46 protein-coding genes and 4 pseudogenes (2 of these 50 running past the window's edge) are annotated in these 57,671 nt (G+C 60.7%); 26 read left to right on the forward strand and 24 right to left on the reverse strand.

The window, feature by feature from the left end; all coding sequences use genetic code 11:
- The 3 genes in view from ACD578_RS15205 to ACD578_RS15215 are tightly spaced (at most 12 nt apart) and all read left to right on the forward strand, a layout consistent with a single transcriptional unit that may run on beyond the window.
- Positions 1–410, forward strand: partial view of a DUF58 domain-containing protein gene (locus ACD578_RS15205; protein ID WP_152710292.1) — the final stretch only. Its footprint begins 517 nt before the window's first position; the window shows 410 of its 927 coding nt (coding positions 518–927); its start codon lies beyond the left edge, outside the window; its stop codon occupies positions 408–410.
- A gap of 3 nt (positions 411–413) precedes the next feature.
- Positions 414–3,218 carry a DUF4159 domain-containing protein gene (locus ACD578_RS15210; RefSeq protein ID WP_404286246.1) on the forward strand — a complete coding sequence of 935 codons (2,805 nt, stop codon included), beginning with the start codon at positions 414–416 and terminating at the stop codon, positions 3,216–3,218.
- Positions 3,219–3,230: 12 nt separating this feature from the next.
- Positions 3,231–5,303 carry a hypothetical protein gene (locus ACD578_RS15215; RefSeq protein ID WP_404286248.1) on the forward strand — a complete coding sequence of 691 codons (2,073 nt, stop codon included), beginning with the start codon at positions 3,231–3,233 and terminating at the stop codon, positions 5,301–5,303.
- 177 nt (positions 5,304–5,480) lie between these two features.
- On the opposite strand, the gene ACD578_RS15220 is transcribed toward ACD578_RS15215, so the two are convergent.
- Together ACD578_RS15220 and ACD578_RS15225 are read right to left on the reverse strand one after the other, a co-directional pair.
- Entirely contained in the window at positions 5,481–5,993 is a 513-nt protein-coding gene (locus ACD578_RS15220; protein WP_404286250.1) for a GNAT family N-acetyltransferase, read from the reverse strand.
- A 158-nt stretch (positions 5,994–6,151) separates the two neighbouring features.
- Positions 6,152–6,634, reverse strand: coding sequence for an NUDIX domain-containing protein (locus ACD578_RS15225; protein ID WP_404286252.1), 483 nt, complete (start codon positions 6,632–6,634; stop codon positions 6,152–6,154).
- A 338-nt stretch (positions 6,635–6,972) separates the two neighbouring features.
- Between ACD578_RS15225 and mbfA the strand changes: the two are divergent.
- The 9 genes and pseudogenes from mbfA (at position 6,973) to ACD578_RS15270 (ending at position 15,323) form a co-directional block, all read left to right on the forward strand.
- A pseudogene (gene mbfA / locus ACD578_RS15230) lies at positions 6,973–7,945 on the forward strand (iron exporter MbfA).
- A 54-nt stretch (positions 7,946–7,999) separates the two neighbouring features.
- Positions 8,000–8,915, forward strand: a pseudogene (locus ACD578_RS15235) (metallophosphoesterase family protein).
- 282 nt (positions 8,916–9,197) lie between these two features.
- Positions 9,198–10,019 carry a DUF4142 domain-containing protein gene (locus tag ACD578_RS15240; protein ID WP_404286254.1) on the forward strand — a complete coding sequence of 274 codons (822 nt, stop codon included), beginning with the start codon at positions 9,198–9,200 and terminating at the stop codon, positions 10,017–10,019.
- Positions 10,020–10,203: 184 nt separating this feature from the next.
- Complete coding sequence (locus ACD578_RS15245) at positions 10,204–10,902, forward strand: fumarylacetoacetate hydrolase family protein (protein WP_404286256.1); 699 nt, start codon at positions 10,204–10,206, stop codon at positions 10,900–10,902.
- A 125-nt stretch (positions 10,903–11,027) separates the two neighbouring features.
- Positions 11,028–11,873 carry a lysine/arginine/ornithine ABC transporter substrate-binding protein gene (locus tag ACD578_RS15250; protein ID WP_404286258.1) on the forward strand — a complete coding sequence of 282 codons (846 nt, stop codon included), beginning with the start codon at positions 11,028–11,030 and terminating at the stop codon, positions 11,871–11,873.
- A 219-nt stretch (positions 11,874–12,092) separates the two neighbouring features.
- Positions 12,093–12,938 carry a lysine/arginine/ornithine ABC transporter substrate-binding protein gene (locus ACD578_RS15255; RefSeq protein ID WP_152710283.1) on the forward strand — a complete coding sequence of 282 codons (846 nt, stop codon included), beginning with the start codon at positions 12,093–12,095 and terminating at the stop codon, positions 12,936–12,938.
- Positions 12,939–13,073: 135 nt separating this feature from the next.
- Positions 13,074–13,796: an ABC transporter permease subunit gene (locus ACD578_RS15260; protein WP_162002866.1), complete on the forward strand. Its 723-nt coding sequence runs from the start codon at positions 13,074–13,076 to the stop codon at positions 13,794–13,796.
- Positions 13,796–14,521: an ABC transporter permease gene (locus ACD578_RS15265; protein ID WP_404286261.1), complete on the forward strand. Its 726-nt coding sequence runs from the start codon at positions 13,796–13,798 to the stop codon at positions 14,519–14,521. The genes ACD578_RS15260 and ACD578_RS15265 overlap by 1 nt, the downstream gene beginning before the upstream one ends.
- Positions 14,514–15,323: an ABC transporter ATP-binding protein gene (locus ACD578_RS15270; RefSeq protein ID WP_152710281.1), complete on the forward strand. Its 810-nt coding sequence runs from the start codon at positions 14,514–14,516 to the stop codon at positions 15,321–15,323. The genes ACD578_RS15265 and ACD578_RS15270 overlap by 8 nt, the downstream gene beginning before the upstream one ends.
- Positions 15,324–15,370: 47 nt before the next feature.
- Here ACD578_RS15270 and ACD578_RS15275 read toward each other — a convergent pair whose 3' ends face one another.
- Complete coding sequence (locus tag ACD578_RS15275) at positions 15,371–15,757, reverse strand: hypothetical protein (protein WP_404286263.1); 387 nt, start codon at positions 15,755–15,757, stop codon at positions 15,371–15,373.
- Positions 15,754–16,194 (reverse strand): DUF4112 domain-containing protein, encoded by a 441-nt coding sequence (locus ACD578_RS15280; RefSeq protein WP_404286265.1) that lies wholly within the window; start codon positions 16,192–16,194, stop codon positions 15,754–15,756. The genes ACD578_RS15275 and ACD578_RS15280 overlap by 4 nt, the downstream gene beginning before the upstream one ends.
- Positions 16,195–16,574: 380 nt before the next feature.
- On the opposite strand from ACD578_RS15280, the gene ACD578_RS15285 reads away from it, so the two are divergent.
- Positions 16,575–17,072: a YcbK family protein gene (locus tag ACD578_RS15285; RefSeq protein ID WP_404286267.1), complete on the forward strand. Its 498-nt coding sequence runs from the start codon at positions 16,575–16,577 to the stop codon at positions 17,070–17,072.
- A 107-nt stretch (positions 17,073–17,179) separates the two neighbouring features.
- Complete coding sequence (locus ACD578_RS15290; protein WP_404286269.1) at positions 17,180–18,052, forward strand: alpha/beta fold hydrolase; 873 nt, start codon at positions 17,180–17,182, stop codon at positions 18,050–18,052.
- Here the strand turns inward: ACD578_RS15290 and ACD578_RS15295 are convergent.
- From ACD578_RS15295 to ACD578_RS15315, 5 genes and pseudogenes are all read right to left on the reverse strand, one after another.
- Positions 18,053–18,822: pseudogene (locus ACD578_RS15295) on the reverse strand (LamB/YcsF family protein).
- Between the two features lie 5 nt (positions 18,823–18,827).
- Positions 18,828–20,120, reverse strand: a complete 1,293-nt coding sequence (pncB, locus tag ACD578_RS15300) for a nicotinate phosphoribosyltransferase (protein WP_152710275.1) — start codon at positions 20,118–20,120, stop codon at positions 18,828–18,830.
- 92 nt (positions 20,121–20,212) lie between these two features.
- Entirely contained in the window at positions 20,213–20,536 is a 324-nt protein-coding gene (locus ACD578_RS15305) for a cytochrome c (RefSeq protein ID WP_152710318.1), read from the reverse strand.
- A gap of 63 nt (positions 20,537–20,599) precedes the next feature.
- Entirely contained in the window at positions 20,600–21,865 is a 1,266-nt protein-coding gene (locus ACD578_RS15310) for a PQQ-dependent sugar dehydrogenase (protein WP_404286271.1), read from the reverse strand.
- Between the two features lie 175 nt (positions 21,866–22,040).
- Positions 22,041–22,544, reverse strand: coding sequence for a pyridoxamine 5'-phosphate oxidase family protein (locus ACD578_RS15315; protein ID WP_404286273.1), 504 nt, complete (start codon positions 22,542–22,544; stop codon positions 22,041–22,043).
- A 218-nt stretch (positions 22,545–22,762) separates the two neighbouring features.
- Here ACD578_RS15315 and ACD578_RS15320 point away from each other — a divergent pair.
- The 3 genes and pseudogenes from ACD578_RS15320 to ACD578_RS15330 all read left to right on the forward strand — a co-directional run bounded on the left by ACD578_RS15320 (position 22,763) and on the right by ACD578_RS15330 (position 24,756).
- Positions 22,763–23,891 (forward strand): annotated as a pseudogene (locus tag ACD578_RS15320) (P-loop NTPase).
- 14 nt (positions 23,892–23,905) lie between these two features.
- A complete protein-coding gene (mobA, locus tag ACD578_RS15325) occupies positions 23,906–24,529 on the forward strand; it encodes a molybdenum cofactor guanylyltransferase MobA (protein ID WP_404286275.1) in 624 nt (207 codons plus the stop codon).
- Entirely contained in the window at positions 24,526–24,756 is a 231-nt protein-coding gene (locus ACD578_RS15330) for a sulfurtransferase TusA family protein (RefSeq protein WP_404286277.1), read from the forward strand. Before mobA ends, ACD578_RS15330 begins: the two co-directional genes overlap by 4 nt.
- Before the next feature lie 52 nt (positions 24,757–24,808).
- Here ACD578_RS15330 and ACD578_RS15335 read toward each other — a convergent pair whose 3' ends face one another.
- On the reverse strand, positions 24,809–24,985 hold the full coding sequence (locus tag ACD578_RS15335) for a CsbD family protein (protein ID WP_404286279.1): 177 nt from the start codon (positions 24,983–24,985) through the stop codon (positions 24,809–24,811).
- Between the two features lie 458 nt (positions 24,986–25,443).
- Here ACD578_RS15335 and ACD578_RS15340 point away from each other — a divergent pair, with 458 nt between their 5' ends.
- A complete protein-coding gene (locus ACD578_RS15340; protein ID WP_404286281.1) occupies positions 25,444–26,133 on the forward strand; it encodes a sensor histidine kinase in 690 nt (229 codons plus the stop codon).
- An 18-nt stretch (positions 26,134–26,151) separates the two neighbouring features.
- On the opposite strand, the gene ACD578_RS15345 is transcribed toward ACD578_RS15340, so the two are convergent.
- Positions 26,152–27,408, reverse strand: a complete 1,257-nt coding sequence (locus ACD578_RS15345; RefSeq protein WP_404286283.1) for a glycerate kinase — start codon at positions 27,406–27,408, stop codon at positions 26,152–26,154.
- Between the two features lie 220 nt (positions 27,409–27,628).
- On the opposite strand from ACD578_RS15345, the gene ACD578_RS15350 reads away from it, so the two are divergent.
- A complete protein-coding gene (locus tag ACD578_RS15350; protein ID WP_404286285.1) occupies positions 27,629–28,429 on the forward strand; it encodes an HAD-IIB family hydrolase in 801 nt (266 codons plus the stop codon).
- 69 nt (positions 28,430–28,498) lie between these two features.
- Here ACD578_RS15350 and ACD578_RS15355 read toward each other — a convergent pair whose 3' ends face one another.
- Positions 28,499–29,986, reverse strand: coding sequence for an NAD-dependent succinate-semialdehyde dehydrogenase (locus ACD578_RS15355; RefSeq protein ID WP_404286286.1), 1,488 nt, complete (start codon positions 29,984–29,986; stop codon positions 28,499–28,501).
- 365 nt (positions 29,987–30,351) lie between these two features.
- On the opposite strand from ACD578_RS15355, the gene ACD578_RS15360 reads away from it, so the two are divergent.
- The 6 genes from ACD578_RS15360 to ACD578_RS15385 all read left to right on the forward strand — a co-directional run bounded on the left by ACD578_RS15360 (position 30,352) and on the right by ACD578_RS15385 (position 36,681).
- Entirely contained in the window at positions 30,352–31,515 is a 1,164-nt protein-coding gene (locus ACD578_RS15360; RefSeq protein WP_404293888.1) for an ABC transporter substrate-binding protein, read from the forward strand.
- Positions 31,516–31,639: 124 nt separating this feature from the next.
- A complete protein-coding gene (locus tag ACD578_RS15365; RefSeq protein ID WP_404286288.1) occupies positions 31,640–32,398 on the forward strand; it encodes an ABC transporter ATP-binding protein in 759 nt (252 codons plus the stop codon).
- Positions 32,391–33,098 (forward strand): ABC transporter ATP-binding protein, encoded by a 708-nt coding sequence (locus tag ACD578_RS15370; protein WP_404286290.1) that lies wholly within the window; start codon positions 32,391–32,393, stop codon positions 33,096–33,098. Before ACD578_RS15365 ends, ACD578_RS15370 begins: the two co-directional genes overlap by 8 nt.
- A 6-nt stretch (positions 33,099–33,104) precedes the next feature.
- A complete protein-coding gene (locus ACD578_RS15375) occupies positions 33,105–33,992 on the forward strand; it encodes a branched-chain amino acid ABC transporter permease (RefSeq protein ID WP_404286292.1) in 888 nt (295 codons plus the stop codon).
- Between the two features lie 4 nt (positions 33,993–33,996).
- Complete coding sequence (locus tag ACD578_RS15380) at positions 33,997–34,971, forward strand: branched-chain amino acid ABC transporter permease (protein WP_404286294.1); 975 nt, start codon at positions 33,997–33,999, stop codon at positions 34,969–34,971.
- Positions 34,972–35,040: 69 nt separating this feature from the next.
- The gene (locus ACD578_RS15385) at positions 35,041–36,681 is read left to right on the forward strand and encodes a GMC family oxidoreductase (RefSeq protein ID WP_404286296.1); all 1,641 of its coding nucleotides are present in this window, start codon (positions 35,041–35,043) and stop codon (positions 36,679–36,681) included.
- An 84-nt stretch (positions 36,682–36,765) separates the two neighbouring features.
- On the opposite strand, the gene ACD578_RS15390 is transcribed toward ACD578_RS15385, so the two are convergent.
- The 12 genes from ACD578_RS15390 to ACD578_RS15445 form a co-directional block, all read right to left on the reverse strand.
- A complete protein-coding gene (locus ACD578_RS15390; RefSeq protein ID WP_404286298.1) occupies positions 36,766–37,587 on the reverse strand; it encodes a LuxR C-terminal-related transcriptional regulator in 822 nt (273 codons plus the stop codon).
- A 573-nt stretch (positions 37,588–38,160) separates the two neighbouring features.
- Positions 38,161–38,931 carry a LuxR C-terminal-related transcriptional regulator gene (locus ACD578_RS15395; RefSeq protein WP_404286300.1) on the reverse strand — a complete coding sequence of 257 codons (771 nt, stop codon included), beginning with the start codon at positions 38,929–38,931 and terminating at the stop codon, positions 38,161–38,163.
- 516 nt (positions 38,932–39,447) lie between these two features.
- Positions 39,448–40,797, reverse strand: a complete 1,350-nt coding sequence (locus ACD578_RS15400) for a tetratricopeptide repeat protein (protein ID WP_404286302.1) — start codon at positions 40,795–40,797, stop codon at positions 39,448–39,450.
- A 70-nt stretch (positions 40,798–40,867) separates the two neighbouring features.
- Positions 40,868–43,717: a tetratricopeptide repeat protein gene (locus tag ACD578_RS15405; RefSeq protein WP_404286304.1), complete on the reverse strand. Its 2,850-nt coding sequence runs from the start codon at positions 43,715–43,717 to the stop codon at positions 40,868–40,870.
- Positions 43,718–43,785: 68 nt separating this feature from the next.
- Entirely contained in the window at positions 43,786–46,710 is a 2,925-nt protein-coding gene (locus ACD578_RS15410) for a hypothetical protein (RefSeq protein ID WP_404286306.1), read from the reverse strand.
- Positions 46,710–47,807, reverse strand: a complete 1,098-nt coding sequence (locus ACD578_RS15415) for an alginate lyase family protein (RefSeq protein ID WP_404286308.1) — start codon at positions 47,805–47,807, stop codon at positions 46,710–46,712. Before ACD578_RS15415 ends, ACD578_RS15410 begins: the two co-directional genes overlap by 1 nt.
- A 7-nt stretch (positions 47,808–47,814) precedes the next feature.
- A complete protein-coding gene (locus ACD578_RS15420) occupies positions 47,815–50,973 on the reverse strand; it encodes a right-handed parallel beta-helix repeat-containing protein (RefSeq protein ID WP_404286310.1) in 3,159 nt (1,052 codons plus the stop codon).
- Positions 50,951–52,369, reverse strand: a complete 1,419-nt coding sequence (locus tag ACD578_RS15425; RefSeq protein WP_404286312.1) for a mannose-1-phosphate guanylyltransferase/mannose-6-phosphate isomerase — start codon at positions 52,367–52,369, stop codon at positions 50,951–50,953. The genes ACD578_RS15420 and ACD578_RS15425 overlap by 23 nt, the downstream gene beginning before the upstream one ends.
- Positions 52,370–52,423: 54 nt before the next feature.
- Positions 52,424–53,632, reverse strand: coding sequence for a PilZ domain-containing protein (locus ACD578_RS15430; protein ID WP_404286314.1), 1,209 nt, complete (start codon positions 53,630–53,632; stop codon positions 52,424–52,426).
- A gap of 31 nt (positions 53,633–53,663) precedes the next feature.
- Positions 53,664–55,076 carry a glycosyltransferase gene (locus ACD578_RS15435; protein WP_404286316.1) on the reverse strand — a complete coding sequence of 471 codons (1,413 nt, stop codon included), beginning with the start codon at positions 55,074–55,076 and terminating at the stop codon, positions 53,664–53,666.
- Positions 55,077–55,179: 103 nt separating this feature from the next.
- Complete coding sequence (locus tag ACD578_RS15440) at positions 55,180–56,490, reverse strand: nucleotide sugar dehydrogenase (RefSeq protein ID WP_404286318.1); 1,311 nt, start codon at positions 56,488–56,490, stop codon at positions 55,180–55,182.
- A 348-nt stretch (positions 56,491–56,838) separates the two neighbouring features.
- Positions 56,839–57,201 (reverse strand): hypothetical protein, encoded by a 363-nt coding sequence (locus ACD578_RS15445; RefSeq protein WP_404286320.1) that lies wholly within the window; start codon positions 57,199–57,201, stop codon positions 56,839–56,841.
- Between ACD578_RS15445 and ACD578_RS15450 the strand changes: the two genes are divergently transcribed.
- Positions 57,200–57,671, forward strand: partial view of a transglycosylase SLT domain-containing protein gene (locus ACD578_RS15450; protein WP_404286322.1) — the 5' portion only. 11 nt of this gene lie beyond the right edge of the window; 472 of the gene's 483 nt are visible here — the first part of the coding sequence; its start codon is at positions 57,200–57,202; its stop codon lies off the right edge, out of view. The two genes, ACD578_RS15445 and ACD578_RS15450, sit on opposite strands and share 2 nt — an antisense overlap.

Below are 57,671 nucleotides of genomic sequence, written 5' to 3' on the forward strand. Positions count from 1 at the left end.
ACCTTCCGCCGCAGGCTCCCGTCGCGCCGCAGCATGAAGCCGTGCTGATCAGCGATTTCCTGTCGCCCGTGCGCGACATTACCGCCATGGTCGAAGGCATCTCGTCGCGTGGGGCGCGCGGGCATCTGGTGATGATCGTCGATCCCGTCGAGGAGACCTTCCCGTTCCAGGGGCAGGCCGTTCTGCACGATCTGGAAGATGGCCTCTCGCTGCGGATCGGAGATGCGATCTCCTGGGGCCGGGCCTATCGCCTGCGGATCGAGCAGCACCGGGAAGAGCTTCAGGAACTCGCCCGCCGCCGCGGCTGGACGCTGACCATTCATCGCACCGACCGTCCTGCCAGCGAAGCGGCTTTGCGCATCATGACGCTCGTGTCGACCTCTCGCGGCACCGGTTTGGGAGGGCGCTGAGCGATGCTGGGCCTTCCCCTCACCTTCGCCGTTCCGCTCGTCCTGACGGCGCTTGCCGCCCTGCCGGCGATCTGGTTGCTGCTGCGCATCACGCCGCCGCAGCCGAGGCGGGTCGACTTCCCGCCTCTGAAAATTCTCGCGGATCTGCGGCCCGAACAGGAAATGCCCGCACGCACGCCCTGGTGGCTTCTGCTGCTGCGGCTGTTGCTTGCCGCCTTCCTCATCCTCGCGGCCGCCGGTCCGATTTGGAATCCGCTGGCGGAAGACAACAACCGCTCGCCGATTCTGATCATGCTCGACAACGGCTTTGCCGCCGCTCACGACTGGCGGGATCGCATGAACCTCGCGGCCGAGCGCATCGAAGCGGCCGGACGCGACGGACGCACCGTCGCGCTGGTGGCCACGGCGGAAGCTCCGGCCGCCATCGAGCTCGCGAGCCCGGCCGCCGCACTGGAACGATTGCGGTCTCTGAAACCTCTTCCGCATCTGCAGGACCGTCAGGTCCATCTCGATTCCGTCAGGCGATTCATGGAATCCACGCCAGAGGCCAACATTGTCTGGATCAGCGATGGGGTTGCGGGCGTTGAGGGACAGGGCTTCATCGACGGTTTGGCGCAAATGGCAAACGGGCAGCGGATCACCGTCCTGAAAGCGGATCGCGCCCCGGTTCTGGCCATTGCCGGCGTCGAGAACGCCAGCGGCCAGCTCAATGTCAGGCTCGTGCGGCCCGAGCCGAACGGACGCGATGCCGGAACGGTGCGTGCACTCGATCTGAAGAGCCTGCCGCTCGCCGACATGCACTTCTCCTTCGATCAGAACGCCACCGAGACGAATGTCGCCTTCGACCTGCCGACCGAGATCCGCAACGCCATCGCACGCATCGAAATCCTCGGTGAAGGCTCTGCCGGGGCCGTGCATCTTCTCGACGAGCGCGGCAAGCGCCGCCGCGTCGGTCTCGTCTTTGGTGGCACCTCCGATCAGGCCCAGCCGCTTCTCTCGCCCCTCTACTATATCGAGCGAGCGCTCTCGCCCTATTCCGAGATCCGCAACGGCCGCGGCGCTGTCGCCGATGCGGTGAACCAGCTCATCGACGAACAGGTTTCCATTCTTGTGCTGGCGGATGTCGGCGGCCTCGATCGGGAAACACTCGGCAAGGTGACGGCCTTTGTCGAGAAGGGCGGCATGCTGCTGCGCTTCGCCGGCTCCAGGCTTGCCGCCGGCAATGACGAACTCGTGCCGGTGCGCCTGCGCCGCGGCGGACGCAGCCTTGGCGGCACATTGTCCTGGGACACGCCGAAGACCTTCGCACCGTTCACCCGTGAAAGCCCTTATTTCGGCCTTGCCGTGCCAGAGGAAATCGGCATCCGCCGTCAGATCCTCGCGGAGCCGGACGGCGATCTCCCGGAGAGAACCTGGGCCTCCCTGGCCGACGGCACGCCCATCGTTACGGCGGACAAGCGCGGCGACGGCATGATCGTGCTCTTCCACGTCACGGCCGACACCACCTGGTCGAACCTGCCTCTGTCGGGCCTCTTCGTCGACATGCTGCGCCGGACCACGGCTCTCGCCGGTGCGCCGAACGATGTGAATGCGGAAGCGCGCAATGCGGAGAACGAGACCGTGGCGCCACGATTGACCCTTGACGGCTATGGCATCTTCACCTCGCCCCCGGCGAATGCCCGTGCCGTAGCGCGCAACTATGCCGAGCGTGCGAATGACGAGCATCCGCCGGGTTTCTACGGTCCCGTGGATTCGAGCCTTGCGGTGAATGCGCTTCTATCGGGCGACCGGCTCGCCCTGCTCAATTACGCTCCTCTCAATGCGCGGATCGCGCCCCTTGCCGGTTCACAGACAATCGATCTGCGCATGCCGCTGTTCATGCTGGCCCTGTTGCTCCTGCTGGCCGATACCCTGGCCTCGCTCTGGCTCGGCGGCCACCTGTCGAACCTCACTGGCCGCTTGCGCCGGGCCGGCGCTGCGGCCGCCATTGTCTTGGGCGCGTCCCTCCTCCTCAATCCGTTCTCCGACGCGAGCGCGCAGGACCGCCGATCATCCATGACCATGGAGAGCTCCAATCCCGCTCTCGTGACGCGGCTCGCCTATGTCGTCACGGGAGACACGCAGGTCGACGAGACGAGCAAGGCGGGACTGACAGGGCTGACGCAGGTGCTGAGCCAGCGGACGGCCCTTTCGCCGGGCGAGCCCATCGGGATCGATCTCTCGCGGGACGAGGTCGCGTTCTATCCGCTGATCTATTGGCCTATCGTCGCAGCGCGACCCATGCCGTCCGAGGCTGCGATCCGGCGCCTCGATGCCTTCATGAAGGGCGGCGGAACGGTGATTTTCGACACGCGCGATGCCTTCGGCAATCGTCCGGACGGAGCGCCCACCGCCGAGGGGCAGTACCTGCGCCGGATGCTGGCGAGCCTCGACATTCCCGAACTCGAGCCCGTGCCGGCCGATCACGTGCTCACCAAAACCTTCTACATCCTCGACAGCTTCCCCGGCCGCTACGCCACGGGACAGACCTGGGTCGAGGCCCTGCCGCCGCAAGCCGAGGGCGAGGCAAGCCGTCCCGCTCGCTCGGGCGATGGAGTCTCGCCGATCATCATCACGTCCAACGATCTCGCCGCTGCCTGGGCCGTGGGAGCGCGCGGCGAGTCGCTTTACCCGGTCGTGGGCAGCGATCAGCGGCAGCGGGAATTCTCGTATCGCAGCGGCGTCAACATCGTCATGTATGCGCTGACCGGCAACTACAAGGCCGACCAGGTGCACGTACCGGCCCTGCTCGAACGCCTCGGGCAGTAGGGGGAGACTGTATTGCTTTCGATCAGCTTCTCACCCCTCATCCCGACTTACGCCCTCTGGGCCCTCGGCGCGGTCGTCACCCTGCTGGCGATCCTTGCGCTGGTCTCCCGCGGCCCCGTCGCAATCCTCAGGGCGATCGCCCTCGGGCTCGTTCTCCTTGCTCTCGCCAACCCGGCGCTGGTGCAGGAGGATCGGGAGAAGGTGAAGGATATCGTGGCGGTGGTCATCGACCGCTCGACCTCGCAGACGCTGGGCGACCGCTCTCCCATGACCGACCAAGTGAGAGCCGAACTGGAGCGCCGCTTCGGTTCGCTGGCCGACGTAGATCCCCGTTTCATCGAAGCGGATGACGGCAACGGCGATGACGGCACGCGTCTGTTCGCCGCCCTCTCCAACGGATTGGCCGACGTGCCGCCGGACCGCCTCGCCGGCGTCGTCTTCGTCACCGACGGCGTGGTGCACGATATTCCGCCTTCCGTGGAAGGACTCGGCTTCAGGGCGCCGCTTCACGCGCTCATCACCGGTCGTCCCGACGAGCGCGACCGGCAGATCAAGCTTTTGGAGGCTCCCCGCTTCGGCATCGTCGGCAAGGACCAGACCATCCGCGCGCAGATCATGGAGCGCGGCGGCACGGGTTCAGCCCTCGTGACCGTGCGCCGCGACGGGCAGGTCCTCACCCGTCAGCAGGTACGCGCCGATACGCCCTTCTCCCTCGACGTGCGCATCGAGCATGGCGGCACCAATGTCGTCGAGCTCGAAGTGGAAGGCTTAGCCAACGAGCTGACGCAAGCCAACAACCGCGCTGTCGTTCCCATCGAGGGCATCCGCGAGAAGCTGCGCGTGCTGCTCGTCTCCGGCGAGCCGCATGCGGGCGAACGCACCTGGCGCAATCTCCTGAAATCCGATGCCAATGTGGACCTCGTCCACTTCACCATCCTGCGCCCGCCGGAGAAGCAGGACGGCACGCCGATCAACGAACTCTCGCTGATCGCCTTCCCGACCCGCGAGCTGTTCCAGCAGAAGATCAAGGAATTCGATCTGATCATCTTCGACCGCTACGCGAACCAGAGCATCCTGCCCTCCAGCTATTTCGAGAACATCGTGCGCTATGTGCGCGAGGGCGGCGCAATCCTCGTGGCGGCCGGTCCCGAATTCGCGAGCTACGGCAGTCTCGCGCAAACGCGGCTCGCCCCGATCATTCCGGGTCAGCCCAACGGCAGCATCGTCGAGCAACCCTACAAGGCGCGGATCACCGATACCGGCGACCGGCATCCTGTCACCCGCGACCTGCCGGGCTCCGAGCAATCGCCGCCTGCCTGGGGCGAGTGGCTGCGCATCATCGGCTCGCAGGTGCAATCGGGCGATACTCTCATGTCGGGGGCGAACGACCTGCCGCTTCTCGTCCTGCGCCGGGAGGACAAGGGCCGGGTCGCGCTGCTGCTGTCCGATCATGCCTGGCTCTGGGCCCGCGGCTACCAGGACGGCGGGCCGCATCTCGATCTCCTGCGCCGCCTCGCCCATTGGCTCATGAAGGAGCCTGCCCTTGAGGAGGAAGCGCTACGTGCGAGCGCCCAAGGGCGTGACATTCGCATCGAGCGGCAGACCATGGCGGAAACGGCCGATCCCGCGACCCTCGTCGCGCCGAGTGGTGCGGAGAGCAGCGTCCCGCTGACCGAGACGCGCCCCGGCCTATTCACCGCGCAGGTCGCAAGCCGCGAACTCGGATTGCATACGGTCCGCTCGGGCGATCTCATCACCTTCGTCAGCATCGGCCCGGCCAATCCCCGCGAGCTGATGGACGTGTTCAGCAACACGGAAGCCTTGAGTTCGATTGCCGAAGCGACGGGCGGATCGGTGCGGCGGGTCGCCATGGCGGGCGATCAGAGCATTACGGTGCCCCGCGTTCTCGCGGTGCATTCCGGCACGCGCTTTTCCGGCGGCGACTGGATCGGGATTAAGCCCAGCGACAGCGCCATCGTCCGCGGCGTGTCCGTCTTCCCCATGGCGCTCGGCTTCGTCGGTCTGGTGCTCCTGATCGGCTCGACGCTCGCCGCCTGGCTGATCGAGGGACGACGGCAGGCTTGAGCGGGATCGAGGGTGCAAATTCGGAGCGTGGCGCTCGATGAGTATGGGCCACGCTTTCACCGCCACGTCATCACCGGCCTTGTGCCGGTGATCCCGATATGAAAGGCGCAGCGCTCCACATAATCGAGATAGCCGAGACAAGCCCGGCCACGACGTCGAGGGGACGGGAGGTTTCCGCTACCTGCCTGTGTCAGGAAGAGGGCTTACCAGCCCCTTCGCGCCGGCCAGTGCCCCCTCGACCAGCTCCAGCGCTAGGAATCGGATCGGATTGACCGGCCCGGGAAGCTGCAATTGCTGCGGCGGGATGCGCTTGAATCCGAAGCGGCTGTAATAGGGCTCGTCACCTACAAGCAAAACCAGGGTGTGGCTCTTCGCCTTGGCGGCATCGAGGGAGCGGCGCATCAGGGCCGCGCCGATGCCGCGGCTCTCGAAAGCGGGCTCGACGGTGAGTGGTCCCAGCATCAGGGCGGGCACGCCGCCGGCCATCACCGGCGTCATGCGCACCGAGCCGACCAGCAGCGTGCCGACCAAGGCGGTGAACGACAGATCGAGCAGGTGGGACGCCCCTTCCCTTAGGCGCGAGGCGGTGCGGGCGAAGCGGCCGGGGCCGAAGGCGCGCTCGTGCAGGCGTTCAATAGCCTCGGAATCGATGGGTTGTTCTGTGCGGATCAGGAGCGAGAGCTCGGTCATGAACGGACTCAGGGCGCGAAGGACGGGGAAACAGAAATGGCAGCTGGACTTGATGTCAGCCGTGTCGTCGTCGCAGAATCCGGGTGATGCTCATGGGCGCGGCGTTTCCTGAAGTTGCTAGGCCATAGCAGCGTCGGGAACGTGGCGCAAATGCTCTATCACCAGTTCGTGGAGGCAGGCTGCCCCTCGAGGATTTCAGCCAAACGGTTGCGGGTGGCAACGGTCGTTCCATCGGGCAACTGGTCGAGAGGGAAGAAGCCGGCCTCGGCGATCTCTCGGTCCGGCCGTTTGGCCTCCAGCACCGTAAAGCGCCGGATCACATAGACCAGCACGTGATCGCGCCGGGAGATCCTGTTGTTGAAGAAGACGCCGAAAAGGTGAGGCGTCTCGTCCACGGCGATGCAGGCCTCTTCCCGGAGCTCGCGACCGAGCGCATCGAGGGCCGTCTCACCGGTCTCGACGCCTCCTCCTGGTAGGTGCCAGCCGGGAACGTAGGTGTGCCTGATGAGAAAGATCTGGTTCCGGTCGTCGAGAACCACGCCGCGCACACCGAGCGTCATGCCGCGGGAGAAGCGCCAGTACGTATGAAGGCTCCAGGAAATGAGGCGCGACGCCCTGCGAGGCGGCTGAGAGTCAGACATCGGACCAAGCAATCATAACAAGCTTACCGGAGGATGAATGTAGTCATTCATCAAATGCATAGCTGTTCCCGCAATTTGGCGCGTGACCTGCATTATACGAAGGTCTAAGACAGCGCCAACCAAAGGTGTTCCAATGTTTCTCGCGCTGATCCTGTCCCGTCTCAACCGCTCCGCCCGCTTCTCCTGGTCCCCAGCTCTCAACCTCGAGGACCACTCGATCTACTCGACCCTGATCCCGGGCGCGCAGTACTAAGCTTCAATCCAGCCGTCCTGCCACCGTAGGGAGGCTTGGCGACAGCCCGATTTCTTGTTTAGAATACTTCTAAACAGGAGCAGGTATGAAGTCTCTGTCCGAACTTTCCGGGCGCGAGGTTATCGCGCTCGCCATTGCCAACGAAGAGGAAGATTCGCGGATCTACCAGCATTTCGCGGATCGCATTCGCCCCGATTTCCCCGCCTCGGCCGAGATCTTCGACGGCATGGCCGAGGAAGAGCGGGCCCATCGCAATTCCCTCTATGGCTTCTATCGCTCCCGGTTCGGCGAGCATCTCCCTCCCATCCGCCGGGAGGACGTGCGCGGCTTCCTGAAGCGCCGCGCCGTTTGGTGGAGCCCCCCACCTCGACCTCGACCGCATGCGTCGCGAGGCGGAGATCATGGAGCTGCAGGCGGCGAATTTCTATGAGAAGGCCGCGCAGCAAACCCTCGACGTGTCCCTGCGCGAATTGTTCACCAGGCTGGCGGAAGTCGAGCGCGGCCATGAACGCAAGGCCAACGAGTTGCACGCGGCCCATCTGACAGAGAACGCGGAAGCCGCCGAGGAACATGCCCGCCGCAGGCTCTTCGTGCTGCAATATGTGCAGCCGGGACTGGCCGGGCTCATCGACGGCTCGGTCTCGACCCTCGCGCCCCTCTTTGCCGCCGCCTTCGCTACCCAGAACAATTGGGAGACCTTCCTCGTCGGGCTTGCAGCCTCCGTCGGCGCCGGCATCAGCATGGGCCTGACCGAAGCCCTCTCCGATGATGGCGAGATCACGGGCCGCGGCTCGCCGTGGCTGCGCGGTCTGGTCTGCGGCCTCATGACGGCAGCTGGCGGCCTCGGCCATACCCTGCCCTACCTGCTGCCGGATTCCTGGCCCAACGCCTTCATCCTGGCCACCAGCGTCGCGGCGCTCGTGGTGGCGGTGGAACTGGTCGCGATTTCATGGATCCGAACGCGATACATGGAGACGCCGTTCTGGAGCGCGACCTATCAGGTCATCGTCGGGGGCGTTCTGGTGCTTCTCGCCGGTATCTTCATCGGCAGCGCTTGACGCAAGCGGTTGCGCGCGCGAACTCTCGCTTCCACTCGCATCAACCCGGCCGCTATGTTCCGCATCGCTCATCTGACCGACCCCCATGTGGGCCCACTTCCCCGGCCGCGCCTGAAGCAGCTCCTGAGCAAGCGCCTGACCGGCTGGTACAACTGGCACAGTAGCCGGCAGGATCTTCACGACATGGAGCTTCTGGCGGAGCTCGTCGCCGACATCCACGCGCAGAACCCGGACCACATCACCTGCACGGGCGACACCTGCAACATCGGCCTGCCCGATGAATGGAAGACATCCCGCGTCTTTCTCGAAGGCTTGGGCGATCCGTCACGCGTCACCTTCGTGCCGGGCAATCACGATGCTTATGTCCGCGGTTCGCTCGAAGGTTTGATGCGCGAGATCTCGCCCTGGACCCGGGGCGATGACGGCAGCGAAGGGGTTTTTCCCTATCTGCGCCACTACGGGCCGATTGCCATCATCGGCTTGTCCTCGGCCATCCCTACCCTGCCCTTCGTGGCGAGCGGCCGGGTCGGATCAAAACAGATGAAAGCCGTCGAACAGATTCTCGGTGAGCTGGGGCGCGATCCGGGCTGCTTCCGGATCGTGCTGATCCACCACCCGCCCCATATCGGCGGTGCCGAGGCAGGCCGCAACCTCACCGACGCCTCCCGTTTCGAGAAGATGCTGTGCCGGGTCGGCGCGGAGCTCGTGTTGCACGGGCACAACCATGTGGGCTCGCTCGCCCATCTCGACGGTCCACGCGGTCCCATTCCGGTCATCGGCGCCCCTTCTGCCTCGGCCCGAAGCGGAACGCTGACCCACAAGGCCGGCTATCATCTCTTCACGATCGGGCAGGATGAGACCGGCTTTCTCCTGGCGGCCGAGCTTCGGGGACTGAGGGCCTGACGGCACGGTTGGTGGGATGGGCATGCTCTCGCTCGCACGTATCCGCCAGCCAAAAGACAAGTCTTGATCCGGCATTCCTGCCAAGCTTCTCGATATGCAGAGAATATTGCAAGGCTTCGCTTGCGGTCCGAAGCATGCAATTTCCCTTGAACCCTTGTTTTTATTGGAATTGACGCTCCGCCTTTCTTCTGGTCGCCATCGGTCTCATCCTTACTGGCACTCTATCCTTACCTTTTCTGGAACCGCTCACATCGCACTCCGTTGAACGGATGCAGCAGCCACCTATGAGCTTTGCAGGCCTGATCGGCCTCGCGTGGTGTTCTGCGATCCCGTAAACAGGAGTCACCTCATGAAAAAATATCTTGCCCTTTCGGCATTACTTGCGTCCGTTTCGGCCATTCCAGCCTCTGCCCAGGTCATGGACAGCCAGACCTACCGCATGATGGCGGCTCAATCGGATGCTTTCGAGATTGCCTCGAGCCAGCTCGCCCTCGAGCGCTCGCGCAACCCCGCCGTGCGCCGCTACGCCGAGAACATGATCCGAGATCATGGCATGACGAGCCAAGCCCTCAACGGCGGTCGCCCGGTCTATACTGCATCCGGTGAGTTCATCGGCGGCTCGCTGGGCGGCACGCTCGCCGGCGCCGGCATCGGCGCCCTCGTCGGCGGCCCGGTCGGTGCGGCAGTGGGTGCTGGCGTCGGCGCGACGGCTGGTGCCACGGCCGGCGCTGCAGCCAGCGGCTCTCCGGGTACCGCTGGGGGTACGGCAACCGGTGCTCTGGCCGGCGCTGGCGTCGGCGCCCTGGTGGGCGGTCCTGTAGGCGCGGCTGTCGGCGCCGGTGTCGGCGCGACGACGGGTGCTGCGGCAGGCCGTACGGCCGATGTGCAGTCGACGGGCTCGGTGACCCCGATCCGCCTCGGCATGCCGCTCAGCCCTGAGAAGACCGCCATGCTGAACCAGCTCGCCTCGACCTCGGGCCCGCAGTTCGATCGCCTCTATGGTCAGGCCCAGCGCATGGCTCACCAGGAGGCCCTGGCTCTTCACTCGGGTTATGCTCAGGCCGGCAACGATCAGTCACTGCGCCAGTTCGCGGCCTCCGTGGTTCCGCACCTCGAGCACCACGCCGCAGACGCTCAGCGCCTTCCGGGCGGCACGGCCCGTCGTCGCTAAGCGGCTATCTGTTTGAATCCTCTTCGCGGCGGGTCCATCGGGCCCGCCGTCTTCATGTTCGCCCAAAGAGCTACCTGAATCCTGCTTGCGGTGGCTTGTGATGCACATTCCAAGGTGTAGGAAGGCATCAGCAGGTCCTGCCTTAGGGGCCCTGTCGATCACCCCCTACATTCCGCGAGCTTCCATGGCCTACGTCATTCCCGCGCCTTCGATCCCCGCCCTCCCCGTTGCCGGCAGCCCCGACGTGTTCCCGGTCCGCCGCGTCTATTGCGTCGGCAGGAACTATGCGGCCCACGCACGGGAGATGGGTGGCGATCCGACCCGCGAGCCGCCCTTCTTCTTCATGAAACCGGCGGACGCTCTCCAGCCCGTCATGGACGGTGAACTGGCAGATCATTCCTATCCACCGAAGACCGGGAACTACCATTTCGAGATCGAGATGGTCGTGGCGCTGGGCAAGGGCGGGCGCGACATCCCTGTCGAGCAGGCCCTCGACCACGTCTTCGGCTATGCGGTCGGGCTCGACATGACCCGCCGCGATCTCCAGGACGAAGCCAAGCAGCTTCGCCGCCCCTGGGAGCTCGGGAAGGCTGCCGATCATTCGGGCCCGGTCGGACCGATCCGTCCCGTCTCGCAGGTTGGACACCCTGCCGGCGGCGTCATTTCCCTGTCGGTGGACGGCACGACCAGGCAGAAGGCGGATCTGTCCGACATGATCTGGTCCGTCGCCGAGCAGATCGCCTATCTCTCCTCCTATTTCGAACTCGTCCCCGGCGACGTGATCTTCTCCGGCACCCCGGACGGAGTGGGCGCAGTGACGCAAGGTCAGACCATGGTGGGCGCCATCGAGGGGCTGGGTGAGATCAAGCTTCGGGTTGTGTGAAGCCTGATTTACCACCTCTTGCCTTTTTGCCAAGTTTGGCTGTTACTGCGTCACGGCGCGGCCTGAGAGGGCCGCGGGCAAGTCAGGCCCTGGCGAAGCCGGGGCCCACAAACAAGGGAACGACTATGAAATTCGTTAAGACCGTCGGCTTGGCTCTTCTCGGTTCTGCTCTTGCGATCGGCGGAGCAGCCGCACAGCAGAAGACGGTGAAAATCGCCACGGAAGGCGCCTACGCCCCGTGGAACTTTACGGGCGCAGGCGGCAAGCTCGAAGGCTTCGAGATCGACCTCGCCAACGACCTGTGCGGGCGCATGAAGGTGAAGTGCGAGATTGTGGCTCAGGATTGGGACGGCATCATTCCGGCGCTCACCGCCAAGAAGTACGACGCCATCATGGCCGGCATGAGCATCACCGACGAGCGCAAGAAGACCATCGACTTCGCGGGCCCCTACGTGAACGGCCCTAACGGCTACATGGTCGCCAAGTCGTCGCCCCTCGCCAAGATGGCAGGTACGGGCCAAGCCTATCACCTCGGCACCCAGCAGGCTGCCGCCGAGAAGGCCATCGACGCTTCGAAGGAGATCCTCAAGGGCAAGACCGTTGGCGTCCAGGGCTCGACGATCCACGCCAACTTCGCGGACAAGTACCTGAAGGGCACTGCGGAAATCCGCGAGTATAAGACCACCGAACAGCACGACCTCGACCTCGCGGCCGGCCGTATCGACGCCGTCCTGGCGGATTCCACGGCCATTATGGGCACGCTCGATAAGCCGGAATTCAAGGATTACGTCATGGTCGGTCCGTCCATCACCGGCGGCCTCCTGGGTGCCGGCGTTGGTGTCGGCCTGCGTAAGGGCGACGACGAGTTGAAGAAGAGCTTCAACGAGGCGATCAATGCGGCGGTCAAGGACGGAACGGTTAAGACCCTGTCCATGAAGTGGTTCAAGGTGGACATCTCCCCCAAGGGCTGATCTTCGCTTCGATCCATGAGAGGCGCGGCTTCGGCCGCGCCTTTTTTGTATCGATCAGGCCCGATTGCGACCGAAATCGCCAGCTTGGGCGCTTTATTCAGCATGTTTAGGACTTGCGCCGGCTTGGCTTTTGAATGTTAGTTTCTGAGTACGAGATGGAGGTCCTCGACGACCCTCATCCGACAATAGGATCAGTCGAAGCTGACCAGAGGGATGACGATGAAACTCTTTAAGACATTGGGTCTCGGCCTGTTGGCCTCCGCCCTCGCCGTCGGCGGAGCGACGGCACAGGATAAGACCGTCAAGATCGCCACGGAAGGCGCTTACGCTCCGTGGAACTTTACGGGCGCAGGCGGCAAGCTCGAAGGCTATGAGATCGATCTCGCCAACGAGCTCTGCGGGCGCATGAAGGTGAAGTGCGAGATCGTCGCCCAGGATTGGGACGGCATCATCCCGGCGCTTCAGGCGAAGAAGTACGACGCCATCATGGCCGGCATGAACATCACCGACAAGCGCCTGGAGACGATCAACTTCTCGCTTCCCTATGCCGCCACTCCCCACGGCTGGGGCGTGATGAAAGATTCTCCGCTCGCCAAGCTGGCGGGGACCGGCACGACGGTGAGCTTTGAAAAGGACCCTGAGGGTGCGAAGAAGGCAATCGAAGCCTGGAAGTCGCTTTTGAAGGGCAAAACGATAGGTGTGCAGGGTTCGACCGTGAACGCACAGTTCGTGGAGCAGTACTTCAAGGATACGGTCGAGATCCGCGAGTACAAGACGACAGAGCAGCACGACCTCGACCTGACCGCCGGCCGCGTCGACGCGATCTTCGCAGGCCACGGGGCCTTGAAAGCCACACAGGAGAAGCCGGAGTTCAAGGATATGGTCATTGCCGGCACGGGCATGCGCGGCGGCGTATTGGGCCGGGGTGTCGCCGTGGGCATGCGCAAGGAGGACACGGAGTTGAAAAAATCCTTCGACGAGGCGATCCAGGCTGCGATCAAGGACGGCACGATCAAGAAGCTGTCCGAGAAGTGGTTCAAGATCGACGCTACTCCGCAAGTCTGACGAGATCGTGCTGGAAACAAAGTCGCGGGTCCTGCTAAACGGACCCGCGACATGATCCGGTCAAAGGCCGGATTTGACAGATCCTGTCTTACCCTCTGCTTTCGTGAGGGGAGGCATTTTCAGGAAAGTTGAAGCGTGCAGCAGCTGAGCTATTTCGAGCTCGTCGGGTTCGGCCCCAACGGTTGGGGATGGGCTCTTCTCACCGCGGCGGGGATGACGATCGCCGTTGCCCTCTGCGGTTTCCTCGCCGGCTCCGTCGTCGGAACCCTGGTGGCCTGGGGGAAGATCGGGGGCAATCTCGTCACCCGAAGCCTGGCGGACGGCTACACCACCGTCCTGCGCGGCATTCCCGATCTGCTCGTGATCTACCTCTTCTATTTCGGCGGCAGCGCGGCGCTCGGCGCTATCGGCAGCCTGTTCGGAGCCGAAGGCTTCATCGGCGTGCCGGCCTTCGTCACCGGTGCCCTGGCCATCGGCATTGTGTCGGGCGCCTATCAGGCGGAGGTCTTCCGCGGGGCCTATCAGGTCGTGAACCGGGGCGAGATCGAGGCGGCGCGATCCGTCGGCATGCATCGCTGGCTCATGTTCCGCCGCATCATCGCGCCTCAGGTTCTGCGCTATGCCATCCCGGGTCTCGGCAACACATGGCAGCTGGTGCTGAAGGAATCGGCCCTGATCTCCGTGACGGGCCTCGTCGAGCTGCTGCGCCAGTCGCACATTGCGGCAGGCTCGACCCGCCGTCCGTTCGACTTCTACATCACGGCGGCGGTTCTCTACCTGCTTATCACCTGGGTTTCGACCTATCTGTTCCAGCGCGCGGAGTCCCACTCGATGCGTGGCATGCGGAGGGCTTCCTGATGGACTTCGCTTTCATGCGGGATACCTTCCTGACCCTGATGAGCGGCGTGCCGCTGACGCTGAACCTGGCCTTCACATCCGTCGCGTTCGGCGCCATTTTCGCGATGCTCCTGGCGCTGATGCGCATGTCGAGGGTCAAGGCCCTCGACTGGCCAGCACAGGCCTATGTCTTCGTGTTCCGCGGAACGCCTCTGCTCGTGCAGATCTTCTTGATCTATTACGGCCTCGGGCAGTTCCGTCCGACGCTGCAGGAATGGGGCTTGTGGACGTTCTTCCGCGAGCCTTACTGGTGCGCAGTGCTGGCCCTCACCCTCAACACCGCAGCCTATGCCAGCGAGATCATGCGTGGCGGCCTGCAATCGGTGCCTTACAACCAAGTCGAGGCGGCGCGGGCCTGCGGCATGTCGGGCTTCCTGCTCTTCCGCCGCATCGTCTTCCCCATCGCGGTCCGTCAGGCCCTCCCCGCTTACGGCAGCGAGATCATTCTCATGGTGAAGGCCACGTCGCTAGCTTCCATCATCACCATGATGGAAGTGACCGGGCTTGCCGCGAAACTCATCTCGCAGACGTTCCGCGCGGTCGAGGTCTTCATCGTTGCGGGATTGATCTACCTCATTCTCAACTTCATCATCACGCGCATTATCATGGCCATCGAATGGTGGCTCTCGCCTCATCTGCGCCGCCCCCCGGCCATCGAGCCGCGTCTGGAGGCCGCCCATGTCTAACGGAGTTGCATCCTTGTCGACCCAATCTGCGTCCTCCGAGGCCGCGTCTGCCGTCTCCGTCAACAATCTGCGCAAGAGCTTCGGAAACCTCGAGGTGCTGAAAGGCGTCTCGCTCAGTGCGAAGGAGGGCGATGTCATCTCGATCCTCGGCGCATCGGGCTCCGGCAAGTCGACCATGCTCCGCTGCATCAACATGCTGGAGGTGCCGGATTCCGGCGACATCCGCATCGGCGGCGAGACGATCGGCCTGAAGAAGGGCCGCAAGGGCATGGAGCCTGCCGATCAGCACCAAGTGGATCGCATCCGCTCGCGCGTCGCCATGGTGTTCCAGAGTTTCAATCTCTGGTCCCACATGACGATCCTGGAGAACGTGATCGAAGCTCCGGTGCACGTGCAGAAGCGCCCGAAGGCCGAGTGCATCGCTGAAGCCGAGGAGCTGCTGAAGAAGGTTGGCATCGTCGACAAGCGCAATCAGTATCCCTCCCATCTCTCCGGCGGCCAGCAGCAGCGCGCCGCCATCGCGCGGGCGCTCGCCATGCATCCCAAGGTGATGCTGTTCGACGAGCCGACCTCCGCGCTCGATCCGGAACTCGTCGGCGAGGTCCTGCGCGTCATGCGCTCGCTCGCCGAGGAAGGCCGCACCATGCTGGTGGTGACGCATGAGATGGGGTTTGCCCGCGACGTGTCGAACCGGGTCGTGTTCCTCCACAAGGGCGTGGTGGAGGAGGAAGGCACGCCGGCAGACGTGTTCGGCGCTCCGAAATCCGAGCGCTTCAAGCAGTTCATCTCAAGCCATCGATAAGGCCTGAAACACGAAGGGCGAAGCGGCATCCGCTTCGCCCTTTCGCTTTATCGCCTTTCGATCCGCCGGATCGGATGCTGTCCTGACGAGGGCGGAAACGGGCCCGGCGCGCGGGGATCGATCCGAGACCCACGCCAGTCATCGACACGCTGATCGCGGCTTGAGCCGCTCAGGAACAGGCCGAGCAGGGCCGGAACGGCGAGGATCACCAGCGAGACCAAACCCCAGACCACGACGATGGCGCCAAGCCCCAGGCTGCGCAACGTCATCAAAGCCCAGGACAGCCACTCGACCGTCTCGGGGTGGCCGGTGACGATATCCGCATTGCGCGCCGCAAAGCCGCCGAAGAAATCGAGCAGCCCGTAGGCGCCCCACGCGAACAGAGACCACACCGCAACGGCGATCCAGGCCAGAATCCAGAGGAGGCGTTTCATTCGCGCTCCTCCACCCGAACGGCCGTGCCGTCGATCTCACGCGGCCCGCGCTTGGGCGTACCCAGATGCTCGTGGATGATCCGAAGATTGCGTTGATTGGCCTTGAAGAAGACGTCGAACACGTCGCCCGCCAGCGGGATCGCACCAATGGCCGTATCGACCGCGACGTTGCCGATCATGCGCGCGATCTTCCAGCGCGGCAATCCGAGCTGACGCGCCTCCCAGATGATGTAGCTGGCGAGAGCGGCCGAAATCATATCGCCAATGCCTGGCACGAGACCCAGCACGGCATCGAAGCCGATGCGCCGGTTCAAGCCGGGAATCATCACGGCGTTGTCCAGCAGTTTTGCGACGAGCGTGACGCGTGCGATCGCATCGGCCTGGGTCGGGCCGGCGGTCTTGATAGCGTCGAAAACGGCGCTATGAGCAGTGTTCATTCCTGTCTCCACGTGGCCAATTCCATGATTGGCACAACGGGCACTGATGTGTGCATTCCGACAGACTTCTGCAAGATTGCCGCCCTGTTATCCCATAACTCACCCAAAATTTCCTCTGATAGGATTCCTTGCAAACTAAAGCTTTGCCGACGAACCAGGGTCTCTGATCCTTCAGACCCGTTTAGGTGTTCTTGCCTAGCGCCAAGCTTATCTTAGGTAGCGGTACCTAACGTTGCGTACTCAACCGTCAGTTACTGACCAATAAAAAGTGGATGCCGTTGGAAGGACCATTTCGGCGGCAGTGACTTTGTGGGGGCTCAGAACGGGAGAACCCGATGAGCACTGTTTACCGAGTTCGTCACGCGTCCAGGATGACACTCATGACGGGCGCGTTTTTATTGGGCCTGACTCCGGCTGCGCTCAAAGCGGGCGATGAGGACGGCGAGATCATCCCTCCTGCGCAATATGCCAGCCTGCCCTCCGACAACCGCACCGACGATCCCGGCGTCACCGGAAGCCTGCCGAACACAAAGACTCTTTCCGGCTTCGCGTCGCTCGTATATCAGGGGGCGATCACCCTGCGCGCAAGTGCTCCGACCAACTGCACCCCTGGTGATCTGCGCGATGTGGTGGCATCCGTTGCGGAGAAGTTCGGTCCCGTCAGCGTCGAGTCCACCCACCGCACCAGCGGACGCAACTGGCGCGCCGGCGGAGCCCGCCATTCCCTGCATCTCTCCTGCCGCGCTGTCGATTTTCGCGTACGAGCCCGCGCGAGAGGCGTCATGGCCTATTTGCGGGCGCACCCGCAGGTCGGAGGTCTCAAGATCTATCGGAACGGGATCATCCATATCGACAATGGGGAGCGCCGCTCCTGGTGACGATCCGCACCATTTCCGGCACCGAACATACGTCTCATCTCTGCCTTTGTTGACGGAGAGTATCGGCGGAACTGGCGCCGCGGCGAAAACTGTAAGACAACAGCGGGATGTTCGAGACTTTCACACACCGCCAAATCGAAACCTCCGGAGCCGTCATCAACTTCCGCCATGGCGGAAGCGGACCGCCCGTCCTTCTGCTGCACGGGCATCCGCAAACCCATGTCATGTGGCATAAGGTGGCTCCGAAGCTTGCCGAGACCTACACGGTTGTCTGCGCCGATCTGCGCGGCTATGGCGACAGCTCCAAGCCTACGACGACGCCGGATCACGAGCCCTATTCCAAACGGGCCATGGCGCGCGATCAGGTGGAGATGATGCAGGCCCTCGGCTTCGAGCGCTTTGCCGTCGTCGGACACGACCGCGGCGGGCGCTGTGCCTATCGCATGGCTCTCGACCATCCGGAGCGAATCGCCGCCCTCTCCGTTCTTGACATCATTCCCACCGCGGAGCACTTCCAGCGCACGGATATGGCCTTCGCCATGGGCTACTGGCACTGGTTCTTTCTCGCCCAGCCGCACCCCATCCCCGAGCGCCTGATCGCGTCGGATCCGGACACGTTCTACCTTCGCCGCGGGCGCTCGCTCTTCGATGAAGCGGCGCTCGCCGAGTACCGTCGCTGCTACACCGATCCGGAAACGATCCACGCCATGTGCGAGGATTACCGGGCCGGCGCCACCATCGACATGCGCCTCGACGAAGAGGACCAGCGGACAGGCCGGCGCATCGCCTGTCCGGTGCAGGCCCTCTGGGGCCTGAAGAACGGGCTGGAGCGCTGGTACGACGTTCTCGCCGTATGGCGTGACTGGGCCGGCCATGTGGAAGGTCACGGCATCGATTGCGGCCATTACCTCGCCGAAGAGGCGCCGGAGGAAACGCTGGCAGCCCTGCAGCCTTTCCTCGCAAGGGCTTTCAAGGGCTGATCAGCGCTGAACGCCTGAGAACGGCACGATGGCGATGCCGTTCTCCTCCAGCTTTGCACGAACCGTCCGGGCCATGACGACCGCGCTCGGTTCGTCGCCGTGAACGCAGATCGTGTCGAACTGAACGGGAATGCGTTTGCCGGAGGTCGTCGTCACCGCCTTGTCCAGCACGGCACGCAGCACACGCTCGGCCGCCGCATCGGCATCATGCAGGACGGAGCCAGGCCTCTTGCGGCTCGTCAGCGTTCCGTCGTCCTCGTAAGTACGATCGGCGAAGAACTCACGCGCGACCTTCACGCCAATCGTCTCGGATGCTTTCTCCATCAGCAGTCCAGGCATGCAGACGTTGACGAGGCCTGCATCGACGCCCTTGATGGCGCGGGCGATGGCAAGGGCGAGATCCATGTCTTCGTTCGCCATGTTATTGAGCGTACCATGCGCCTTCACATAGGTGACCTTGTGTCCGGCAAGCGCCGCGACCGCCTGCATGGCACCGATCTGATAGGCCACCATGCGCTCGATTTCGGCAGGGCTGTCGCCTCGGATCACCCGGCGGCCGAAGCCGTGCAGATCGTTGAAGCCCGGATGGGCGCCGATGGCGACGCCCTTGCGCTTCGCCGTCTCCGCCGTGCGGAACATGATGGACGGGTCGCCCGCATGGTAGCCGCAGGCGATGTTGGCGGAGGAGACAATGTCGAGCATCGCCTCGTCATCCCCATCGGCCAGGGGCCGTAGCCTTCACCCATGTCGCAATTGAGATCGATGATCATATCCGTCACACCAGAACAGGCTGGGCCGTTTGCTGCCCCACTTGGAAGATGCGCTTGTAGCGCTCGATTTCCGACTTCGGCCCCATGGCTTTCGTCGGATTGTCGGAGAGTTTCACCGTCGGCCGGCCATCGGCCGAGATGACCTTGCAGACGATGGAGATCGGGTCGAGCGCGCCATCGGGAGCAAGGCCGCGGAAATCGTTGGTGAAGAGCGTGCCCCAGCCGTAGCCGATGCGCATGCGGCCGCGGAAGTGCTGATGGATCCGCTCAATCACATCCACGTCAAGTCCATCGGAGAAGATCGCGAGCTTCTCACTCGGATTCTGTCCGCGCTGGCGCCACCATTCGATGGCCTCCTCGCCACCCTCGATCGGATCCTTCGAATCCACGCGGATGCCCGTCCATGACGCCACCCATTCGGGGGCATTCTGCAGGAAGTTCGTGGTGCCGTAGGTATCGGGCAGGATGACGCGGAGGTTGCCCTCGTAATCCTGCTGCCAATCCGCCAGCACCCGGTACGGCGCTTCGGCCAGTTCCTCATCACTGTCGGTCAGGGCGGCATAGACCATGGGTAGCTCATGGGCATTCGTGCCGACGGCCTCGACCTCGCGGCGCATGGCGATGAGGCAGTTGGACGTGCCGAGGAAGGAAGGGCCCAAGCCCTCGATCATCGCCTGTACGCACCAATCCTGCCAGAGGAAGCCGTGCCGCCGCCGCGTGCCGAAATCGGAGATAGACAGATCGGGAAGCTGCTTGAGTCGTTGGATCTTCTCCCAGACCCGTGTCATGGCGCGGGCATAGAGCACCTGAAGCTCGAACTTTGCCATGCCTTTGAGCACACCGCGGGAGCGCAGCTCGTTGAGGATGGCCAGCGCCGGGATCTCCCACATGGTGGTCTCGATCCAGGGGCCGTGGAAGGTCAGCACGTATTGACCATCCTCCTTCTCGAGCAGGTATTCCGGAAAGCGGAAGGTCTCCAGCCAGTCCATGAACTCCGGCGAGAACATCTGCCGCTTGCCATAGAAGGTATTGCCGCGCAGCCAGGTGGACTCGCCCCGCGTCAGGGACAGGCTGCGCACATGGTCAAGCTGCTCGCGCAGTTCACCGGCATCGATGATGTCGGCCAGACGGATGCGGGTGGTGCGGTTATGGATACCGAACGTAACCTGCACGTCGCGGTGGCGTCGAAAAATCGTCTGCGCCATCAGAAGCTTGTAGAAATCCGTATCCAGAACGGACCGGACGATCGGATCGATCTTCCAGGTATGGTTGTAGACCCGGGTTGCGATATCCGCCATCCCCTGCTCCATGCCACTCAAAGGAGGCGAGACAATAGCGAAGGGGCGTCCGGGATGAAAGAGTGCCGGCTACAAGACTTTCAGGAGCCACTTCACGGCGGCAGGACATCGACCTGGATCGAGGCGTAGTAAGCCGCCACATCGGCGATATCTTCGTCCGACAGCTCTTTCGCTACAATGTTCATGGTCTCATGCTTGCGGTCACCTGAGCGATACTCCGTCAGGCTTTTGACGAGATAGGGTTCGATCTGACCGGCCAGATTGGGTGCCTCCGGGTTCTTCGACAGCCCGTCGAGACCATGGCAGGCTTGGCAGGTCGTAATTTTCTGGCGTCCTGCCCGAGCATCCGCCGCGTAGGAATGATCGACAAGGACAACGCTCAGGAAAATCCCTGGCAGAGCCAAGGCACGGATCATCTTCATGACTGACCTTCTGGAAGAGCTTGGGCGTGCCCGGTGGCACGCCCATCGAAGCAGGCCTTACCGGCCTTCGTAAGAGATCCGGTAGATCGCACCAGCCGTATCGTCCGATACGAGAAGGGAACCGTCAGGCAGCATGGCCACATCCGTCGGCCGTCCGAGGTATTCTCCGTTCTCCGTCAGCCATCCCTCGGCGAAGACCTGCGGCTTGTCCGCCGTGCCGTCCTGCTTGATCGGGATGAACATGACCCGCGCGCCGATCGGCTTGGTGCGGTTCCAGGAGCCGTGCTGTGCCGTGAAGACGCCGCCCTGATAGGTCTGCGGGAACATCCTACCCGTATAGAACATCATGCCAAGATCGGCCGCGTGCGGATCCATATCGGCCTGCGGTCCGATGACACCTGCCGGCACTGGATCGTCCTTGTACTCGACCGTGCGGACGGTGCCGCCGCCATAATAGGGAAAGCCGAAATTCTGTCCCATACTGGCGATCCGGTTGAGTTCTCCGGGAGGCTGATCGTCCCCCATGCCGTCGACCTGGTTGTCGGTGAACCACAGCGACTTGTCGGCCGGATTGAAGTCGATGCCGACCGAGTTGCGAATGCCGGTCGCATAGACCTCGCGATTCTTGCCATCCTGATCCATGCGGATGATGCCGCCGATGCCAGTACGCTTGTAAAGATCCAGCTTGTCTTTCGCCGGCACGTTGAAGGGCTGGCCGAGCGCGATGTAGAGCTTGTTGTCCGGTCCAATCCGGCACACGCGAGCGGTATGGTTGAAACTCTCCTCCGTGGGAGGAATGAGATCGCCCTGCTTGGCTACGACGAAGGCTGCGACATCCGGCCCTTCATAGAAGAACTCGGCGGCCGGGAATTGCAGCACCCGGTTCTGCTCCGCCACGTAGAGAACTCCGTCGCGCGAGAAGCAGACGCCGTTCGGGATCTTGAACGCGACCGATGGCGCGAACTGCTTGACCTCGTCGGCAACCCGATCCTTGTCGCGATCCGTGACGGCATAGACGTTGCTCTTGCGGGTGCCGACAAAGACCACGCCGGCATTAGGGCCGACGGCCATGTGACGCGCATCCGGCACAATCGCATAGAGATCGATCTTAAAACCGGCCGGGAGCTGGATCTTCTCAAGGTTCTTCCGTATGGCATCGGCGCGACGACCTTCCTGCGGTATCGGCCGCGGCTCGGCGGTTCCGGTGCTTTGGAACGATGAGAGCTTTTCCAGGTTGCCCGTTGGGCTCTGGGTTGCAGGCTGAGCGAAACTCGAGGACGCGAAAGCAACACATGAGACTGCGGCAAGTAGGACGGATTTCATTGTTTCCTCCCGAGGACTGCCCCTAACAGATTGTTATTATGAACGCCGTACGGATGTTCTCCGCCTTATTTGTTGTTTTGCAACTATACCTAAGCTTGTAACGTAGAGGTAGGATAAATTAAGACAAAGAAAAGGGGCCGCATACGGCCCCAAATGTTTCGCGATGCAGCAAAGATCAGCTGAGATTGACCTTCGCCTGATCGCCGGGATTGGGCTGCTGACCAGTGATGGCGGCCTTCGCGTAGCCGTAGAGATGCACCAGCGTCGAGGACGGGCTATCCCAGTATTCGCCCTTGGCCGGATGAACGCGGATCAGGGCAATCTGCGGATCGTCCACGCCTTTCGGGAACCATGCACGCAGGGGCTCCGACCATTTCTCCTCGATCTTCGCCTTGTCGCGCACAATCTCGGCTTTGCCCGTCACCGACACATAGGTCTGACTGCTCGGATCGGAATAGGCCAGGTTGACCTCGTCGTCGCGGGAAAGTTCCGTCGTCTTGGGTGACTGGATCTGGGTGAAGAACCAAAGGTCCCCATGCTCATCCGCCTCCTGGTTGTGCATGGGCCTGCTGTGGAGAGTCCCGTCTGTATCGACAGTGGTCATCATGGCGATCTTCACGTCCTTGATCAGCTCATAAAGCTTCCCGGCATTCGGATCGTTATGGCCGTGCTGGTGCATCGTTGTCTCCTCGATCTTGTGTAATTCGCTCTCGGGAATGATCAGCGAAGGCCGTGACGCGACCGGTCGAACCGGCTCCCGAGGGATCGGGTGAACAACGGACAAGGTGCAGTTTGGTTCGGGATATTGCGACTGGACCGCCTGAGACCGTCTTAACGTGCGCGCTCTTGGCCTATACATGAGAGGGCGGAAAACCTCAGAGCCATCCAGGAGATTTCATCGTGGCAATTACCCGTGAGCATGTGCTGCAGGCTCTGTCGACCGTTCCGGTCGATGCAAACGGAACCGACCTCGTTGCCTCGGGACGGTTGTCGGACGTGGTGGTGGACGATGCGGGCCGGGTCATGTTCTCGATCACCATCGAACCGTCCGAGGCCGCGAGCATGGAACAGGTGCGCCAGGCCGCCGTCACGGCCGTGCAGGGCCTGCCGGCCGTGAAGGGCGTCTTCGCCAGCCTCACCGCCGACCGACCCGCCGGTTCCGGCGGGTCGGCCCCTCCCCGGCCGCGCCTCAGCGACCACGGGCGGCAGCCCAGCCCAGGAACCAGCGCATTCCCGGCGTGCAGCAGGTGATCGCCGTCGCGTCCGGAAAGGGTGGTGTCGGCAAGTCGACGACCGCCTGCAACCTCGCTCTCGGGCTGAAAGCTCTCGGGCTGAAGGTCGGCCTGCTCGATGCGGATATCTATGGCCCATCCATGCCGAAGCTTCTCGGCATTCACGGCAAGCCGCGCCTGCTCGAAAATCGCATTCTCGAGCCTATGGAGGCTTACGGCCTCAAGGTCATGTCCATCGGTTTCCTTGTCGAGGAGGAAGCCGCCATGATCTGGCGCGGGCCGATGGTGATGTCGGCTATCACTCAGATGCTGCGGGAGGTCGCTTGGGGTGATCTCGATGTGCTCGTGGTCGACATGCCGCCTGGCACGGGCGATGCGCAGCTCACCATGGCGCAGGCCACGCCGCTCGCTGGCGCCGTGATCGTTTCGACGCCGCAGGATCTGGCTCTCATCGATGCACGGCGCGGCGTGTCCATGTTCAAGCGGGTGGAGATCCCGATCCTCGGCATCGTCGAGAACATGGCCACCTTCATCTGCCCTCATTGCGGCCAGAGTTCCCACATCTTCGGCCACGGGGAGCGCGTGAAGAGGCTAAGCGCCTTGAGGTTCCCTTCCTCGGCGAAGTTCCGCTCAACATGACAATCCGCGAGTTATCGGATGCCGGCCGCCCAGTTGTCGTCGCCGATCCGGAAGGTCCACATGCCAGGATCTACAAGGACATGGCACAGCAGGTCTGGACTTCCCTCGCGGGTGGTGCGCCAGCGAGGCCCGCGCCGCGAATCGTGATCGAGTGAACAGGCCCGGCACAATGCCACCCTCCACCCTCGGTGTCATTCTGGCGGGAGGCCTTTCCCGCCGCATGGGAGGGGGCAACAAGTCCCTGCTCGTCTTCGAGGGGCTTACGCTCCTCGAGCATGTGGCGCGGCGCCTTGCCCCGCAATGCGAAAGCGTGATCATCAATGCGAACAGCGCACTTCCGCGCTTCAAGAATATGCCTTTTCCTGTCGTGCCGGATTCGATTGCAGGTTCCCTGGGACCGTTGGCGGGCATCCTGACAGCTCTCGAATGGACTGCCACACATCGCCCCGGCATCGAGTGGATCGCCAGCATTCCAGGCGATACGCCTTTCATCCCCCTGGATCTGGTACCGCAACTGCATGAGGCGCGTCACGAAGCCGAACGGCCTCTCGCCTGCGCCTCTTCTGGCTCGCAGGTTCATTTCGCTGTCGGCCTCTGGCCCGTTTCTCTACGACAGGATCTGCGTCAGGCGCTCTTGGAAAAAGGCATGCGCAGTGTAAGAGACTGGGCGGGGCTCCATGGATATGCCGAGGCCCCCTGGCCCGTTGAGCCTGTTGATCCGTTCTTCAACATCAACACGCCAGACGATTGGGCGGAGGCGAAGGTTTTAGCGCAGCGGAGGCGCAGGCGATGACCGAACTTGACCTGTCCGGTCTGAAGTGCCCGCTGCCGGTTCTGCGCACGCGTAAGGCTCTGCTCTCCATGGCGCCCGGCGAAAGGCTGTACGTCATCTGCACGGATCCATTGGCGGGCATCGATGTCCCCAATCTGATCCGCGAAACCGGCGATGTCTTGGAGAAGCAAAACCAGGAAGCCTCCCGGATCAGCTTCCTGATCCGCAAGGCGGACAAATCCGCATGAAAAAGGCCCGGCCGATGAGCCGGGCCCGTCTTATTGACTTCGTTCAACGAGATCAGGTGCTCTTGCGGATCGAATCCTTGATCCCACCAATGGTGTTCTGGATCTTGCCTTCGGTTTTATCCATCTTGCCTTCGGCTTCCATCTTCGAGTCGCCAACGGCCTTGCCAAGACCTTCCTTCACGCGGCCCTTAATGTTCTTCATGCTGCCTTCGGCGCGATCGTTATCCATGATGATTCTCCTGAAACAGATATTCTGGCAGGGCAACGCCGTCCCGATAGGTTGGTTTCAAATAAATCGCGATCTGCGACAATACCGGCCACGAGCGGGTGAAAGGCCCGATCATTCCTTAGAGGCTTTTTCTGCTTCTCTTACTTTCAAAACTCGCGTTCATGTTGGTACAGCCGGATCATAAGACTTAGTAATGACTCTGACTCATCATAGATTATTCTCCGGGCCGAGACAGACTGCGCTTCTTCATTGAATGACAAGTCTGCCCTTCCAGGTGAGAATGAGGGATGGACAACGGCCTTGGGCGCACTAATTCGGATCAAGCCCTAATATAAACGTTATAAAGTAATATAGGTATCGCGTCCGTGTCCGCAGCCACCCGACGTCCTCCCCGGCCAACTCCCAGGACCTCTCGCCGTGCGAACAGCCGCACGGTGTCGAGGAGTCCGGCTCATCCATTGGACCGTGTCGCTCTCCTAGCCCATCAGCTGAGAACGCCTCTTTCGGCGATCAATGCCCTGGCTCAGGGCTTGATCCGACGCGCCGATCAGCTGAGCACGCACGATGTTCGGGCAAAGGCGGAGAAGATCTGGCGCGCCAGCCTGCGCCTCGACGAACTCACCGAAACGATCCTGTCCTATAGCCGGGCAACCGCCGGCGGAATTGTCCTCAACCCAAGCGAGTTCAACCTCGCCGAACTCATCCGCCGGGTTTGCAGGGAACAAGGCGGGCAGGACCCGTCCCGTGACATTCAACTCCAGCTTCGCGGGTTGCCCGCTATGGTGATCAGCGATGCTATCCTGCTGGAGCAGGCGCTCGTCATCGTCCTGTCCAACGCCATGAAATATTCGCCGCCGGAGCGGCCGATTGAAATCACAGCCCGCAGGAGAGCCGGCATGATCCGGATTGTCGTCAAGGATCGGGGGATCGGCATCCTGGAACGGGACCTGCCCTTCATCATGCAACCCTTTTTCCGCGGCCAGAATGCGAAGAAGCTGCCCGGCACGGGGTTGGGCCTAAGCCTCGCCTGGTACATCCTCAAGCTTCACGGCGGAGACTTGGAGATCGAGAGCCAGGAAGGCCGTGGGACCAAGGTCACGTTGATCGTGCCGGAAACGAACACGACCGGGCTTAGCTATTCAATCTGAGCCGGCATTTCGCCTCGCTCATGGACGAATGAGGATGCAACGGAAGTCGTTCACATTCGTCAGGGTCGGGCCTGTCATGACGAGCCTGCCGAGTTGCGCGAAGGCCGTATAGGCATCGTTCGTGTCCAGGTGAGAGGACAGATCGATCCCTTTCGCGCGAGCGCTCTCGAACAGGCTGCCGTCGAACCAAGCGCCCGCATTATCCTCTGAGCCGTCGATGCCGTCGGTATCGCAAGCGATGGCCGAGATCCTGCTTTCATCTTTCAAGGCTAAGGCCAGAGACAACAGGAACTCGGCATTGCGGCCGCCCCGCCCCTGCCCGCGAACCGTCACCGTCGTCTCGCCGCCGGACAGCAATACGCATGGCGCCTTGGCCGGCTCGCCATGCATCAGGGCAGAACGTGCAATGCCGGCCATGACACGCCCAACCTCCCGCGCCTCTCCCTCGAGCGCGTCGCCGAGGACGAGCGGTGTCAGTCCCAATTCACGGGCTTTGGTGGCAGCGGCATCGAGCGCCATCTTGGGCGTCGACAGCATGTGCACCAGACCGCCGGCGAAGGGCTCAGTGACGGCGTTGGACCGTATGGTCTGCAGGACATGTTCAGGCACTTCGATGCCGTACTTGCGCAGGATGCCGAGAGCGACGTCCGGGTCGACTCGTTCGGGAATCGTAGGACCGGAGCCGATGCTGCCGGGATCGTCGCCTGGAACATCCGAGATCAGGTAGGTGACGAGTTGCGCCTTGCCGACCGCCGCCGCAAGCCTGCCCCCCTTGATGGCGGAGAGCGACTTGCGCACCCGATTCATTTCCCCGATCGGAGCGCCGGATTTCAGCAGGGCGCGGTTCAGATTCTGCTTGTCCGCCAGCGTTACCCCGTCAGCCGGAAGCGACAGGAGCGCTGAGGCCCCGCCCGACATTAAACAGACAACGAGGTCGTCGGGACCGGCTTCCTGAGCCAGAGTCAGGATCCGTCCCGCTGCCTGCAACCCGGCCTCATCGGGAACCGGATGCGCGGCCTCGACGATCTCGACGGCTCGCGTCGGCACCGCATGCCCATATCGCGTGACCACGAGCCCCTCGCAGGCTCCTCCCACGCGGGCCCACGCCTCCTCGAAAGCCGCCGCCATGCGGGCCGAGGCCTTGCCGGCGCCGAGAACAATCGTCCGCCCTTTCGGCTTGGGCGGCAAGCGGCCATCGAACTGGCCATCTGGAAGCGCCGCCTTCAGGGCAGCATCGAAGAGGGCGTAGAGGATTTCGGCATCATCGTTTGGCATGGCGTCACTTTACGTCAGAAATCCCTTGCGTGAAGCCTTTGGCTGCAGATTGCACACAGGACGACGTGCCAGCTCATCAAAGACCTTGGAACACGCCTTGAGATCATGCTTAAAGACCGGCAATTAGCCGTCTCATGATCTATCCCATGCACCTGAGGATGCCCCTGCCGATGTCCAACTCCACCCAGCGCCCCTGCCTCCGCTCTTCGAGGAGCAAGGCATGAAGCCCCTGTCCCAGATGTCGCTGGAAATGGCGCGTGCCATTCGCGTGGTGCTGACCGACATCGATGACACCGTTACCACGGAAGGAATGCTGACGGCGGCTGCCTACGGCGCACTCGAACGGCTGCATCGGGCAGGCTTCCTCGTCGTCCCGGTGACCGGCCGGCCGGCGGGATGGTGCGATCACATCGCCCGCATGTGGCCCGTGGATGCGGTGGTGGGAGAAAACGGCGCCTTCTATTTCCGGTACGATCGTGAGCGCAAGACCATGCAGCAGCGCTTCTGGGCAAGCCCGGAGGAGTTGAAGCGGAACCGCGCGAAGCTCGAAGCCATCGAGACGGAAGTGCTCGCAAGCGTTCCCGGCACGGCGCTCGCCAGCGATCAGGCGTACCGCATGGCGGATCTCGCCATCGATTTCTGTGAGGACGTGCCCGCCTTGCCAGAAGCGGAGGTGGACCGGATCGTTTCCATCTTCGAGCGTGCTGGTGCACAGGCCAAGGTCAGCTCCATTCATGTGAACGGCTGGTTCGGCGACTACAACAAGCGGAGCATGGCCAAGACCCTGCTCGCCGATGAGTTCAGCATGGATTGGGAAGAGGCGAAAAAGGCCGTGGTCTATGCCGGCGATTCGCCGAACGACGAGCCCATGTTCGCAGCCTTTCCCTTGAGCGTCGGCGTCGCCAATATCCGGGCCTTCGTGCACCGCCTGACCAGCAAGCCGGCCTATCTTGCGAATGGCCACTCGGGAGAGGGTTTCGTAGAACTGGCGGATTTGCTGCTCAGGGCGAGAGGCGCGTAGGAACCCGTCAAACGGCGCCAGCGTCCATCGACAAAAGAATAAGCCCGGCAAGGCCGGGCTTATTCATGCCTACATCCCTGCGAGAGCGATGTACTTGAGTTCGAGGAAGCCCTCGATGCCGTACTTGGAGCCCTCGCGGCCCAAGCCGGACTGCTTCACGCCGCCGAACGGTGCCATCTCGTTGGCCAAGGCTGGTGTGTTCACCCCGACCATGCCGCTCTCCAGCGCCTCCGCCACCCGCCAGACGCGCGCCATGTCCTTCGCATAAAAGTACGATGCCAGCCCGAACTCCGAGTCGTTGGCCATCGCGATCACGTCCGCCTCGTCCTTGAACGTGATGATCGGCGCCAGCGGCGCGAACGTCTCCTCCTTCGTCACCTTCATCGCCTGCGTCACCCCCGTCATCACCGTCGGCTCGAAGAACGTGCTGCCCAGATCCGAGCGCTTGCCGCCCACCAGCAGCTTGCCACCCTTAGCCAGCACATCCGCCACGTGCTCCTCCATCTTGGCCACGGCGCGATCGTCGATCAGCGGCCCCATGGTCACGCCCGCCTCCGTGCCCCGGCCGAGCTTGAGCCCCCGGGTCTTGGCCGCAAGCTTCTCGGCAAATGCCTCCGCCACGCTCTCCTGCACGTAGATCCGGTTGGCGCAGACGCAGGTCTGGCCGGCATTGCGGAACTTGGATGCCATCGCGCCCTCCACCGCCGCATCGAGATCGGCATCGTCGAACACGATGAAGGGCGCATTGCCGCCCAGTTCCAGCGACAGCCGCTTGATGCCGTCCGCCGCCTCCTTCATCAGCCAGCGCCCGACCCCAGTCGAGCCGGTGAAGGTGATCTTGGCCACCTTCGGATTGCGGCAGAATTCCTCGCCGATCGGCTTGGCCTCGCCGGTGATCACGGAGAAAGCGCCCTTCGGCACCCCCGCCCGCTCGGCCAGCACGGCGAGTGCCAGGGCGGAGAGCGGAGTCTGGGCAGCGGGTTTGAGCACCATGGTGCAGCCGGCGGCCAACGCCGGCCCCACTTTGCGGGTGATCATGCCGTTAGGGAAGTTCCAAGGCGTGATGGCGGCGCAGACTCCTACCGGCTGCTTGAGCACGACGATGCGTTGGCTCGGATTGGCGCCGGGAATGACATCACCGTCGATGCGCTTGGCCTCCTCGGCGAACCACTCGATATAGGCGGCGTTCGAGATCACCTCGCCCTTGGCCTCAGCCAGCGGCTTGCCCTGCTCGGTGGTGAGGATCAGCGCCAGATCGTCGGCATTGGCGATGATCAGGTCGTACCATGTGCGCAGGATGGCGCTGCGCTCCTTGGCGGTGCGCTTGGCCCAGTCCTTCTGCACAGCATGGGCCTTATCGATGGCACGCCGGGCAATGTCGGGGCCGAGGTCGGGAACCTCGAGGATGAGCGCGCCGTCGAAGGGATCGGTGACGGGAATGGTCTTGCCGTCCGGCGCATCGATCCACTCGCCGGCCACATAGGCCTGCCCGACCAGCAGCGACGGATCCTTCAACTCCACAACACGGCGATCCACAGGCTTCGCATGAACGGTCATCTCAGGACTCCAATCGAGAAAATGGGAGGAGGGAAAGCTGAGCGAGATATAGGTGCCGCCTGAAGCTCTGTGAACCACTGGAGATGCGGATCAGGGTTGCCGGCAATGCGGCCAAGGTTTTGGAGGCGGGCGATGCTCCGTGCCTGAAAATGAGGCAGAAGCTTGAAGCCTAAAGATATCTGCGACTTAAGGATGACCCCTTCTCGCATTGCACAAGACATAAGTCGCTGTACCTTTCTGACCATCGCCGGGCGTACCCTCATGCTGCGGCTCGAACAATGGCTGGATCAACTGGCTTCGGAACGAAGGGAAGGAAATCGATGCGAGTTCTCAATAAAATTCTGTTCGCTCTCAGCTGCACCGTCATGGCGCAATCGGCCTATGCACAGCAGGCCTCCGATGGTGTGGTCAAGATCGGCATCCTGAACGATCAGTCCGGCGTTTACGCGGATTTCGGCGGCAAATCCTCTGTCGAAGCCGCCCGCATGGCAGTGCAGGATTTCGGCGGCAAAGTTCTTGGCGTGCCTGTCGAGATCGTGAGCGCGGACCACCAGAACAAGCCTGACGTTGCGGCCAGCATCGCCCGACAGTGGTACGATACGGAGAGGGTGGATTCCATCATGGAACTGACCACCTCTTCTGTCGCTCTCGCAGTCCAGGGCCTATCCAAGGATAAGAAGAAAATCACGATGACGACCGGTGCGGCGACGACCGATCTCACCGGCAAGCAATGCACCCCTTACGGCTTCCATTGGGCCTACGACACCCATGCTCTCGCGGTCGGCACCGGCGGCGCGCTGGTGGAAAACGGCGGCAACAAGTGGTTCTTCCTCACGGCGGATTACGCCTTCGGCTACTCCCTCGAGGAACAGACCTCGAAATTCGTGAAATCGAAAGGTGGTCAGGTTCTCGGTGCCGTCCGCCATCCGCTGGCAGCGACCGACTATTCGTCCTTCCTGCTGCAGGCGCAGAGCTCCGGCGCCAACGTGATCGGCATGGCCAATGCCGGCCTCGATACGGCAAATGCCATCAAGCAGGCGGCGGAATTCGGTATCACCCAGGGTGGCACGCGCTTGGCGGCGCTACTATTCACCCTCGCCGAGGTGAAGGGCCTTGGCCTCAAGGCTGCCCAAGGCCTGACCCTGACCGAAGGCTGGTACTGGGATCAGAGCGACGAGAACCGCGCCTTCGCGAAGAAATTCCAGGAGAAGACCGGCCGTATGCCGAACATGATCCATATGGGCACCTACTCCGCCGTGACGCAGTATCTCAAGGCGATCCAGAAGGCCGGCACGGACGCGACCGAGCCGGTTGCCAAGGCACTGCATGAGATGCCGGTCGAGGACGTCTTCGCCAAGAAGGGCAAGGTGCTGCCCAACGGCCGCATGGTCTACGACATGTATCTATTCCAGGTGAAGAAGCCGGAAGAGAGCAAGAGTGAGTGGGACATGTACAAGCAACTCGCCAAGGTTCCCGGCGATCAGGCTTATCTGTCGTTTGCCGAGAGCGGCTGCCAGGCCACGCAGTAATCCTTAGGCTGTGGTGGGGCGGCATGAGCAGCCCCACCCCTTCATCATCTGACAACGGCTGGTGTCGAGCCTTGCGCCCGAACCAGCCGTTTCCTCCTTACCAAGAGAGTGTCGGCCGGTTCATATGGTCAGTACGCAACCTATCTTGAGCGCCACCGGGCTCACCATGGAGTTTCGCGGCTTCCTGGCCGTGAAGGACGTGACGCTGTCCGTCAACGAGGGCACGATCCATGCCCTGATCGGACCGAACGGCGCCGGCAAGACGACCGTCTTCAACCTGCTCACGAAGTTTCTCACGCCGACCCGCGGGCAGATCACGTTCAAGGGTTCGGACATCACGGGCCTAAAGCCAGCCGAGGTCGCCCGTCTCGGACTTGTCCGCTCATTCCAGATTTCGGCGGTGTTTCCACACTTGTCTGTGCTCGACAATGTGCGCGTGGCGCTGCAGCGTCCGTCCGGCCTCGCAACGCAGTTCTGGCGCCACGCTTCGGCTCTTTCAACACTCGATGATCGCGCAATGGAACTCATTGATGCCGTTGGACTCAGAGCCTATGCGCATCTGCCGGCCGTCGAATTATCATACGGGCGCAAGCGGGCGCTGGAAATCGCCACCACGCTGGCGCTTGACCCGGCCATGCTGCTTCTCGACGAGCCCATGGCCGGCATGGGGCACGAGGATATCGGGCGCATCTCCGACCTGATCCGGCGCATCGCCCGGAACCGCACTGTGCTGATGGTGGAGCACAACCTGAACGTCGTTTCCGATCTCTGCGATCGCGTCACCGTTCTGGCGCGCGGCGAGATTCTCTCTGATGGATCATACGACAAGGTCAGCCAGGATCCACGCGTACGTGAAGCTTACATGGGAACCGAGCATGAGTAGCGCTCCCCTTCTCGAAGTCCGCGGGCTCAATGCCTGGTACGGCGAAAGCCATGTCCTTCATGGGGTCGATCTCAATATCCGCGAGGGCGAAACAGTCACCCTGCTCGGCCGCAACGGTGCGGGCAAGACGACTACCTTACGCGCGATCATGGGCATCCTGCGCCGCCGTGAGGGCGTCATCCGCCTGCGCGGCCAGGATCTCCTGAGGCTGCCGCTCCATAAGGTTGCGCAGGCTGGGATCGGCTACGTGCCCGAAGAGCGCGGCATCTTCGCGAGCTTGAACGTCTCCGAGAACCTGATGCTGCCGCCGACGGTCTCGGAAGGCGGCATGAGCGTGGAGGAGATCTATAGTCTCTTCCCCAACCTCCATGAACGCCGTTCGAGCCAGGGAACGAAGCTCTCGGGAGGCGAGCAGCAGATGCTCGCCATCGCCCGCGTGCTGCGCACAGGTGCGAGGATCATCCTTCTCGACGAGCCGACGGAAGGCCTGGCGCCTGTGATCGTACAGCGCATCGGTGATGTACTGGTCGCCTTGAAGAAGCGTGGCATGACCATCCTGCTCGTGGAACAGAACTTCCGCTTCGCGAAGAAAGTGGCCGACCGCTTCTACCTCATGGAGGATGGGCGTATGGTGAACTCGTTCCCAGGGCATGAACTCGATGCGCGCATGGACGAACTCCACGAAGTTCTTGGGGTGTAGAGCATCATGAGTACGATTTTCGGCATTCCCACCCCGGCCCTCTTTGGCCAGATCCTCATCGGCCTGATCAACGGCTCGTTCTATGCCATGCTGAGCCTCGGCCTTGCCGTGATTTTCGGCCTATTGCGGGTCATCAACTTCGCCCATGGCGCTCAATATATGCTGGGCGCCTTCGCCGCTTACCTGCTCCTGAACTACTTGGGCATCGGCTATTGGCCTGCGCTCATCCTGGCACCTCTGATCGTCGGCGCCATCGCGGTTGTGATCGAGAGAACGATGCTGAGCCGCCTCTACGGCGTCGACCCGCTCTACGGCCTTCTCCTGACCTTCGGCCTCGCCCTTATTCTGGAGGGCGCCTTCCGCTACTGGTTCGGCGCGGCGGGACAGCCTTATGCCGCTCCGCCGCAGCTGACCGGTGCCGTCAATCTGGGCTTCATGTTCATGCCCATCTACCGCGGCTGGGTGGTCATCGCCTCTCTTTTCATCTGCCTCGGCACTTGGCTCCTCATCGAGAAGACCCGCCTCGGCGCCTATCTCCGGGCAGCGACGGAAAATGCTACGCTCGTACAGGCCTTCGGCGTGAACGTTCCGCTGCTTCTGACCCTCACCTATGGCTTGGGTGCGGCGCTCGCTGCGCTGGCGGGTGTGTTGGCGGCCCCGATCTATCAGGTGAGCCCACTGATGGGCACAAACCTCATCATCATCGTCTTCGCCGTCGTGGTGGTCGGCGGCATGGGCTCGATCCTCGGTGCCATCGTCACGGGCTACATGCTCGGTGTGCTGGAGGGACTGACAAAGGTTTTCTACCCCGAAGCCTCAAGTATTGTTATCTTTGTGATCATGGCCATCGTTCTGCTCGTCAGGCCGGCGGGTCTCTTCGGGCGGGAGGAGTAATATCATGGCTGTCGGGACCCAATATCTTGCGGAACAGCCCAAGCTGCGCACCTCCTCCATGGTGCTGGGCGTGATCGCCATCGCGGCGCTGCTGGCGGCTCCGTTCTTCTTCTATCCCGTCATGCTGATGAGCGTTCTGTGCTTCGCGCTCTTTGCCTGCGCTTTCAACCTGCTCATCGGCTATGTCGGTCTTCTCTCCTTTGGCCATGCGGCCTTCTTCGGCGGCGCTGCCTATGTCACCGCTCATGCCGCCAAGGTCTGGGGCTTGGAGCCTTTGACCAGTATCCTTCTGGGCGTGGCAGGTGCCGCTGTCATGGGCCTCATCATCGGGTTCGTGGCGATCCGACGCCAAGGCATCTATTTCGCCATGATCACCCTGGCGCTGTCGCAGATGTTCGCATTCATCTGCCTGCAGGTGCCCTTCACCCATGGCGAGGACGGTATCCAGGGCGTGCCGCGTGGCTATCTGCTCGGCTTCATCGACCTGAACCAGCCCCTGACCATGTACTACGTCACGCTGGCGATCTTTCTGTTCGGCTTCTTCGCCATCTGGCGCATCGTGAACTCGCCGTTCGGCAATATCCTCAAGGCGATCCGCGAGAACGAGAGGCGCGCGGTCTCGCTCGGCTATCGGGTGGATCGCTACAAGCTCGGCGCCTTTGTCATGTCCGCCGCGCTGGCGGGACTGGCAGGTGGGACGAAAGCCATCGTATTCCAGTTCGCAACGCTCACAGACGTGCAGTGGCAGATGTCCGGTGAGGTCATTCTCATGACCCTGCTCGGCGGCATCGGAACGATGATCGGCCCCATCGTCGGCGCCGGTCTGGTGATTGCCTTGCAGAATTATCTGGCTGCGTCCGATTTTCCCGTGACGGTGCTGATCGGTATTATCTTCGTGATCTGCGTGCTGCTGTTCCGCCGCGGAATCGTGGGAGAAATCCTGGAGTTGATGAGGCGCAAGGCCAAAGGCGCCTCCTAACACACGAGCATGAGAAACTCTGCTGGCGTTCATGTTGCTGAACGCCGGCTCATTTCATTGAGCCGTACCATGTCAGGCAGCGAAACATTTGATTACGTGGTTGTCGGGGCAGGTTCCGCCGGCTGCGTTCTGGCAAACCGCCTGTCCAAGGATCCGCGGAACTCGGTCTGCATTCTCGAAGCTGGCGGCAAGGACAACTGGATCTGGTTTCACATCCCGGTCGGCTATCTCTTCGCCATCGGCAATCCCCGCGCCGATTGGATGTTCAAGACCGAAGCGGAGGCAGGCCTGAACGGCCGAATCCTGAACTATCCGAGGGGCAAGGTCCTGGGCGGCTGCTCGGCCATCAACGCCATGGTCTACATGCGCGGCCAGCGCGAGGATTACGACAACTGGCGCCAAATGGGTCTTACGGGCTGGGGTTGGGACGATGTGAAGCCGATCTTCCGCCAGCACCTCGATCACTACCTCGGAGCTGGCGAGCATCATGGCGTGGGCGGCGAATGGCGCGTCGAGGCCCCTCGCACCCGCTGGGACATCCTGGATACCTTCATCGAAGCCGCGGTCGAGGCCGGCATTCCCCGCGTCAGCGATTTCAATACGGGCAGCAACGAAGGTATCTCGTATTTCCACGTCAATCAGAAGAGTGGGCGGCGCTGGTCCGCGGCGCGCGGCTTCCTCAAGCCGGCCCTGTCCCGTCCCAATCTGAAGGTTGAAACGAAAGCCCATGCCACGCGCATCCTTTTAGAGGGCAAGCGTGCCGTTGGCGTCGAAATACTCCAGAACGGCACCTCAAGGCGTATTCTGGCGCGGAAGGAGGTCGTGCTTTCGGCAGGCGCCATCGCCTCCCCGCAACTCCTGCAACTGTCAGGAATTGGGGACGGCACGTTCCTCCAGCAGCACGGAATTGAGGTGGTTCGCCACCTGCCAGGCGTCGGAGAGAACCTGCAGGACCATCTGCAGCTGCGCCCGATTTACAAGGTGCACGGAGTGCGAACGCTCAACGAGGATTATCGGTCCCTGTTCAAAAAGGGACAGATGGCGCTTGAGTATGCCCTCTTTCGCAAAGGGCCCCTCACGATGGCACCGTCTCAGCTGGGCGCCTTCACGCGTTCATCGCCCGAATATGCGACACCGAATCTCCAGTTTCACATCCAGCCTCTGTCACTGGACAAGTTCGGGGAAGATCCGCACCCCTTCCCTGCCTTCACGGCGAGCGTCTGCAACCTGCGGCCGACCAGTCGAGGGAGCGTCAGGATCCGCAGCGGCCAATCGGGCGACGCGCCCTTCATCCGCCCGAATTATTTGTCGACTTCGGAGGACCAGAGAGTAGCCGTAGATGCGCTGCGCCTGGTCCGGCACATCGTCTCGATGCCAGCCCTTCAGAAGTACCGCCCCGAGGAGTACAAGCCCGGGGCCCAACTGACGACGGACGACGAGCTTCTGAATGGCGCACGGGATATCGGAACCACGATCTTCCATCCGGTCGGGACGGCCAAGATGGGGACCGACAGCGACCCGATGGCCGTCACCGACGCGCGCTTGCGTGTCCGTGGGATTGAGAGCCTGCGGGTCATCGACGCTTCCATCATGCCGACCATTACGAGCGGGAACACGAACTCGCCAACCCTGATGATTGCCGACAGGGGAGCTGCGATGATCCTCGAGGATCAGTCCCACCTCTCTATGCCTGCTTTGCGCTCGGCTTGACCTATTCGGAGGACCTTTCAGGCTCTATAACGACTAATGGGAGCCAGTGGCTCCCATTGCTGAAAGCGGTTTAAGCCGATACGCTCAGCTGGTAGGCGCGCCGCGGTTCGACGGCAGATGGCTTGCAGCCCAGATTGCAGCCTGGGTCCGATTCTTTGCCTGGATCTTGCGCAGGATCGCTTTGACATGGACCTTGACGGTCGCTTCCGTGATGTCGAACTTTCGAGCGATGATCTTATTTGAGTCGCCATCCATAAGGCAGCGCAGAATGACCGTCTCGCGAACCGAAAGACCTTTCGCCGGAGGGCTCATCTCATGAGGCTCTTCCGGAGCCGGCGCTTCATTCGCATGATCGGCCCGGGCTTCCCGCTCCCGCAGCAGGTCGAGGATCGCACTAGGGAAGATGGCTTCTCCCAGCATCACGAGATCCAGCGACTTCACGAGTACCTCGTGCGAGATCGACTTTTTGAGGTACGCATCCGCGCCAGCCTGAAAGGCCGCAACCACCTGTTTAAGGTCGTACTCCTCGATCAGCATGACCACTTTGGCACTCGGGTTGCTCTCCTTCAACATCCGGGCCTGACGACAGGTTTCATCATGATCGCGGCTTGCATCGGTGATGAGGACGATAGTGCTGCTATCCAAGCTCGCCACCACCCCCATCTCATCGAGGCTCGCAGCTGCCGCCGCGGGTGAATAAGCTGTCTCGGCGAGAATCCTGCGCAGACCTTCCCTTAACAGGGCGTTCGGCTCGATGAGGAGTGTCTTGATGGAGCGAGAAGCAACGTGTTCTGCCGACGATGGCTCAACCGAACGTGCCAGCTCCATGTATCTTGAATACGCAACATCCTTAGCCGAAGAGGCTCCTGGATGAGGGAGGCTATCAAGATCGTAGGTGTTCCGCATCGCAGATGCCTTTCTGGTCTTGATTCGGTGAGGCGAATAACAAAATTCCCCAAAGATGTTTAGCTTATAATCTCATTAGAGACAATCATTACCCATTCAAATCCTTTTAACAATCTTTAATCAAAAAACATACACATGATATAAAGTATCAATTACATAATCGTCTCACGATCCTGAGCAAGTAATCATGTATCCGGATACGCAGTTCCCTCGATGTTCAGGAGATCTCCTGATCACCATCCCTAACGAGTGACGCAGGCTGAAGACCGTGGGACAGGTATTTTCTATGATGAACGCAAATCAGAAGCAGATGAGCATCCGGTGTTAGTAGACGACCTGACTGTCTCGACTGAGCTGACGCGGAAGACTGGATGAGATTCCTAGTCTGTTGAGGAGAAATCTTGCTCGACTAAGGAAAGCATGGGCCGCCCTGAGTTTGCCGCCTTTACCCGTTTCGGCGAAGCAGCTTCGGTTTGCCATCAAGAAATCGCGCACTACAAAGCACAGAGGGGCGCGAGATTACGCCCCTCGGGTGAGCCCGCCACATTGAACGCTCGGCAGCACCAAACCTCGTCAGCGAAGACTGTGCGCGGCCAATCTCTCGCCCGACTGTATCCAAGATGCATCAGCTGAATTTGAGGCGAGATGATTGACGGCCCACATGGCAGCCTGCGTCCGGTTTGCAACGCGGATCTTGCGCAGAATAGCTTTGATGTGAACTTTCACGGTTGCTTCGGCGACATCGAGTTTGCGCGCGATAACCTTGTTCGGAGCTCCCTGCATCAAGCATTGCAGAATCTCCGCCTCTCTGCTCGACAAGGTCCGAATGGGAGAGTCATGGCCTTCCGAAGCCGGAGCAACCTGCAGAGAGGATATCTTGATGGTAGGGGCTTCTTTTGAGAGATCCAACTCGTCCGCGTGGGTCGAAATGGCCGCCAGGAAGGCTGCAGACGGAAAAACGACTTCACCCAGCATCACGAGGTCAAGATACTTGATCAGAGCCTCGCATCCTGTTGTCGCAAGGCAGTATCCGTCCGCTCCAGATTGAAAGGCGGATTTCATGCCCTCAAGATTGAAGCTGTCAGACAGCACGACAATACGGGCTTGCGTATATTGCTGCTTCAAGGGCCAGATCCCTTCAGCCAGTCCCGATGGATAAAGATTCGCGTCAAGGATGAAAAGAAGCGGGCTCTCCTGAGCTGCGTGGTCCAGAGTGATCTCTCCGCGCGTCAGGTTTTCCGGATGTAATCGGAACCGGGTACTTGAGAGGATATGCCTCAAGCCCTCGCGCAGCATCGAATTCTTGCAGCCTAAGACCGTGGTGACTGGCAGAAGGTGTGACATGCGAGGGAGCCTTTCCGCAGAGGTTACCTCGAATTGTACAAATTAACTGTTTGTTATCCATCCTTAATAAAGGGGTATCCAATTATGCTTAGGAGGTAGAAGTGGGTGCCTCAACAAGGATAACTCATCTTGAGCGTACATTGGCGCAGGCAATCTAGACAATAGCTCTCGTCATTTTGCTATAATATTTCATCGGCCTCTCAACAGGTATAACTACCAACGTTGGATCGGAACGAACCTAAACCGATCCACAACTTGCCTCGTTCATGGATGAACACATGGCTCGCTCATGTTCTGCCTCTGCGCTCAATCCTGGCGATCATTCTCATGCAAAGGTTCCAAAACCAAGCATAGCTGGTAATAGTAACGCGCCCAGAGCTGGATAATACAGAATCAATCCCGCACTTCAGAATTGAAGGATCGTATTGTATTGCCACCATCTGCTACTGATCGATGGGCATGTTTCGATTCCAGGCATGCATTCAAGTCTGACAGCATGTCTCGTTCATGCGTTTGTCACTGAGCGACGGCATTCGGCGCTGCAGATGGACCATTCCCAGCTTCATTGACCGTACTGGACAATGCAGGCTCCGTCATGGAACTTAAAGCGACAGCTGCGAGGGGAAAGCCGCTCTCCCGAGCGCTACTGATGAGCTCGACCGCCTTGTTGAGATCCGCGCTGACGCCGATCCCAGACTTGTACATGAGCCCAAGTCGGTACTTGGCTTCCGGGATTCCTGAATCGGCCGCGACCTGCAGCAGGCTTGCTGCCTTCTCTGGAGACGCAGTGACACCGATCCCGTCTGCGTAGGCATGAGCTAAGCCGATGAGCGCTTCGCTGTTGCCAACTGCAGCTGCCCTATCAAGGCCCGCGACGATGAGAGAGATCAATTCATCTGCCGGCCTCAAAGTGAGAAGCCGTGAGAGGGTTTGCCCGGCGGCAAGGTTGGTCTTGTCCAGAGCAGCAAGACTGTACCACTGCACCGCCTGCCGCTGATCCTCAATGTTGCTGCTGCCCGAAAGCGCATTGGCCATGTGCATGGCAGCAGTGGAATCCCCACGCTCGGCCGCGATCTTGATCAGTTGCCCCGCCGCCTCACGGTTCTGGATTCCCCGCGTTCCTCGCTCAAGGTCGATGGCGATTTGATACGCGATGCTCGGCTTGAGTTGCGCCGCGCGCTCGAAGAACCTGAGCGCCGAAGCCATATCCGTCGCTCCCTCGGTCCCCAGAGCGAGCGCCCAGCCGATCTCAAGAAGGGTGCTGCGCTGACGGCCCTCGTTCACGCCGTCAAGCCATTTCACGGCAGCAGCCTCATTGCGCTCCAACCCGCGACCGGTGCCATAAGCATAAGCTGCGTAAGCCATAGCACGCTCGTGCCCGACACGGGCGCTCCATAGATACCACTCGGCAGCCTTCTTCGTGTCGACAGGAACGCCTTCGCCACGATCATACATGCCTGCCACGGCTAGGACCGAACTTGATGCGCCTCGAAGAGCCTCGAACCGAAGACGCTGCTCAAGCCTGGCACGATCAATGCCTTGCACAACCACCTCGTGACGAGCCATGATCTTTGCCATGAGGCGCGTTGCTTCCCGATCCCCACGAGAGGATGCGATCTTGGCCGCATCCAATCCGGTTGCGAACTCCTGTGTATCCATCTCCGCATCCAGCGCCTTCTGGCCGATTCTGAGAAGCCGCAACGTGGACATGGCGCGAAGCTGTGCCGGAGTTGGCGGTGCGGACTGCGTCGCTGTCGGCGCCTGGGCTACCGGTGCCTTCGCTTCGGCTGAAGGAGCTGCCATCGCGACCAGAGAGGCGCTCGTGAAGAGGCAACTCAGGAGAACGATATGAGTAGTGTTGATCATCTTGCCTCTCCCACACATCGAGTATGAGTGCCTGCCATGTATCTCAAATATCGGTACTGCCGCTTAGATCTCACTTCTTGGCAGTTCCTTCAGCCGTCTTCAGCCAATCCTGCGCCGCACTTGCATTCACGTCCGTGCCAAAGCCGAGGGTCATGGCAAGGCTGAGGCCGTACATGGCTTCGGAGTCTCCAGCCTGTGCAGCGCGCTGCAGCCATTCCGTGCTGGCACGGGCCGAGAGTTCGACGCCATATCCCGATGCATAGGCGCGAGAGAGCTCCTTCATCGCGATCGTATCGCCGGCCTCTGCAGCCTTCCGCAACCAACTCGCACCGGCTCGCGGATCCGCAGGAACACCGAAGCCAAGCTGCAGGCTGCGCCCATATTCTCGCATGGCCGGCGCAAAGCCGCTCTCGGCACTCACCTTGAGAGACGTCACCGCTCCTGTGGCCTCCCCGACCGGTAGCGCGGCAAGCCTTGAGAGATCGGCCGCTACGGCGGCGTCGCCTTTCTGCAATGCTTTGGAGAGCCACTCGACCGCCGCTTGCGTATTGCGCTCGCCCATTTGGCCGGAGACATAGCCCCGTCCGAGGTAACGCATCGCCTCAACCCGGCCTGCCTCTGCGGAGAGTCTGATGTAATTTACAGCGTCTTTTTTACTGGGCGCTCCACCCACTTCCTCGACCATGGCCCGTCCGACGAGGAACAGCACGGCTGGATCCTGTGCACCAATTTGAAGATCGGCGAGTGCCTTTGTCATCCAAAGACGCGCGCGCTCCTTGTGATCAGGACCTGGAACCTTGTGATAGACCTGCGCAAGCTCGACCATGTCTCTTGCCGAGCAAACCGGCAAGGCCTCCACTCGAGCGAGCCAGCGGACAGCATCAGCTCCATCCTTCGCATTTGATGCCAGCGCAATGGCCGCTCGTACATTGCCAGCCTCTGCCGCAGCCTGTCTCCATTCCAAAGCTGTCTTGCCGGTCGACTGAAGCTGCGCGCCCGGAAGTTCCGCCAGTGTCAACATTGCCGCAGCACTGCCTGCCGATGCGGCCTTCTGCAGGAGCTGTGTACCGTTCATCACGTCCGCGTTCTGACCACGCTGGCCGATCATAAGGCGCCCAAGTTCAAGCTGCGCGCCCGGATCTCCCTCTTGGGCAGCAAGCTCGAGAAGTGTTCGGGCACCCGCTTCGTCTCGGTCTTTGCCGTCTCCGATCAGCATTCTGCGAGCTAGCAGGAGCCTGGCACGGGAGCGCCCCTCCCCTGGTGCGAGAGCCGCCTCGCGCCAACGAGTCGACGCAGCTTCATCCACCTTGACACCCTGCCCTGAGCGGTAGGCATAGGAGAGAAGGATCATGCTCTCACGATCGCCACGCTCAGCCGCGTGGAGAAGAGCTTTCGCATTCCGTTGCGCTGCATCCGGATTCTCACCTGCTTGGGCAGCGATGACCGCAATGCTACGCACATGTCCCGCCTCGGCCGCGCGCTCCAACCAAGCTTTGGCCTGCGTCGGATCCGAAGCGACAGCCGTGCTGCAGGTATAAAGATCGGCGAGAACGCCCATAGCATCGGGATTACCGCGAGCAGCGGCCTCCTTGAGAAGCCGAAGGGCTTCGTCCGACCGCCTCATCTCCGGGTAGGTCAGCAGAAGTTTTGCCATCTCCGTGAGAGACCCGACATCGCCGCGGGCAACCGCCCGGCGATAGAAGCTCAAGGCCGCGTCGATATCTGGCTTGCCATTCACGCCAGCGGCATGCAGCCGCGCAAGGCCGACAAGAATGCTCGTGGTGTGCCCGGGCAAATTACTTGCCTTCGTCAGAGCCTCTGCAGCCTTCGGAAGATCGAGCGCCGCCCCGAATTCGCCGCGGTAATGCCGTGCAAGGAGCTTATAGGCCTCGGTATCGGCATTCAGTCCAGCCCGCTCCAGCCAAGCAATCGCCTTCGGCACATCTTTCGGCGCACGATCTCCAAGCAGGAGACGCTCACCCAGCAATGTCATGGCTCGAGGTTCTCCAGCCTCGGCCGCTCGGGTGAGATGGGCCAGGAATTGATCTGGAGCCGCTTTGACCCGGCCCTGCATGAAGATTTCTGCGAGTGCCAGGTCCGCCTTGGAATCGCCTTGACGGGCGGCCGCTTCAAACCATTTGACCGCCTCGGTCAGGCCTCCCTGCACAAGAGAATTCTCGCTCAGGATTGTTCCGATCTCGAAGAGTGCGCCGCACTTTCCTCTCCCGAGACCGTCATAGAGAGTCTGCAGAGCAAGCCTGATGAGATCGTCTGTGGCAGCTTGAGGAGCATGTCCGATTCGCCCACTGCGCTGCAGTTGGGCTAGCCTTATCATGCCATCGATGTTGCCTGCAGTCGAAGCAGCACGAAGCAGTCGTTCTGCTTCTCGAACATTAGAAGCGGCAATTCGACCCTCCGCATGCAGCTGAGCGAGCAGGACATATGCATCCATGTTCAGCATGGACGAAGCAGTTGCGAGATGAGTGGCTGCTCGCTCGGGGTCAACAGGTCCTGCGATGGGGTCGAGGAAAAGCTTGCCGAGCCGGAAATGAGCCCGGCCCCTACCCGCCCATGGACGATCCGCGAGATCTTCGAGAAGCTTGCGGGCCGTTAGGGGAGATCGATTGATGTCGGCACGTCCTTCGGCATAGGCGATCGCGGCGTCGTACATCTCCTCGGGATCGCCGACTGATTGCGATTTGTCCCACTTGCTCCAATCCCGAGCCAGTCGTGGCTTGGAAACCGGCTGGCAGATCTTGCTGAAGTCCGCATTGGGTGCGAGAGACCGCGGCGGAGACGTCTGGGCGGCGCCGGATGTGACGAGCGCCATCCATATGGCAAACCCTACGACAGCAGCGCTGCTGTCGCGAACGACCCTTGCTAACGACAGCCTGCTGAAAGACAGGGGAAAGATCGCCATTCTCATTCTCCACCTTGTCTCAGCTCTTCCAGCGTTTCGCCGTCCTGTCTCGGTCATTCTTCAACCTCTCAACCCGGCGCCGCAGTGGCTTGCTTTGCGAGAACTTTTGCGGCCTGCGAGTGACCGGCGTGAGCCGCTTTCTCGAGCCAATCCCGAGCCATCGCTCGATCTTTGTCGGATGGTGCTTGCTGGTAGCGCAGTGCCAGCCGATACATGGCGCCGGCGTGACCATTCTCGGCCGCTTGCTTAAGCCATCGGTCGGCTTCGCGTGTGTTCGGCTTTGCTCCAATGTCGTTAAGGCGATAGAGTTCGAACATTGCGTCGGCCGAATTGAGACTGGCTGCTCTCTCAAGCCATGTCTTCGCGAGAGCCGGATCGGACTGCGTGCCCGCACCGTTCATCAATGCGCGAGCCACCTCAATCATCGCAATTGGGGATCCGCCCTCCGCTGCCCGAAGGTAAGAGGCGAACGCACCTTCCATATCGACAGTTGCGCTCAAACCGGAAAGTTTGACGCTGCCGAGTTGGACCTTCGCTTCGATCAATCCGGCCTCACCAGCCTGCGACAGCCATTGCTCGGACTTCAGGCTGTCGCGGTTCACTCCGCCACCGTAGAGATATGAGACGCCGAGACGGATCTGCCCGTCGGGGTCTCCTTGGCGCGCAGCCTGAGCATAGAACTCCGCTGCAATCGCGCGATCCTGAGTTACGCCCACACCGCCGGCATAGGCATCTCCCAGCGCGAGCTGCACCTTTGTGTCACCTGGCTCCTCGTTATAGATCTCCCGATAAAGGGCTATGGCCTGGGCAGGATCACGAGGGACACCATTGCCGTCGCGATAGGCCTTGGCGAGGATGAAGCGCGCTCCATCATGACCGAGCTGAATGGCGCGCCGTAGGAGGGACGCTGCCCGTATAGGATCGCGCTTCACGCCTGTTCCCTGCAGGAGTGCTGTTGCCAGAAGCGTCATGGCCTCCGCATCGTTCTTGCGAACCAATGTTTCCAGTACAGATGCGCCATGCTCGATCGAGCCGGCATCCGGAAGACTGAGGTACAATAGGGCGATCTTGCCGGTCCGACCATCATCGTCAGCCATGCCCTTCTCGGCGGCGGCAAGCCACCGGCGGGCCGCGTTCTGCTGCTCGGCCGTCGGCGGATTCAGAAGATAGATCTCAGCGAGTTGCAAGGCGCCTTCAGGACTTCCGCTTTCGGCAGCCTTTCTGAGAGTCGCTTCGGCCAGCACGCGCTCGCCACGCGCGAGGTAGAGTTTGGCCAGAGCGGTCGGAGCACGAGCATCGCCGGCCTTTATGGCCTTCTCGAGCGACTCGCGCGCCAAGTTGAAATGGCCCGGGCCTCCAGCCTGAGAATAAAGCGCGCTTAACTCCACCATGGCCGCGCCGCTTCCGGCGGCCGCAGCGCGGCTGAACCAGGTCGCGGCCAGCGCCTGGTCCTGCGGCACGCCTCTACCCTCGTTATACATCTTGCCCAGCCGGGTCATGGCGATCGCGCTATTGGCCTCTGCGGCCTTGCGATACCACTCCAATGCCTGCGGCGCCTCCATGCCGGGCGACCGGTTCGCATAAAGATCGCCAAGGCGAATATAGGCTACAGGCGATCCACTCTCGGCCGCTCTACGATACCAGCGCATGGCCTCCGCCTGCGATTCCGGCACTCCATTGCCGCGAAGCAGGGCATCCCCCATGGCCACCGCTGCCTTCACATGGCCGCGCTCAGCCGCTTTCCGAAGACGCTCGATCGCCGTCTTGCGCATGCTCTCCGTTCCATCATCCTGATAAGTGAGCGCCGTGCGCGCAAACTCATAGAAAGCTGCGGAGTTGTCGCTAGTCGCCGCTCTGTCGAACAGCTTGAGGGCCAGCGGTACGTCACGATCGATGAGAACGCCGTCGCGAAGGTGCCGGCCGAGGGAGAGAAGAGCCGTTAGGTCGTCATCAACGCGTTGAACGGCTTCAGCCAACAGTTCCTTCGCGACCTCCCTTCCATCAGCGCCATACTGGCTGCGGATTTCTGCCGCGAGAACCAGAGCGCGGGGAGACTTTGTGTCGATGGCCCGATTGAGCCAGAGATCGGCCACGCCAGCCTGAACGTCGAGCGCTGCGCCATTGTAAGGATCCTCTGCAAGGATCATGGCCGCTTCGATAGAGCCGCGCTGAGCTGCCTTCTCGAATGCCACTCTCGCTTCTTGAGGCTGGCGCAATGCCGATCTCGGATCAGCGCGCAGACGCCCCAGGCGCAGAGCAGCCTCTCCGTCGCCCAAATCGGCGGCGCGCTGATACCACTGGATGGCTGCGCCGATCCGTTCCGGACTATCACCGGTTGTTCGATAGTGATCTGCCAGAATCCGCGCCGACTCGGCCGATCCCTGCTGCGCCTCCTGGAAGAGAAGCCTCAAGCCTTGGGTTGCGAAGATGCTCGCCTTCGCCGGATCAGTCTCAAAACGAGCAAGCGCGAGACCCGCCGGACCATACTCGGACCGAAGGGCGATCTGATAAAGGTTCTTGGCTCCCTCTAGGTCCTGCTTTCCGTCGATCCCGGTTTCCATCAGGCCGGCGAGGACAAAGGCTGCCTCGTGGTTCTGCAGGGCTGCGGCACGACGCAGAAGTTCACCTGCCCGCTCTGCGGAAGCCTGAACCTTGTCGCGTGCCAACATCAACTTGGCACGCCGCAGCGCCGCCGATGGCCAGTGAGTCCCCGGCAAAGCCAGGGCTTGATCGTAGAGCTGCACTGCTTCGTCCAGCTGCGGAACCTTGAGCGGGTTCGTTTCGCTTACGGGCAAGCCATCCTGAAGCAGCTGAGCCCGTTCGACGAGGGCAGCCGGATCGCTGCGCTGCTTCAGCTGTTCGACTCTCTCCATGATATTGCGATAACGATCGCGCAGTTCAACCTCGGTCGCCCCTTGAGCCGATACCGGAAGAGGCGAAAGCCATGTAAGGATTGCGAAAGCGCTGAGCAGCCACAGATACGATCGGTTCATCAGCGCCCCCAAAAGCATGTGGCGTTGCCGCCGGCGAGTTCATCGATAAGAGGCCGGTCCGACCGGAAACTGCGCGTCAGCAGCGTCTTGAGTCTTTTCGTGGCGAGGCCTGCCCGGTCCCGAGCCACGACAGGCTCCGCCCAAGCCATGTAATGGCGTCCCTGACTGCGCTTAGCCATGAAGCTTATGTCCTGGCGGCGGAAATCCGCTTCTGCACCCGGACTATCATTCCCCGAGGCATAGGCCATGACCACTTCAGGTTCCGCGATGCCGTTGAGGAGATACGAGAGGAGGCGGTCGAAATTTGCCTCACCCTCGCGAAGGGCATAGAGATCCGTGCCACGTGTGGCAGCGACTTCTGCCATCACTGTCAGGCTCGCCAGCGATTGACGCATGTACCATAGAGCGCGGGCGCCCCGCCGCGTTTCTAGAACCAGACTCCCGTCCGGGCGTGCCCCCGCCAGGATAGCGCGATATCCGCGATAACCTTTGTCGTAGAGGGTTTCGTCACTCATGACGGCGCCCCAGGTCATGAGAATGCTGTCGGCCAAAGAGCGCTGGTTGTTGCGATCGGCCTCGGTGTCGAAAGTCCGATCTACCTTGCGAACGAGAGAATCGATCCACCCCGAAACAATCCGCCGTTGGCTCTCGTCCAAGCTGCGATGCAACACGGAATAGGCCGTGATTGTCGGCAGAAGCATGCGTTTCAGGACATAGTAAGCGTCGCTCTCAGCTTCTGTGTTCTCGAAAGCTTTCGCTTTGGCCCAGGCAAGCAGAAGATCACGCAGAGACGTCTCCGATGCCGGATCTCCAGCCAGAGCCCGCCCGGTCAGTACCATCACGGCCCATGCATAATTGTTTACGCCTCCATCCATACCGGAACCATCGGCCGCTTTGAGTCCGTCGATGGGCTTGAGGTTCGTCCAAGAAGGGTCGCGAGGAATCGCAAGGCAGGCGGCCCGGACGATCGTGAGGGCAGGCTGTGCAAGCGCTGTGCGTCGGGCGTCCACATCGAACAGCCCCTGCCCCTTAGTCTGAGCGTAGGACGGCGCCATTGCAAGAAGGCTCACGACCGAGAAGACAAGGATCCGATTCATGCTGCCCTTAGGTCCCCTGAGAAGAGCTGGAGAAGGCTCGTTGTTGAATGCTTCCATTGATGTTGGTGCAGTCGGAACCTGCCTGGGAGTCGAAGATCTGAAGATCCGCTTCTCCCTCGAAGTAACCCATATCCCTCAACCGACAGGACAATACTGGTTTCGCTGGTCGGCAGGTGCTCGCGATGAGCACATCGGCTTGAGATGCGATGCGCAGCACCGGCCCTTCCAACCCACGGATGTCCCCACCGAGCAACCGTCGGGATTGTTTCACGAAGCGATTGGAATACATTATCATGCCTGAGACACCCTGCGTGTTAATTCCAACCCCATTCGAAGAGAAGCTGTTGTACCTGAGAGACAGACCGGTCACAGGAGCGTAATGTCCGACATCGCCGCTCCGTCCATCTGCTCCCTTGGATATGGGAATGTTCGCGATATAGGCACTCACGCCGGAATTGGCGTTTGCTTCGATTCTGTTTCCGTATGCCCCGACGTCAAAACTGTTGCGAATCTTCAACCCGTCCCGTCTGTTTCCTGCAAGATGGTTATTCGTCAGCACGTTGCAGGAACTCTCGAAGATGGTCACCCCATCTTGAGTGTTTCGGAATGAACTGTTGGCGTAGAGGATATTATTCGTGCTGTTGCGATCCAGGACGATTCCGGAGCCTGCATTGTCAAATAACAGATTTCCGACGATCAAGCTGTCATCGACATCACGGGAGACAGTGATCCCGTGTCTGAGCATGGTCCCGTAGACGCTGTTGTACGCGATGATGCTCCCTTTCGACCCATCATGGGCGTCTAATGCGTAGACGATGCTATCTCGGTATTCATTCCCGACAACCTGAATCCGTTCGGCCTCATAAGAGTGGAGGCCGACATAGAGGTTTCGAAACACACTATCGACGATAGTTCCAGTTGGGCGAGCTTGGTCCCGTAACTCAGCGACGTGATCCGGGCCTGATGAATAGGTTAGTCCGAACGACTTGACGTTGTCATAGCCTAAGGCCGTCAGAACGGACGATGCCACATTCATGCGGCCATCCCCCCAGGTCAGAAGGAAGGGACGGAACAGGCTTGATCTTTCATTGGCAGACCACAAAGGTTGTGCTGCCTTTTCATCGTAGCCAACGATATCCGCATCGACAACGTCGACTTCTCCAGCATTGGCGATGAATGCCCCGGCATTGGCACTCAAGCGATAAATGGGCGTGTCGAGGCGTGACAGGATGAGTGTCGCACCGGGAGCAACGAAGATGGGAGCCCGTATGATGAGAGAATCCCCTTCATGAGCAATAAGATCGCGTGCATCGGTTCCTTTCAACTGGCGTGCAACCATGCCCAATGTCACCGTTCCGCTCTGAACGACGATGATCCGCGGTGAGGGCAAGCCTTGATACCGGATCGCCTGCTCCAGACGCGTAATTCCGCCTTCGCCATCTTCAAGGAACTTTGCAATATAGGGATTGTGATTGGCGAACGTACTTCCAACAACCGCACCGCCAGGCCAGGGCGTGTTTGCTCGGACATCGACCGACCTTGCAAAGTTCTCCGGGATATAAACGCGAGCACTTGCCGGTCGTGCCGCGTCCATCTTGATCAGCGCAATCCCTCTGCGGGTCTGAACTTCCTGGGCGACCTCTTCCGATGTGGGAGCAACGGCGCCAGCATCTTCGGAACCTTCACCATGCTCGTTGCTCGAAGCTTTCGTGAGCTGATTGGCCCGGGTTTCGGCTACACGCCTAAAGGCCTCCGCTCGAATTCGGTTATCTTCGATGGAGCGGACCAAGTCAGCGGCATACGTAGCGGTGTCGGGCAATGCGGCGAGCTCAGATGCAATGACAGACTTGTCACCGTCGTTGGATACTTTACCGAGAATAGCCTTTAGTAAATCGTCAGAAACTTGCGTGCGCTTTGTCTGTTCAATGAGATTTCTGATCTCAGGCAAAATAAGTAAATCATCTGCGCGCTCGCGGATCTTATCACCCTCGATTTGTTGCCCCACGGCACTAATCTCTGCCTTCCTACCGGAAGCTTGATCATCCTTTGAAACTGCAGAGAAAAGCTGCTCGGCCATCCTGTCGTAGCCAACCCTCTTCAGGTCAGTGGCGACAATCAGTTGGATTGAAGTCTTTTCAGGACCATCCGCCATGTCATTGACAAGTTCGGCAGCTCGGAGCGGCGTTCCGCGCTCTATGTAAGTCCTCACAATGGTCGCAATGGCCGTTTTCTGCCTGTCGTCGTCAAAGAAGCCTTGTGCGGCTGCAAGGGCAACCTCCCAATCCTGACGCTCGATGGCACCTTCAAGCGATGTTGAGAGAAAATCATCTCGTTCCCTGCTATCAGGCAATGCGAGAGCCAGAGAAACGCTGCCCGCCCAATCTCCCATTGCTATGCGCTTCTTGGCCTCGATCTTCAATTTGGCCTCAGTCGCCTTCTCCAAAGCGGTGCTTTTGAGTTGCTCTCGCGCCAGCACATTGCGGGAATAGGCCCGACCACGGGCAGTCGGAGTCAATCCTATGGCGCGATTCGCCAAAGCTGTTCCAGTGCTTCCGAGCCCAGATGCGATTCGTGTCACCGCATTCAGGACACCCGAGCGTGTGCCAACGTCGGAGACCGAACCAGCCACTTCTAGCGCCAAGGATGCATACCTTAGTGCACGGTCACGGAGGCCCGCCTTGGTGTAGGCATAGGCGACTTCAATGAAGGCGGCAGCTCGATAAGCTGGCGATCTCTGCTCACTTGCGATCTGGTGGAGGGTCACACCGACTTCCACTCGATCGGCGCCGCCCTGGATACCTACAAGGTCCCCGATCGAAGCTTGAAGCAGCATCGCGCTGACCATGTCATGATTGAGCCCCTCGTCGGCAAGACGATTGAGCTCCGCGCGCGCCCCATCCCTGAATTCGCCTGAGCCCGAAGCGCCTTGACCGGCAAACTTCTCCAGGAGCTTGATCCTTGCCCTGACGACCTGATAGAGCGTCGCCTTCTGCTTCGAGCTTGTACTGTTCTGTTCGGCAGCAACGAAGGCCTGTCGTGCTTCTTCCGCGAGGCGCATGACCTCGTTGCCATCCTGCGCCATGGCACTGGAGACCAGCGCCATGGACAGGAGGAAAGATGCTATTCTCAGGCGGCGTTGACCGTCAGATCGCGACGATGCGGTCATACTGATCCTCCAGACGCACAATGTCGTCTTCACCGAGATACGTTCCGCACTGAACCTCGATCAGGTGTAGTTGCTCATCGCCGATGTTCTCGAGTCTATGGACATCCCCTTTTGGGATATAGACGGACTCGTTTGCCGTCATGACGAAGACCCTCTCGCCGACGGTGACCCGTGCGGTTCCCGAGACGACCGTCCAATGCTCGGAACGATGGTGATGGTACTGCAGCGACAATCGCCCGGCCACATCCACGATGATATGCTTGACCTGGAACGTTTCACCAACGCGCAAAGACTCGTAGGATCCCCAGGGACGGCGTACTTTTCGGTGAAGGCTCGCCTCTGAACGTTTCGAAGCGGCAAGCTCAGCCGCCAAGCGGCCGACATTCTGAGCCTGATCCAGTGAACTGACAAGAACGGCGTCGGCGGTATCGACCACTACAATTTTTTCGACCCCCATGACGGCAATAAGACGAGAGTTTCCGTGAACATAGCTATCGCTCACGTCCTGAAGGAGCGTATCGCCGCGAGACACATTCCCATTTCCGTCCTTCGAACCGATATCCCAGAGCGCGGACCATGAGCCAAGGTCTCTCCACTCTGGCGAAACTGGGATGCACACAAGTCGATCACTGCGTTCCAGGACGGCATAGTCAATTGAGATCACAGGTGCCGTGTCGAACTCAGCCGCAAGACGAATGGTATCATTGCCACGCTGGGCCAGTGTAAGAGCGCGACGGGCGCAGGCCAGAACTTCAGGCGCATGTCGCTCAAGTTCATCCAGGATGGTGCGGGCAGTGAACATAAAGATCCCGCTGTTCCAGAGATGCCGCTCTCCGGCAACCAGCTTCTCGGCGACAGCGCGCGCCGGCTTCTCGACGAAGCCTGCCACCTTGAAACTCGCACTGTCGAAAGCCTCCTCGATCTCGATATAGCCGAACCCGGTCTCCGGATGCGTCGGTCTGATGCCGAAGAGGACAATCCGTCCCTGCTGTGCAGCTTGCGCTGCCTGTGCAACGGCCTGCGAGAAGAGATCGGCCTGTTCCATGATGTGGTCGCTGGGAGCAACGAGCATCAACCGGTCCGGATCTTCCTCCGCGATCAAAGCCGCTGCGGCCGCAATCGCCGGTCCTGTGCTGCGGACACAGGGTTCAACCAGCAATCGGGCCGCTCCGGTGCTCAACTGTCCGATTTCACGCAAGGCAAGATCACGATGACTGGTATTCACCACGATGATCGGCTCTGCATATTGCTCCGTGCGGAAACGCTGAACAGTCTGTTGGAACAGGCTGGATTGACCAGCTAGGGCATGAAACTGCTTTGGCTCGCTCGAACGCGAAACTGGCCAAAGTCGGGTGCCTGAGCCGCCACACATCAGAACCGGGATGATGTTGTTCATTTCTGATCTCCAAACTGTTTAAGGATAGCCCTTTGAAACTTGACCCAGGTTTGATCATTCCTTGGGCTTCAGTCCGGCGAGGCGCCTCCCGCTGTCGGCGTTAGGCTCTTTGGCCTTTCTGGGTGCCGTTGCCACCACGTTCTCCCGCCCAAGGACGGCGGCGATCTTTTCCCCTGCCCAGTTGATCGCCGCATGCAGCTTACTGGCCACAGCGCCGACTGAGGATCCGGAGAACGTATCGAAGACAACCGATACCGGCTGGCCGATGGCGGACATTTCGAGTTCGCGGCCCGGTGCGAGCTTGACGAGGAACGGGCCGGTCGAGGCGGACTCACTGACAAGGGAAGGCAAGCGCTCGATCTGATCCTCCCGCACACGGGTGCCATCGGCATATTCGATCACGGCGCTGGCCCCGCGGTAGAACCGCAAAAGCTGATCGTGAGGAACGCTGGCAGTAACGTAAGGCATGCTCGTTTTTTCGCGAAGAGCCAGGATCGGCGCGCCCTCTCGGACGAAGTTGGCGGTCCGGCTATAACGAGTTTGAACCACGCAGTCGCAGGGACTGTCGATGACGATACTGTTGCCTTGCGGTCCCTGGATCGTCAGAAGAGGCTCTCCGGCCTTTACCTCATTGCCAGCCGCGATGAATGTGGCTTGACCATTCGAAGGGGCAGGCACAGTAACGAGATCTGCCGTAATCTGGGCCGATTGAGCGGGAATGATATACATCCTCTCGAAGATACTCATGCCGATGAAACCGACGAGAAGCATCGTTGCGGCGCCGATGCCTACATAGCCTGCTGCACTGCGCCCATGATGGGTCAGCTGAGCGCGCAATCCCTGAGGTTGGGGGCGCTGGGGAACTTCACGGGTTTTCCCCTCATTGCGCCGCGAGGACACGTCCAGGATATCACCCGCATCAACAATCTCACCGGCAAGATAGGCGTCGAGGATGAACCGCAGAAGATTGTGCTGCCGCGGCGAGACATCGACGAAGCGAAGGCCGATTCTGCTATGGTCGTCGGCGACATAGCGGACCTCCGCATTAATAGGCAGGGAGAGTTCGTAGCCGCTGAATGGGAAAACCAGGATGAGGTCAAGCACGCGACCGGGTTTGACATCCAACGGGCTTATCCTCAGGCCAATCCCTCCGACCGAAACATCAACAACGGAAATTTGCGTGCCATTATAGATGCAGCGAATAGGAATTCGGTATCGAGGATGCTGCCTTTGAACCTCAGCCTCGTGCGTGATCTTCGTCATGACCTCAAGCTCCAAATCGGTGTCGTTGGCTTTAAGGAAGAAAGAGCATCGGCTTCGGCGTCGGAAGCACGTCCATGCTCCAAGCGAGTGCCGCCACAAATGCCACAAGTGCAAGGCTATGCATGTATGCCGACATGAAATTGCTTGCGATGAGAGGACGCTTCGCCACCTTCGCCGATGCCGTCTTCTGCCGTGTCCATTTCTGCCGGTCTAGGCGGAAAGTCACATGGACTTTGACCAGCGATCCGAAGATTTGGTTGAAGTAGAGAAGGAAGGGATAGAATACGGAAATCCTTGGTCTGGAAGCCAAAAGAGACAGGGTCAGCACATACCGTGTCGTCAGGATCCAGAGAGCATAGAGAAGGAGCGCATAGCCGCTGACGAAGATCCCAGCGATCAGAGCGATCGCGAATCCTACAAGCGACGTCCACATCGACAGACGCTGATCGAGGATCGCCCACCAGGTGAACAGTCCGATTCGTCGCGGACCGAGAGCGAGAGCCCGCGAGTTCGTGCGCAGCATGTTGCCGAACCACCGCACCATCAGCATCGCCGCGGCAGAGATGAAACTTTCGGATGGAGGATCCTCGACGGTCAGAACGACGATATCGGGCACGTAGAGCATCTTGTACCCATTCCGAAGCAGCCAGAACCAGCTCGACTTGTCATCGCCGGTCAGGAACTTGAACCGACCAAGACGCCAGTGATCGACGTAGTCGAGCTCGACTTGGCGTATGAACTCGGAGTTACAGATGATGCTTGCCCGAAACATCGCCATGCGGCCGGTTAAGGTCAGGACACGCTCCGATAGCCCGAGGGAGGACATAAGAGTGTGCCGCTGGGCAAAGCGAAGAGAATACCATTCCTGGAAGATGCGGCGGCCACGAACCTCACTCATCTCATCCGTAGTCAGGGCTCCGACTTGCGGGTCCAGTCGGAAAAACCCTGCACATTTCCGCACCAGATCGGATGGAACAATGCTGTCTCCATCAATGACGGCGACAACGTCGTCGTCGGCTGGAGTGCGACGGGCGATCGCCCTGAAGCCATAGGCGAGTGCATCACGCTTCCCTGTTCCTGCAATTCTTACGATCACAAGATCGACGTTGCTCGCGTCGCCGCATAGTGTTCGGAAGAGGCTCTTGATGAGCCTCTGATCGCCGACCTCTACCACTGACGCGACGACCGTCGCCCTTCCGGGCGCTGCCAGTGCGGCTTCGAAGACAGCGCGATAGACGCGCGCGGTGACCGCACTGTCGATGCGAAAGGTCGTTACCAGCAGAAAGGCATTGGGAGGGGCGAGTCTCACCGCCGCCTCGGCAGCTTCCCGCATGCGCGGGAAGACCCTCTTGCGGAAGATGAGAGCGCGGATGAAGTGCAGGAAACCCCATCCATAGCGCCAGATAGCGAGGAACCCTATCGTTCCAATCGCACCAGCGCTCACGGCGCCATATGCCTGAGGCGGGAGCGCAGCAGCAAAAGCTGCTACGGCAACCACATAAAGCACATGTGCCCCCACCGACTCCGACAGCCGGGCGCTGCTGTTGTTACCAGCAGATTCCTTGATAAAGGTCACCTGAACACCTTGTCTGGTCGATGCGTACGAGGTCGATAAGCGGTCTATCGTCATTCAAGGCTGTCATGAGCCGTTTGGCTTCATCACGATTGCCAAGAACGAAGGCTTCTGCGTGATCGATGACTTCGTTGATATCGGCAGTCAGGAGCGAGGTAAGGTGAGGAAGATGCGCTTTGACGAACTGGAGGTTGGCTCCGGTTAGCTTTGAAACCTGGATATTCGGGTCGTAAATGCGAATATCGTAGCCTCTTCCGTAAAGACGCTCTGCGAGTTCGACCAACGGACTTTCCCGCAAATCATCCGTTTCTGGCTTGAAGCTCAGGCCAATGATGCCGATCCGACGTTTGCCGGTCGCGGCGATCATCGAGTATGCACGACGCAATTGCTCTTCGTTCGCCTCCATTGTCGCATCGAGGATGGGCGTAGGAACATCCAGTTTACGTGCCGCAAAACGCAGAGCCCGCAGGTCCTTGGGAAGGCACGACCCACCGAATGCGAATCCTGGCTTCAGGTAGGCCTTGGAGATGTTCAGCCGCGTGTCCGCGCACAGAACTTCCATCACGGCATGACCGTCTATTCCGGCTTCCTTACAGATGTTGCCGATCTCGTTCGCGAAGCTGATCTTGAGCGCATGCCATGCATTATTTGTGTATTTCACGGCCTCTGCCGTACGAATAGACACAATTCGCGGCTCAACCTTGAAGATCTTATGCAGGTCGAGTAGACGGTCGACTGTCGCCTGATCATGACGGCCGAAAATAATTGCCCCTGGATCATAGTAATCGGCGATCGCGGTGCTTTCCCGCAAGAACTCAGGATAATAGGCAACGCCGAAACCCACACCGGCCTGACGCCCTGATGCACGCTCAAGCGCGGGCAGAACGATGCTCTCCATCGTGCCAGGCAGGATGGTCGACCGCATGACGACGGAGTGGAAAGAGTTCTTCTCTCGAATGGCAGCGCCAATCTGCTCGGCGGCGGCGTTCACATAGGCCGTATCGAGGGAGCCGTTCGAGCGCGAGGGAGTTCCAACGCAAACGAAGGACAGATCCGTCCCCTGAATGGCCTCGCGCACATCGCTCGTCGCCACAAGGCGCTTGCTGCCGATGCCTCCTTGGATCAGTTCTCTCAGTCCCGGCTCGACGATCGGGCTGATGCCTTCATTGAGAGGACCGACTTTTTGAGGATTTGGATCGACTGCAATGACGTTATGGCCGTCATTGGCCAAGCATGCCGCGGAAACGGCACCGACATAGCCAATCCCAAAAACACTAATTTGCATTAGGCTGTTCCTGCTGAATAACAATGGGAGCGAGGCGCGAATTCTCGAAAGCGCCGGATACAGCCTAATAAATACTACTGCTTCATCTAAAAACGCCCCACTATTTCGGCTTGCGAGATACCCCCTAGGGACTAAACAAGGCATTACTACTTTCAAAATCGAGCTTTAACTCATAAGAGCCCAAGATACCCCTTGCTTACCGGTTCAAGTACTCTGACCTATTCTTACTGCCTACACTGTATAAGACTCGCCTTGGAATCTGGTATAGTGACCAAGTTGTGCCTGCTCATGCATATGTATTTGATAAATTCTACTCGCTGACGCGAAATATTCGAGACGGCATAAGCGCTATAACAATCGTTCGATGATCTCACTGCCTGCTTTCATGCGAAGAATCGGATCGAATAAGTCAGCCACATTGACCTTCCAAGCCTCTGCAATTTCTTGCAGAACGGTCAACGTCGAGAGCTTACACGCTCTGACATAATGCTGTGTCGCTACCCCTTTGGAGAAAGCAGCAGCCGCATGTCGAAACAATGTTGCGATCGAAGCATCTGCCGGACAGCATGCTGAAAGCGCAATCGCCATAGAGGGCACTGAGGCGGAACGCACCGCATCAATGCATGCCCTGCGGAAACTCGTTACAGCCAAGCTGACGTCCAATTGCCACGATTGACGGCGAGAAATCTCCTCAAACAAGGGGACCTTCATGATTTCTCGTCTTGTTCTCGCGTGTGCAGCGATCGCTTGCACGCTGCCTGCAATGGCATCCGAACGAGCTCAAATTGATGCACTCGTCGCGCAGCACGCCAAAGCTCACGGAATTCCGGAAACATTGATACATCGGATCATCAAACGCGAGAGTGGATACAATCCACTCGCATCCAATCGAGGAAATTTCGGCCTCATGCAGATCCGCTATGCCACTGCACGCGGCATGGGTTACAGAGGGGCGGTGTCCGGGTTGCTCGATGCCAACACCAATCTGACTTATGCGGTCCCCTATCTGGCGAACGCCTATAGGGTCTCAGGTGGCAATCCGGATCGCGCCGTCGCACTTTATGCCGGGGGCTATTATTACGAAGCCAAGCGCAAGGGCCTGTTGCACACACTCAGAACAGGGGATAGCGACCCTGTAATGACCGGGTCAATCGCTGCCTCCACAGGCTTCGCATCTGTTA

The organism is Microvirga sp. RSM25, from assembly GCF_044784385.1.
Classification (GTDB): Bacteria; Pseudomonadota; Alphaproteobacteria; order Rhizobiales; family Beijerinckiaceae; genus Microvirga; species Microvirga tunisiensis.

Excerpts from the sequence above, each read along its gene's own strand:
- ACD578_RS15210 (WP_404286246.1), top strand. The coding sequence starts at position 414 with ATGCTGGGCCTTCCCCTCACCTTCGCCGTTCCGCTCGTCCTGACGGCG.
- ACD578_RS15220 (WP_404286250.1), bottom strand. The coding sequence starts at position 5,993 with ATGACCGAGCTCTCGCTCCTGATCCGCACAGAACAACCCATCGATTCC.
- ACD578_RS15225 (WP_404286252.1), bottom strand. The coding sequence starts at position 6,634 with ATGTCTGACTCTCAGCCGCCTCGCAGGGCGTCGCGCCTCATTTCCTGG.
- ACD578_RS15240 (WP_404286254.1), top strand. The coding sequence starts at position 9,198 with ATGAAAAAATATCTTGCCCTTTCGGCATTACTTGCGTCCGTTTCGGCC.
- ACD578_RS15245 (WP_404286256.1), top strand. The coding sequence starts at position 10,204 with ATGGCCTACGTCATTCCCGCGCCTTCGATCCCCGCCCTCCCCGTTGCC.
- ACD578_RS15250 (WP_404286258.1), top strand. The coding sequence starts at position 11,028 with ATGAAATTCGTTAAGACCGTCGGCTTGGCTCTTCTCGGTTCTGCTCTT.
- ACD578_RS15255 (WP_152710283.1), top strand. The coding sequence starts at position 12,093 with ATGAAACTCTTTAAGACATTGGGTCTCGGCCTGTTGGCCTCCGCCCTC.
- ACD578_RS15265 (WP_404286261.1), top strand. The coding sequence starts at position 13,796 with ATGGACTTCGCTTTCATGCGGGATACCTTCCTGACCCTGATGAGCGGC.
- ACD578_RS15270 (WP_152710281.1), top strand. The coding sequence starts at position 14,514 with ATGTCTAACGGAGTTGCATCCTTGTCGACCCAATCTGCGTCCTCCGAG.
- ACD578_RS15275 (WP_404286263.1), bottom strand. The coding sequence starts at position 15,757 with ATGAAACGCCTCCTCTGGATTCTGGCCTGGATCGCCGTTGCGGTGTGG.
- ACD578_RS15280 (WP_404286265.1), bottom strand. The coding sequence starts at position 16,194 with ATGAACACTGCTCATAGCGCCGTTTTCGACGCTATCAAGACCGCCGGC.
- ACD578_RS15285 (WP_404286267.1), top strand. The coding sequence starts at position 16,575 with ATGACGGGCGCGTTTTTATTGGGCCTGACTCCGGCTGCGCTCAAAGCG.
- ACD578_RS15290 (WP_404286269.1), top strand. The coding sequence starts at position 17,180 with ATGTTCGAGACTTTCACACACCGCCAAATCGAAACCTCCGGAGCCGTC.
- pncB (WP_152710275.1), bottom strand. The coding sequence starts at position 20,120 with ATGGCGGATATCGCAACCCGGGTCTACAACCATACCTGGAAGATCGAT.
- ACD578_RS15305 (WP_152710318.1), bottom strand. The coding sequence starts at position 20,536 with ATGATCCGTGCCTTGGCTCTGCCAGGGATTTTCCTGAGCGTTGTCCTT.
- ACD578_RS15310 (WP_404286271.1), bottom strand. The coding sequence starts at position 21,865 with ATGAAATCCGTCCTACTTGCCGCAGTCTCATGTGTTGCTTTCGCGTCC.
- ACD578_RS15315 (WP_404286273.1), bottom strand. The coding sequence starts at position 22,544 with ATGCACCAGCACGGCCATAACGATCCGAATGCCGGGAAGCTTTATGAG.
- mobA (WP_404286275.1), top strand. The coding sequence starts at position 23,906 with ATGCCACCCTCCACCCTCGGTGTCATTCTGGCGGGAGGCCTTTCCCGC.
- ACD578_RS15330 (WP_404286277.1), top strand. The coding sequence starts at position 24,526 with ATGACCGAACTTGACCTGTCCGGTCTGAAGTGCCCGCTGCCGGTTCTG.
- ACD578_RS15335 (WP_404286279.1), bottom strand. The coding sequence starts at position 24,985 with ATGGATAACGATCGCGCCGAAGGCAGCATGAAGAACATTAAGGGCCGC.
- ACD578_RS15345 (WP_404286283.1), bottom strand. The coding sequence starts at position 27,408 with ATGCCAAACGATGATGCCGAAATCCTCTACGCCCTCTTCGATGCTGCC.
- ACD578_RS15350 (WP_404286285.1), top strand. The coding sequence starts at position 27,629 with ATGAAGCCCCTGTCCCAGATGTCGCTGGAAATGGCGCGTGCCATTCGC.
- ACD578_RS15355 (WP_404286286.1), bottom strand. The coding sequence starts at position 29,986 with ATGACCGTTCATGCGAAGCCTGTGGATCGCCGTGTTGTGGAGTTGAAG.
- ACD578_RS15360 (WP_404293888.1), top strand. The coding sequence starts at position 30,352 with ATGGCGCAATCGGCCTATGCACAGCAGGCCTCCGATGGTGTGGTCAAG.
- ACD578_RS15365 (WP_404286288.1), top strand. The coding sequence starts at position 31,640 with ATGGTCAGTACGCAACCTATCTTGAGCGCCACCGGGCTCACCATGGAG.
- ACD578_RS15370 (WP_404286290.1), top strand. The coding sequence starts at position 32,391 with ATGAGTAGCGCTCCCCTTCTCGAAGTCCGCGGGCTCAATGCCTGGTAC.
- ACD578_RS15375 (WP_404286292.1), top strand. The coding sequence starts at position 33,105 with ATGAGTACGATTTTCGGCATTCCCACCCCGGCCCTCTTTGGCCAGATC.
- ACD578_RS15380 (WP_404286294.1), top strand. The coding sequence starts at position 33,997 with ATGGCTGTCGGGACCCAATATCTTGCGGAACAGCCCAAGCTGCGCACC.
- ACD578_RS15385 (WP_404286296.1), top strand. The coding sequence starts at position 35,041 with ATGTCAGGCAGCGAAACATTTGATTACGTGGTTGTCGGGGCAGGTTCC.
- ACD578_RS15390 (WP_404286298.1), bottom strand. The coding sequence starts at position 37,587 with ATGCGGAACACCTACGATCTTGATAGCCTCCCTCATCCAGGAGCCTCT.
- ACD578_RS15395 (WP_404286300.1), bottom strand. The coding sequence starts at position 38,931 with ATGTCACACCTTCTGCCAGTCACCACGGTCTTAGGCTGCAAGAATTCG.
- ACD578_RS15400 (WP_404286302.1), bottom strand. The coding sequence starts at position 40,797 with ATGATCAACACTACTCATATCGTTCTCCTGAGTTGCCTCTTCACGAGC.
- ACD578_RS15405 (WP_404286304.1), bottom strand. The coding sequence starts at position 43,717 with ATGGCGATCTTTCCCCTGTCTTTCAGCAGGCTGTCGTTAGCAAGGGTC.
- ACD578_RS15410 (WP_404286306.1), bottom strand. The coding sequence starts at position 46,710 with ATGAACCGATCGTATCTGTGGCTGCTCAGCGCTTTCGCAATCCTTACA.
- ACD578_RS15415 (WP_404286308.1), bottom strand. The coding sequence starts at position 47,807 with ATGAATCGGATCCTTGTCTTCTCGGTCGTGAGCCTTCTTGCAATGGCG.
- ACD578_RS15420 (WP_404286310.1), bottom strand. The coding sequence starts at position 50,973 with ATGACCGCATCGTCGCGATCTGACGGTCAACGCCGCCTGAGAATAGCA.
- ACD578_RS15425 (WP_404286312.1), bottom strand. The coding sequence starts at position 52,369 with ATGAACAACATCATCCCGGTTCTGATGTGTGGCGGCTCAGGCACCCGA.
- ACD578_RS15430 (WP_404286314.1), bottom strand. The coding sequence starts at position 53,632 with ATGACGAAGATCACGCACGAGGCTGAGGTTCAAAGGCAGCATCCTCGA.
- ACD578_RS15440 (WP_404286318.1), bottom strand. The coding sequence starts at position 56,490 with ATGCAAATTAGTGTTTTTGGGATTGGCTATGTCGGTGCCGTTTCCGCG.
- ACD578_RS15445 (WP_404286320.1), bottom strand. The coding sequence starts at position 57,201 with ATGAAGGTCCCCTTGTTTGAGGAGATTTCTCGCCGTCAATCGTGGCAA.